This window comes from Pedobacter sp. KLB.chiD (assembly GCF_047040275.1).
Taxonomy (GTDB): domain Bacteria; phylum Bacteroidota; class Bacteroidia; order Sphingobacteriales; family Sphingobacteriaceae; genus Pedobacter.
Genome location: NZ_CP178207.1, coordinates 1,095,145 through 1,152,815 on the forward strand (window position 1 = coordinate 1,095,145; position 57,671 = coordinate 1,152,815).

44 protein-coding genes (2 of these 44 only partly in view) are annotated in these 57,671 nt (G+C 40.5%); 31 read left to right on the forward strand and 13 right to left on the reverse strand.

Annotation, left to right across the window (positions count from 1 at the left end; genetic code table 11):
* Nucleotides 1-973: the 5' portion of an RNA polymerase factor sigma-54 gene (gene rpoN / locus ACK1I8_RS04660; RefSeq protein WP_412468179.1), read on the reverse strand. Its footprint begins 500 nt before the window's first position; 973 of the gene's 1,473 nt are visible here — the first part of the coding sequence; its start codon is at nt 971-973; its stop codon lies beyond the left edge, outside the window.
* A gap of 171 nt (nt 974-1,144) precedes the next feature.
* Between rpoN and mscL the strand changes: the two genes are divergently transcribed.
* Nucleotides 1,145-1,594 (forward strand): large conductance mechanosensitive channel protein MscL, encoded by a 450-nt coding sequence (mscL, locus tag ACK1I8_RS04665; RefSeq protein ID WP_293787003.1) that lies wholly within the window; start codon nt 1,145-1,147, stop codon nt 1,592-1,594.
* A 43-nt stretch (nt 1,595-1,637) separates the two neighbouring features.
* On the opposite strand, the gene ACK1I8_RS04670 is transcribed toward mscL, so the two are convergent.
* Nucleotides 1,638-2,501: a ChaN family lipoprotein gene (locus tag ACK1I8_RS04670; protein ID WP_412468180.1), complete on the reverse strand. Its 864-nt coding sequence runs from the start codon at nt 2,499-2,501 to the stop codon at nt 1,638-1,640.
* Nucleotides 2,502-2,641: 140 nt separating this feature from the next.
* On the opposite strand from ACK1I8_RS04670, the gene ACK1I8_RS04675 reads away from it, so the two are divergent.
* From ACK1I8_RS04675 to tsaB, 8 genes are all read left to right on the forward strand, one after another.
* Nucleotides 2,642-3,400, forward strand: coding sequence for a LiaF transmembrane domain-containing protein (locus ACK1I8_RS04675; RefSeq protein WP_412468181.1), 759 nt, complete (start codon nt 2,642-2,644; stop codon nt 3,398-3,400).
* Nucleotides 3,401-3,420: 20 nt separating this feature from the next.
* Nucleotides 3,421-3,768, forward strand: coding sequence for a DUF4288 domain-containing protein (locus ACK1I8_RS04680; protein ID WP_412468182.1), 348 nt, complete (start codon nt 3,421-3,423; stop codon nt 3,766-3,768).
* The gene (locus ACK1I8_RS04685) at nt 3,758-4,819 is read left to right on the forward strand and encodes a sensor histidine kinase (RefSeq protein WP_412468183.1); all 1,062 of its coding nucleotides are present in this window, start codon (nt 3,758-3,760) and stop codon (nt 4,817-4,819) included. Before ACK1I8_RS04680 ends, ACK1I8_RS04685 begins: the two co-directional genes overlap by 11 nt.
* Nucleotides 4,797-5,531 (forward strand): LytR/AlgR family response regulator transcription factor, encoded by a 735-nt coding sequence (locus ACK1I8_RS04690; protein ID WP_412468184.1) that lies wholly within the window; start codon nt 4,797-4,799, stop codon nt 5,529-5,531. The genes ACK1I8_RS04685 and ACK1I8_RS04690 overlap by 23 nt, the downstream gene beginning before the upstream one ends.
* A 450-nt stretch (nt 5,532-5,981) precedes the next feature.
* A complete protein-coding gene (gene rpmH, locus ACK1I8_RS04695) occupies nt 5,982-6,140 on the forward strand; it encodes a 50S ribosomal protein L34 (RefSeq protein ID WP_010601723.1) in 159 nt (52 codons plus the stop codon).
* 67 nt (nt 6,141-6,207) lie between these two features.
* Nucleotides 6,208-6,606: a ribonuclease P protein component gene (locus ACK1I8_RS04700; RefSeq protein ID WP_412468185.1), complete on the forward strand. Its 399-nt coding sequence runs from the start codon at nt 6,208-6,210 to the stop codon at nt 6,604-6,606.
* A complete protein-coding gene (gene yidD, locus ACK1I8_RS04705; protein WP_090496806.1) occupies nt 6,590-6,820 on the forward strand; it encodes a membrane protein insertion efficiency factor YidD in 231 nt (76 codons plus the stop codon). Before ACK1I8_RS04700 ends, yidD begins: the two co-directional genes overlap by 17 nt.
* 429 nt (nt 6,821-7,249) lie before the next feature.
* Nucleotides 7,250-7,945, forward strand: a complete 696-nt coding sequence (tsaB, locus tag ACK1I8_RS04710; RefSeq protein ID WP_412468186.1) for a tRNA (adenosine(37)-N6)-threonylcarbamoyltransferase complex dimerization subunit type 1 TsaB — start codon at nt 7,250-7,252, stop codon at nt 7,943-7,945.
* A gap of 3 nt (nt 7,946-7,948) precedes the next feature.
* Here the strand turns inward: tsaB and ACK1I8_RS04715 are convergent, their stop codons facing one another.
* Both ACK1I8_RS04715 and ACK1I8_RS04720 read right to left on the reverse strand, forming a co-directional pair.
* Nucleotides 7,949-9,358, reverse strand: a complete 1,410-nt coding sequence (locus ACK1I8_RS04715; RefSeq protein ID WP_412468187.1) for a DUF5723 family protein — start codon at nt 9,356-9,358, stop codon at nt 7,949-7,951.
* Between the two features lie 30 nt (nt 9,359-9,388).
* The gene (locus ACK1I8_RS04720; protein ID WP_412468188.1) at nt 9,389-10,957 is read right to left on the reverse strand and encodes a hypothetical protein; all 1,569 of its coding nucleotides are present in this window, start codon (nt 10,955-10,957) and stop codon (nt 9,389-9,391) included.
* 90 nt (nt 10,958-11,047) lie between these two features.
* On the opposite strand from ACK1I8_RS04720, the gene ACK1I8_RS04725 reads away from it, so the two are divergent.
* The 3 genes from ACK1I8_RS04725 (at nt 11,048) to ACK1I8_RS04735 (ending at nt 14,752) form a co-directional block, all read left to right on the forward strand.
* Nucleotides 11,048-11,434 carry a DUF423 domain-containing protein gene (locus tag ACK1I8_RS04725; protein WP_412468189.1) on the forward strand — a complete coding sequence of 129 codons (387 nt, stop codon included), beginning with the start codon at nt 11,048-11,050 and terminating at the stop codon, nt 11,432-11,434.
* Nucleotides 11,434-13,914 (forward strand): primosomal protein N', encoded by a 2,481-nt coding sequence (gene priA / locus ACK1I8_RS04730; RefSeq protein WP_412468190.1) that lies wholly within the window; start codon nt 11,434-11,436, stop codon nt 13,912-13,914. Before ACK1I8_RS04725 ends, priA begins: the two co-directional genes overlap by 1 nt.
* 181 nt (nt 13,915-14,095) lie before the next feature.
* Nucleotides 14,096-14,752: a protein-L-isoaspartate(D-aspartate) O-methyltransferase gene (locus ACK1I8_RS04735; protein WP_335319849.1), complete on the forward strand. Its 657-nt coding sequence runs from the start codon at nt 14,096-14,098 to the stop codon at nt 14,750-14,752.
* 79 nt (nt 14,753-14,831) lie between these two features.
* Here the strand turns inward: ACK1I8_RS04735 and smpB are convergent, their stop codons facing one another.
* On the reverse strand, nt 14,832-15,281 hold the full coding sequence (gene smpB, locus ACK1I8_RS04740) for an SsrA-binding protein (RefSeq protein ID WP_090980211.1): 450 nt from the start codon (nt 15,279-15,281) through the stop codon (nt 14,832-14,834).
* 504 nt (nt 15,282-15,785) lie between these two features.
* Between smpB and ACK1I8_RS04745 the strand changes: the two genes are divergently transcribed.
* Entirely contained in the window at nt 15,786-16,265 is a 480-nt protein-coding gene (locus ACK1I8_RS04745) for a TlpA family protein disulfide reductase (protein ID WP_412468191.1), read from the forward strand.
* Nucleotides 16,266-16,326: 61 nt separating this feature from the next.
* On the opposite strand, the gene ACK1I8_RS04750 is transcribed toward ACK1I8_RS04745, so the two are convergent.
* Together ACK1I8_RS04750 and ACK1I8_RS04755 are read right to left on the reverse strand one after the other, a co-directional pair.
* Nucleotides 16,327-18,192 (reverse strand): Nramp family divalent metal transporter, encoded by a 1,866-nt coding sequence (locus ACK1I8_RS04750; protein ID WP_412468192.1) that lies wholly within the window; start codon nt 18,190-18,192, stop codon nt 16,327-16,329.
* Nucleotides 18,179-18,841, reverse strand: coding sequence for a metal-dependent transcriptional regulator (locus ACK1I8_RS04755; protein ID WP_412468193.1), 663 nt, complete (start codon nt 18,839-18,841; stop codon nt 18,179-18,181). The genes ACK1I8_RS04750 and ACK1I8_RS04755 overlap by 14 nt, the downstream gene beginning before the upstream one ends.
* 125 nt (nt 18,842-18,966) lie before the next feature.
* Between ACK1I8_RS04755 and ACK1I8_RS04760 the strand changes: the two genes are divergently transcribed.
* The 5 genes from ACK1I8_RS04760 (at nt 18,967) to ACK1I8_RS04780 (ending at nt 26,581) form a co-directional block, all read left to right on the forward strand.
* Nucleotides 18,967-19,437, forward strand: a complete 471-nt coding sequence (locus ACK1I8_RS04760) for an Lrp/AsnC family transcriptional regulator (RefSeq protein ID WP_025142637.1) — start codon at nt 18,967-18,969, stop codon at nt 19,435-19,437.
* Nucleotides 19,438-20,090: 653 nt separating this feature from the next.
* Nucleotides 20,091-20,696, forward strand: coding sequence for a TetR/AcrR family transcriptional regulator (locus ACK1I8_RS04765; protein WP_412468194.1), 606 nt, complete (start codon nt 20,091-20,093; stop codon nt 20,694-20,696).
* Between the two features lie 70 nt (nt 20,697-20,766).
* The gene (locus ACK1I8_RS04770; protein ID WP_412468195.1) at nt 20,767-21,969 is read left to right on the forward strand and encodes an efflux RND transporter periplasmic adaptor subunit; all 1,203 of its coding nucleotides are present in this window, start codon (nt 20,767-20,769) and stop codon (nt 21,967-21,969) included.
* A gap of 24 nt (nt 21,970-21,993) precedes the next feature.
* Nucleotides 21,994-25,188 carry an efflux RND transporter permease subunit gene (locus ACK1I8_RS04775; RefSeq protein ID WP_412468196.1) on the forward strand — a complete coding sequence of 1,065 codons (3,195 nt, stop codon included), beginning with the start codon at nt 21,994-21,996 and terminating at the stop codon, nt 25,186-25,188.
* On the forward strand, nt 25,175-26,581 hold the full coding sequence (locus ACK1I8_RS04780) for a TolC family protein (RefSeq protein WP_412468197.1): 1,407 nt from the start codon (nt 25,175-25,177) through the stop codon (nt 26,579-26,581). Before ACK1I8_RS04775 ends, ACK1I8_RS04780 begins: the two co-directional genes overlap by 14 nt.
* Nucleotides 26,582-28,706: 2,125 nt before the next feature.
* Here the strand turns inward: ACK1I8_RS04780 and ACK1I8_RS04785 are convergent.
* The gene (locus tag ACK1I8_RS04785) at nt 28,707-29,450 is read right to left on the reverse strand and encodes a hypothetical protein (protein ID WP_412468198.1); all 744 of its coding nucleotides are present in this window, start codon (nt 29,448-29,450) and stop codon (nt 28,707-28,709) included.
* A 324-nt stretch (nt 29,451-29,774) separates the two neighbouring features.
* Here ACK1I8_RS04785 and ACK1I8_RS04790 point away from each other — a divergent pair, with 324 nt between their 5' ends.
* The 10 genes from ACK1I8_RS04790 to ACK1I8_RS04835 all read left to right on the forward strand — a co-directional run bounded on the left by ACK1I8_RS04790 (nt 29,775) and on the right by ACK1I8_RS04835 (nt 39,414).
* Nucleotides 29,775-30,785: a PD-(D/E)XK nuclease family protein gene (locus tag ACK1I8_RS04790; protein ID WP_412468199.1), complete on the forward strand. Its 1,011-nt coding sequence runs from the start codon at nt 29,775-29,777 to the stop codon at nt 30,783-30,785.
* Nucleotides 30,786-30,821: 36 nt separating this feature from the next.
* Nucleotides 30,822-31,994: a DUF4268 domain-containing protein gene (locus tag ACK1I8_RS04795; RefSeq protein ID WP_412468200.1), complete on the forward strand. Its 1,173-nt coding sequence runs from the start codon at nt 30,822-30,824 to the stop codon at nt 31,992-31,994.
* A 133-nt stretch (nt 31,995-32,127) separates the two neighbouring features.
* The gene (locus ACK1I8_RS04800) at nt 32,128-32,451 is read left to right on the forward strand and encodes a nucleotide pyrophosphohydrolase (protein WP_412468201.1); all 324 of its coding nucleotides are present in this window, start codon (nt 32,128-32,130) and stop codon (nt 32,449-32,451) included.
* Nucleotides 32,448-34,643: a DNA/RNA helicase domain-containing protein gene (locus ACK1I8_RS04805; protein ID WP_412468202.1), complete on the forward strand. Its 2,196-nt coding sequence runs from the start codon at nt 32,448-32,450 to the stop codon at nt 34,641-34,643. The genes ACK1I8_RS04800 and ACK1I8_RS04805 overlap by 4 nt, the downstream gene beginning before the upstream one ends.
* 92 nt (nt 34,644-34,735) lie before the next feature.
* Complete coding sequence (locus ACK1I8_RS04810) at nt 34,736-35,374, forward strand: hypothetical protein (protein WP_412468203.1); 639 nt, start codon at nt 34,736-34,738, stop codon at nt 35,372-35,374.
* Between the two features lie 197 nt (nt 35,375-35,571).
* Nucleotides 35,572-35,889, forward strand: a complete 318-nt coding sequence (locus ACK1I8_RS04815; RefSeq protein ID WP_412468204.1) for a hypothetical protein — start codon at nt 35,572-35,574, stop codon at nt 35,887-35,889.
* 2 nt (nt 35,890-35,891) lie between these two features.
* Nucleotides 35,892-37,082 (forward strand): PfkB family carbohydrate kinase, encoded by a 1,191-nt coding sequence (locus tag ACK1I8_RS04820; protein ID WP_412468205.1) that lies wholly within the window; start codon nt 35,892-35,894, stop codon nt 37,080-37,082.
* Nucleotides 37,070-37,669 (forward strand): 7-cyano-7-deazaguanine synthase, encoded by a 600-nt coding sequence (locus ACK1I8_RS04825; protein ID WP_412468206.1) that lies wholly within the window; start codon nt 37,070-37,072, stop codon nt 37,667-37,669. Before ACK1I8_RS04820 ends, ACK1I8_RS04825 begins: the two co-directional genes overlap by 13 nt.
* 239 nt (nt 37,670-37,908) lie before the next feature.
* Nucleotides 37,909-38,850 carry a hypothetical protein gene (locus ACK1I8_RS04830; protein WP_412468207.1) on the forward strand — a complete coding sequence of 314 codons (942 nt, stop codon included), beginning with the start codon at nt 37,909-37,911 and terminating at the stop codon, nt 38,848-38,850.
* A gap of 72 nt (nt 38,851-38,922) precedes the next feature.
* Nucleotides 38,923-39,414: a hypothetical protein gene (locus tag ACK1I8_RS04835; RefSeq protein ID WP_412468208.1), complete on the forward strand. Its 492-nt coding sequence runs from the start codon at nt 38,923-38,925 to the stop codon at nt 39,412-39,414.
* A 282-nt stretch (nt 39,415-39,696) separates the two neighbouring features.
* Here the strand turns inward: ACK1I8_RS04835 and ACK1I8_RS04840 are convergent, their stop codons facing one another.
* Nucleotides 39,697-39,921 (reverse strand): helix-turn-helix domain-containing protein, encoded by a 225-nt coding sequence (locus ACK1I8_RS04840; protein ID WP_412468209.1) that lies wholly within the window; start codon nt 39,919-39,921, stop codon nt 39,697-39,699.
* 321 nt (nt 39,922-40,242) lie between these two features.
* Here ACK1I8_RS04840 and ACK1I8_RS04845 point away from each other — a divergent pair, with 321 nt between their 5' ends.
* The 3 genes from ACK1I8_RS04845 (at nt 40,243) to ACK1I8_RS04855 (ending at nt 44,284) form a co-directional block, all read left to right on the forward strand.
* Nucleotides 40,243-41,532 carry a hypothetical protein gene (locus ACK1I8_RS04845; RefSeq protein ID WP_412468210.1) on the forward strand — a complete coding sequence of 430 codons (1,290 nt, stop codon included), beginning with the start codon at nt 40,243-40,245 and terminating at the stop codon, nt 41,530-41,532.
* A gap of 204 nt (nt 41,533-41,736) precedes the next feature.
* The gene (locus ACK1I8_RS04850) at nt 41,737-43,692 is read left to right on the forward strand and encodes a hypothetical protein (RefSeq protein WP_412468211.1); all 1,956 of its coding nucleotides are present in this window, start codon (nt 41,737-41,739) and stop codon (nt 43,690-43,692) included.
* Between the two features lie 4 nt (nt 43,693-43,696).
* A complete protein-coding gene (locus ACK1I8_RS04855; protein ID WP_412468212.1) occupies nt 43,697-44,284 on the forward strand; it encodes a hypothetical protein in 588 nt (195 codons plus the stop codon).
* Between the two features lie 364 nt (nt 44,285-44,648).
* On the opposite strand, the gene nhaA is transcribed toward ACK1I8_RS04855, so the two are convergent.
* The 4 genes from nhaA to ACK1I8_RS04875 all read right to left on the reverse strand — a co-directional run.
* Complete coding sequence (gene nhaA / locus ACK1I8_RS04860; RefSeq protein ID WP_412468213.1) at nt 44,649-45,803, reverse strand: Na+/H+ antiporter NhaA; 1,155 nt, start codon at nt 45,801-45,803, stop codon at nt 44,649-44,651.
* 3,836 nt (nt 45,804-49,639) lie between these two features.
* Nucleotides 49,640-50,560, reverse strand: a complete 921-nt coding sequence (locus tag ACK1I8_RS04865; protein WP_412468214.1) for a type IX secretion system membrane protein PorP/SprF — start codon at nt 50,558-50,560, stop codon at nt 49,640-49,642.
* Nucleotides 50,561-50,568: 8 nt separating this feature from the next.
* Nucleotides 50,569-56,340 carry a lamin tail domain-containing protein gene (locus tag ACK1I8_RS04870; protein ID WP_412468215.1) on the reverse strand — a complete coding sequence of 1,924 codons (5,772 nt, stop codon included), beginning with the start codon at nt 56,338-56,340 and terminating at the stop codon, nt 50,569-50,571.
* 815 nt (nt 56,341-57,155) lie between these two features.
* Nucleotides 57,156-57,671, reverse strand: the 3' portion of a protein-coding gene (locus ACK1I8_RS04875) for an L-threonylcarbamoyladenylate synthase (protein WP_412468216.1). 105 nt of this gene lie beyond the right edge of the window; the window shows 516 of its 621 coding nt (coding positions 106-621); its start codon lies beyond the right edge, outside the window; the stop codon is at nt 57,156-57,158.

Consider the following 57,671-nt stretch of genomic DNA (forward strand, 5'->3'; position numbering starts at 1 on the left):
GCTTTTTATCTTTAGATGCCGCCTTGTCGTAATGCTCAAACATTTCCTGATAAGATCTGCTTACCTTTAGTTCAGGGGCATTTTTTGAATTTAAAGTCAAAATCAATACACCGTCATTATTACTGATGTGGAAATCAGGAATAATCTGCATTTGTTTTGTCGTTACCTGATTGGCATCACCTGGTTTAGGGTTTAACCGTAAAATTTCATTTACCACCTCTTTAAGTTCTTCACTATCTAAACCTAAGCTCTTTTCCAATTTATCGTAATGCTTACGGGTAAACTCATCCAGATAGTTTTCTACCACATTCATTGCTTTAACGATGATGGGATTGCTGGTATCTTTCCTTTTTAACTGGATCAATAAACATTCTTTCAGGTCTCTAGCCCCGATGCCCGGTGGATCAAAACCCTGAATCAGTTTCAACATTTCCAGTACATCCTCTTCCTCTACCATCACATTCTGAGAAAAAGCCAGGTCATCGATCATGGAACCCAACGGACGGCGTAAATAACCATCATCATCTAAACTGCCAATAATCTGTTTGCCGATAATAAAATCCTGATCGGATAAAGGTATGAGGTCTAATTGCTCTTGTAAACTCTCAAAAAAAGTACTTTCGATAGCAATTGGCGTTTCTTTTTTCTCCTCATCTTCGTCGCCATTATTATAGTTGGTACTGTAATCGTTGGCCGAATCGTCCTGCAGATAATCATCTACATTAAATTCGTCCATACTGGTATCTTCTGATGATTGTTCGTAATCCTCCGGACCATCATTTAAATCATCATATTCGCTCTTGGGCTCATCCTGAGTCATTAAACTTGGATCTTCAAGTGCCGGATTGTCTTCCAATTCTTCTTTTACACGCGTATCTAAAGCAACGGTTGGCACCTGCAACAATTTGATGAACTGTATCTGTTGCGGCGATAACTTTTGTAATAATTTTTGTTGTAGATGTTGTTTTAGCATAGTAAATAAAAAAGAATAGGGCAAAAATAAACAATAGATTTCAGATATTATGCTGGTTTGACCTAAATGCCTATTGATATGTTCGGTTTTTAAAATTATTTGCTAAACGTTTGTATTGAGTTTAATGTTTGCTATTTTAGTAAATAAATAAAAATGAACTAATCATAAGGTATGGGATTCGTAAAAGAATTTAAAGAGTTTGCCATTAAGGGCAATGCTTTCGATTTAGCAGTCGGAGTAATTATAGGTGGCGCTTTTGGTAAGATTGTAACCAGTATCATTGAAGATCTGATTATGCCTGTAGTAGCTGCTATGGTAGGTAAACCCGATTTCAGCAGCATTTATTTTGCAATGGGTAAAGGATCCGAACTAATCCCTAAGGGCGCATCATTGGCCGATGCCAAAAAAGCTGCTCCCGATGCGGCTATATTTGCATATGGCAATTTTATTACCGTTGCGATAAATTTCTTTTTACTGGCCTTAATTGTTTTTATTATGGTTAAAACCATTAACCGGATGAAAAAGAAAGAAGAGGCTGTAGCAGTTGCTACGCCACCTGTACCTACAAAAGAAGAAGTGCTTTTAACTGAAATCAGAGATTTGCTAAAAGCAAAAGCATAAAAACAATCTCCGCAGACCGGTCCCAGCTGCGGAGCTTTTCGTTTTAATAACTTCTTTTAACCCCCGGGTCGGTGATGATGATGTAATTACCCAGATGGCTAAATTTTTCCCATTTGGGATTGGTAAAACTTTCATCAGAAAACGACGAAATATTCAGGATTTTTAATCCCGCATTGAGTTGTTTGAGTTTGGCTAATGTGCCAAGCTTTTCATCGCTGTGGAACCGACCGTTGAGCTGTAAAACCTTGATGTCTTTATTTGCTTTGATAAACTTATTGATGGACCAGGCCATGGTTGCATCCCATAAATTTTGGGTCTGGTAAATTTTCATTGTACCTATGTTATGCCCACCTAAGGTTTCTGTAAATTTTTCATAATACCTGCCCTGAGCCGTATCAATCGGTAAGGGAGGCAAAAAAGTGAATGATGCTTTGGGAAACTTTTTCAGTACCTCCAGTCCACCAAGTGTAACAGCATTGCTGTAACGTGTAGCCGCATTTGCAGCGATAACTTTTAATCTGTTCTGTTTGGCATATTCGATTAAAGGTCTGTAATCTTTATAATTCCCCCAGGCTCTGCTTTCTTTAACAAAATTCTTTTCCGAGATTAATCCCGCCAGGTATTCATCTAGCTCAGTTTGTACGTCGGTGTGGAACATTTCTAAAGATAGCGCCACTTTAAGCGGATATTTTGAATGAAGTTTTTGGAGAAGTTCCATTTCAAGGTAATGTCCTACAGAATCGTTATGGTCTTCGCCAAAAAATAAAACATCTGCATGTTCCATATCAGCAACAATATCATCTATTGAAATTGATTTTTGTTTTTTAACATCGTAAATTTTGTAACGACTACCTATTTCCTGCGCATGCAGGCCAGTATAAATAGCAAAAACAAGTATAAATAGCATAAATTTCATACCTTCAAAATAACAAAATAATTTTCACCGACAAAATAAGGCCGCCTACCGCTTTTTACCAGGTTCTTACATGTGGCATATATGAAGATCTGGTGCTGATCAATACTTTTGAAGGATTAAATACGAGCACAATGGAAAACTTGAATCACAACCATAACAATCAGCTTAAAAACTCAGGACGGGTTTGGAGCGGCTTTATCATCATTATCATTGGACTTGCATTTCTGTTGGACAATATGGGGCTAAATATTCCGCGATGGATCTTCAGTTGGTCTAATTTTTTAATTCTATTGGGCGTGTTTCTCGGCGTTCGACGTAACTTTAAGGGGATAGGATGGCTGATCTTAATTTTGATCGGTACTTACAATACCTTAATTCGCATACCAGGTCTGGATTTCGACCTATCTAAATACGCTTTGGGCCTTGGTTTGGTGATCGTGGGTGGTTTTTTAATCTTCAGACCAAAGAATAGCTGCGTTGCTAAGAAAAAAGATAAAAAGAAGGCTGATTTTGATTTTGAAGGCGTAACGGATAAAGACTCTATAAATCATAACGATATGATAGATGTGATGGCTGTTTTTGGTGGCAGTCATCAAACGGTATACACTAAAAATTTTCAGGGAGGAGATATTACTGCTGTTTTTGGCGGCGCCGATATTGTAATGACCCAGGCTGATTTTCCGGAAACCGTATCACTTGATGTAACGGCTGTTTTTGGTGGAATTAAATTAATTGTGCCACAAAACTGGGCCATAAAATCGAACGTAACCGCATTATTCGGTAGCGTTGAAGACAAAAGATCGCACGTGATGCCGGTGGCAGAGCTGAAAAAAACATTGATTTTAGAGGGGACAGCTTTATTTGGCGGGATCGAAATTAAAAGTTTCTAAACATTTGTGATACATCGCCTATGAAATGGTTTGCAGTAAATTGTATCTATCAGGTAATTTGTGGTGAAGGAAAACATACACCCCAGTTTAACGAACAAACGCGTTTAATCCAGGCAGATGGGATTGCGCAGGCTTTAGATAAGGCTAAATTAAATGCTGCACATTTTAACCCACCTTTACATAATTGTAACGGAGATAAAATAGTATGGAAATTTTTAGGTGTAGGCGGAATATCGATGGTGGAAGAACTCACTGATGGTGTGGAAGTAAGTTCCAGGATTGTTGAGCCTAAATCAGTAAAACAATATTTGGAAAAGCTGGCACACCGCAATAAATCATTAACTAACCAAAATCATTTTGACAACTAGACCCTTATCCGTTCCGCAAATACAGAAAATATCGCTCACCATTGCAATCGTGTGGACGGTAATATGTGCCGCCGGATTACATTATGTAGTTAATTTCTCCTGGTGGATAGCCATAACCGATAGCTTAACCAGTAATTTTTTGTTAGCGTTGGCCTGTATAGGGCTAAGCAATATGTTGGGTTATTATCAGCCAAAAAATGAACGGATTCTCTATGTACTGATTCTTACCCTGGCCCTTACATTTGTAATTATTTATGCTGCCAAATATTGTATGCTTTATATTTTTGCCGATTATAAAGAATATAAAGATTTTTATAATTTTTCTTTTGCCTTTAGGGGCTTAATTTCGTTTATGTGTTTGGCCTGGTGTGCATTAGCTAATATACTGTGGTATAGATTAGAAGAACAGTCAGAAACTCACGAAAGGCTGTCGGCAGCAAAAAGTCTGGCTAAAGAGGCCGAGTTAAATAAGTTAAGGCATCAGTTGCAGCCACATTTTCTTTTTAATAGTTTAAATTCGGTATTTGCACTTACTATGGTTAATCCAAAAGAAGCAGGGGTGATGATTACAAAATTAGCATCTTTTCTTCGTGGAACCTTAAAACGTGACGATGAATTATGGGTTTCGGTTGAGGAAGAAATGGAATATATTCAATTATACCTCGATATCGAAAAAGTAAGATTCAGCCATAGGTTGAATATTGAAGTAAATGTTGCCGAAGATACCCTGGGGCTTTGTTTGCCAGGTACATTATTGCAGCCTATTGTAGAAAATGCCATTAAATTTGGTCTTTACAATACTTCTGCAGGCATTACGATCAAAATTGATGTTACCGTTGAATATAATATTTTACAATTGCGCGTACAAAATCCTTTCGATCCCGAAATGAAAGCGGCTGGGGGGACAGGATTTGGCTTAAGTGCCATTAAACGTAGGTTATACCTTTTATTTGCAAATACCCATCTATTACAAACCGACATTGAGGCAAATAATTTATATATTACCACCCTAAAAATTCCACAAAAAAATGATCCGGACAATACTAATTGATGATGAGCCTTTAGCCAGAGATATTGTAAAGTATTACCTTTCAGATCATACCGAAATAGAGATTGTAGCCGAGTGTGGCGACGGATTTGAAGGTCTGAAGGCCATTACCTTGCATAAGCCTGATTTAATTTTTCTTGACATACAGATGCCCAAAATTAGCGGTTTCGAAATGCTCGAGCTGGTGGAAGATAAACCTGCGGTAATTTTTACCACCGCTTTTGATGAGTACGCCATTAAAGCTTTTGAAGTTAATGCCGTAGATTATCTGCTCAAGCCGATTGATAAACCGCGCTTTGACGCTGCCATCAAAAAAATACCGGGCAAATTAAACCAGACCGAAAATACAGAAGCTGTTTTGGATGCTGCAGCATTAAGCCCGGCACAAAACAATAGGGTAGTGGTTAAAAAGGATGGGGTGATTAAGATAATTCCTGTAGCAGATATCAATTATTTAGAGGCTGATGATGATTATGTAAAATTAAGTACAGTTGACGGTATCTTCTATAAGAACAAAACCATGGCTTATTTTGAACAAACCCTCGATATTAACCAGTTTATCAGGATACATCGATCATATATCATCAACCTGGCGCAGGTAACTAAAATAGAGCTGAAAGAGAAAGATAGCTACGTGGTATTGCTGAAGTCCGATATCTGGCTTCCGGTAAGCAAAACAGGCTATGTAAAACTGAAGGCGGCATTGGGACTTTAACTGATTTTCCGGGCGCTATTAATCACCAATGTTATGGTTAATCCTACTTCCCGTTCCAATCTTTTTGTCTTTTGGCTGGGCTTTGGGTAAAAAAGGATTGTCACTACAATCAGGTTTTTTTACGGTGACCTCTGCCATTATTATTATTTGCCTGTTCCTTTCCGGCACCAGAAACCAATCACAAGAGATATTGGCAAAATTCCCTTATTTGTCCCATCGGGGCAAATCATAACTGAAAAAATGAATTTGCATATTTCTTCCCGTTAGTAACGTTGGTGGAAGAAATAAACGACCTAACCAATCATCCATCATTTGGACATTAACCCTGTTTTTCAAAAGATTTTTTAGATTTGCATCTAAATAGAAAAATAATAATTAATCACGCTTGCATTTGTAGAGAAATCGCTTTATATTTGCACCTCTTAATTTTACAATAGATAATATACAGTCATGAAAAGAACATACCAACCTTCGCAAAGAAAGAGAAGAAACAAACACGGCTTCCGCGAAAGAATGGCAACAGCTAACGGCAGACGAGTATTAGCATCACGTCGTGCTAAAGGAAGAAAAAGATTAACAGTTTCTGACGAACGCAAGCATAAAGCATAATTTTTGATTGCTTTTCCGTTCATTCGGGATTGGCAGAGCAAAATCTGCAGTTATCAATCAAAAATATATGTACACATTCAGGAAAGAAGAACGGTTATGCAGCAGGAAATATTTAGACCTGTTGTTTAAAAACGGTTCTTCTTTTTTATTATACCCTTTTCGGATTTCTTATCTTTTTGTTGATGCTACCACTGATGTACCAGCACAGGTGGTGATCAATGTGCCTAAAAGAAGATATAAACGGGCGGTAGACCGCAATCTGCTCAAGCGGCGCATTCGCGAAGCTTATCGCTTAAATAAACAGGATCAATTATACTTGCCTTTACCTACCGATAGGGGATTGCTTCTGTTTTCTATCCAGTTTGTGGGCAAAGATAAATATGATTTTGCCTTTATCGAGAAAAAACTGATCGCTACCTTTAAGCGTTTCCAAAATTTAATCCGGCCCAATGAAATTCATCAATAAAATTTTTGGATGGTTGTTTTTAGGCTTGATTAAAATTTATCAATACGCCATTTCACCCATGCTGGGTGCAAATTGCCGCTTTACCCCAACCTGTTCACAATACGGAATAGAGGCCATTAAAAAACATGGCCCGTTTAAAGGCGGCTGGCTGGCGCTGAAACGTATTGGCCGTTGTCATCCCTGGGGAAAACATGGACATGATCCGGTTCCGTAGCGGTTTATTAGTTCACTGGGCACGGGTTTATTGGTAAATTGCAACTGTATTACTGGCTATTTTCGGTTAATCGGTTAACTGTTTAAATTAGTTATTTGCAGGTTGTTAGCTGTAAATTGCCACCTGTAAATTGGTGTTCAATCGTCGCCATTCGACTGTGATTTAGTCCCAATATTCAGGAGAACAATCTGTTTAAAAGATCCTTCGAGTGCGCTCAGGATTGACATGATGGAGGACAAACCCAAGACTTCGGACTAAAGACCGCCTAAGCTATCATTCATTTAATATCTTCCGTCATTAAAGATCCTTTATTGCATCCAGGATGACAAAGAAGAAAGAGATTTGACCGGAGACTTAAGATGACGAACTCTTCTAAACCATCTTCCATAATTCCCTCTTACCTCTTCCATTTTTACTTATCTTTGCCCCATGGCTAAAATACTTCAAATAGAAACCGCTACAGCAATCTGTTCTGTGGCATTATCTGTTAACGGCGAAACCATTTCATTTAAAGAGGAGCATGGGCAAAACCTGCACGCAGCAAATTTAACCCTTTTTATTGATGAGGTAGTTAAAGCCGCTGGCTTAAACTATCAGGAGCTGGATGCTATTGCCATAAGCAAAGGTCCGGGGTCTTATACCGGCTTGCGCATTGGCGTTTCTACAGCTAAAGGACTTTGTTACGCCCTGGATAAACCTTTAATTGCCATTGAGACATTGGAAATGATGGCTGCTGGTTTTTTGTCTGAAAGCCCGGATTATTCAGGTTTGATCTGCCCGATGATTGATGCCAGAAGGATGGAAGTATATACTGCAGTTTTTGATCCGTTATTACATATATTATTACCAACTGAAGCTAAAATTATCGACGAAACGAGTTTTAACAACTTTCTTTCAAATCAGATCATTACCTTTTTGGGCGATGGGGCAGCCAAATGTGCAGAAGTTTTAACACCTCAACATGCAAAATTCGATACCCGCAATTTTAATTCTGCTACCTATATGTCACGGTTGGCTAACCAGGCTTTCAATAACCGTAATTTTGAAGATGTCGCCTATTTTGAGCCTTTTTACCTGAAAGATTTTGTGGTTACCCAATCTAAAAAGCAACAAGCACAAGGTTAAAATCTATTTCCTTTTAAAAACCGAAAACAAGCTTTTAAAGAAACTTCCGCCTTCATTGTCGTTTATGCCTGGGATGATGTCAGCAAACTGCGGATGGTTAACCACGTTACCGAATTTAATGCCTACTCCCATGTAAAATGAAGCACCGTTAGGTCCGCTGCCTACAGTAGCATCTTTTTTAACGGTACCAATGGTCTGGAAACTGGTTGCAACTAAATTATCAGTCCCTAAAAACAGTTCGAAATTGGGTGTTTGGTATTTGCCTTGTGCGCCAAGCATAAAAACACCGTTTAAATTGTACATAGGTGTTGCGCTTACTGAAAAATCGTTGGCAATAAAGGTATTGACGAAAGCGATATCGCCACCTTTGTAAAACAGGTTTTTCGAAACAGCCAATGCAGGTTTGTAAAAACCATAGCGTTTAGACATATAAAAATCAAGTTTAGCATTGGTTGGAGCCAAAAACTTTTTAGGCTCCTGCGATAGCAAGAAAATGTTTTTTATCTGTTGATTGGTATTCGATTGGTTATTCTCGATATTCTCAATAATTTTTGATTGATTTACCGTTGTACGCTGGGAATTGCTGCGCCACCAGATAAATCCCAGATCTTTAACGTTAGCCATTAAAAATAAACCTTTTCTGGTAGTGTAGTTAGTGCCAAAACCAAATGATAGACCAGGGTTTTTAAAGTTTGGGAAAAAGTTTTTCCTGTTTATTTCATTAAAATCAGAGAAGTTGGCAGAATAAGTACCATTCACATCGATAAATAACGCATTCGACTCAGGGTCGATAAATAATTGAGAGTCATAAATATCCAATTTATTATAAAGTATCCCACTTAATACGCTGGCTTTTAAACCAAAAGCCAGCCTTTTGTCCCAGTTTTCGCGATAGGTAAAGCTAAACTGATGGTAACTTTGTTGGCAACCTTTGGTGTTGAAAATCCCGATGTACTGCTGGTTGGTATTAAACCTTTTGTACGAATCAAAAATTGCCAAAGTTTCGTTGGTGTAATCGGCATGGGCATCAGATCTGATCTGCCATGAAAAGCCCATTTCTTTCTGGTATTTGTAGGATTTGAAAAGTCTGAATGTTGCTACATAGATATTGCTGTTTTCAAAAAAATGATTCACCTCGCCGGTGCCGATTGGTAAACTTCTGGTATCAAAAACACCTTCCTGTGTTAATTTTCTTACGGCAAACTTCGAATTGCCTTTGTTAATGGCATTGGTTCCAAAATAAGGAAGAAAGAAATTTGAAGAAAATTTTCTTGATGAATCTAAAGTAAAAGATTTTTGAGAAGGATTTTCGAATGCATCGAATATGGTTCTGGTGCCGAAAAGCGCATACTGTTGTGCATGGGCAACGCCGAAGCTGGCTATTGCCAGTAACGCGAGTAAAAGTCTCTTCATGTAAAATGGTTTATTGGGGTGGTTTCCTTATTAACGGTTGCTTAATGAATCTGGTATTTCTGGTTGTATATATTTGTTTAGAAGCAAATTAGTAATAAACTTGTTCTTGTCGGCACTCATTTGATAACAAAAAGTATCGAAACTTTTCAAACCACTATCGGCCCGTAAATGTCTGTAGAAACTCAGTTGAATATTGTGTCTGAAAATATCTGCCGAATTTTTGGTATTGATGTAATAGCTCACATTCGAAGTGGTAGAAATCTCGTTCACTGCATCTAAATATTGCGGAGTTTCTATTAAAAGCCTGTTGTTTTTATAATGATTTAGAAATGATTGTACCGTGCTCGCATTATTGGCTACAACCAGATTATTGTCAACAATGGTATAATAAGGCCTCGTAAATTTTTTAAAAGGTTCACCAAAATAACTGTATAAGATATCGGCAGATTTAAAGAGTTTGATGTCGTCATTATAATCTGTACTTACATCAAGCAATAACTGTTTTGTTTTTTCGCCATCTGATAATGAAATTGCACCTAATTTTTCGCTTGTACTCAACTGAAAAACAATAAACTGATTCTTTGTGTAATTGGTAAAAATGAAGTTTAAGTCCGTTCTGTAATCATTCTTTACGCTTTTGATTACTGCATCGGTTTTTGAAAGTATTTCCTTTTTTTCCTGCCAGGTATTTAGTTTCTTGAGCCATTTGCGATAATCATCATAAGCATAAAGCGCATAATTTGCGGTATTATCGGGCAGGATATTCTGGATAAAGGTGTTTTGCGCGGCGGTGTTTTCAAATAGCTTAAGATAATTATGCTGATCTTTTAATTCGGTACTTCCATTAAAAAGAATTTTTTCTTTACTGAAATTGTAATTAAGTACAGCAAAACTGTTCTGTTGGTTAAATAAGGCAATTTCACCATTGATGTTACCTGCAATAATATTTTTGAGCAATAGCGGAGCCTGGTTAAAGTTAATGTAAATGTTAGCCAGTACATTTTTAATCTGGCGGTTATTTTCCTTAATATATTCGGTAAAAGGATTTTCAGTTAAACGCACATTCGCGTCATTAATCAATTTAAGTGATGTTGAAGCCGTTAATACCTGGCCATGTACGCCTAAATAAACAGATAAGCTGTCATTTATCTTTACGGCAAATAGGTCTTTGGCCTTTTCGCTGACCGCCTTTTTAACTTTTAGCTGCCCATAGAATTTTTTGATGTCGTTTTCCGGCTGAATTTGTAAGGTGATCAGGAAGTTAAGGGTTTTATTCGAATCAGGCAGCACACTAATATAAACCTGCTGATCTTTCAGGTACCTGTTGAGCAGATTATCGTCAATAATACTTGTTTTTAGCTGCTTCAGGAGGGTCATTTTATCTCTTCCCAAAACCTGCTGGATCAGGTGTTGTCCTTCCATTATATCATAAAAACCTTTGTCGTTCCGGAAAGAAAACACCAGTGCTGCGTTATTGGTTGCCGATTGCAGCGCCAGGTCTTTTGCGTCATTATCAATTCCCAGTTTCGAAAAATAGAAGTAGGCCATAAAGGCCACACCTAAAAATAATGCACTTGTTAAAATTATGATTTTTTTCATCTGCTATGCAACAAATTTAATTTATTACATTGATTAGTGAGAAGTTCTTTGCCAATTTATTAATTTAGCGATTGCTACTTGCAAATAATTATGAATAAACGAATAATCCTCACTGCGTCTTTTTTTGGTGCTGTTGCCGTTTTGCTTGGCGCATTTGGTGCCCACGGGCTAAAAGTTTTGATCGATGGCCCATCATTGGAGATTTGGCAAAAAGGTGTTGATTATCAGTTCTATCATACATTTGCTTTATTATACCTTTCTACCTTTGCCCGCTACCGGAACAAGCTTATCAATATTGCTTATTTCTGCTTCACATTTGGAATCATCCTTTTTTCAGGATCATTATATTTATTGGCTACCCGAAGCATATCGCACTTAGGATTTACCGAATTTATTGGTCCGGTAACACCAATTGGCGGGCTTTTATTTGTATTGGGATGGATAATGCTCTTTTTTGCAGCGTTTAAAGATAAATAATGAACACTTTCGAAAACGATATTTTTTCAGAAAGAGAAACACTTTTTGTGGAAGTTATTTTGCCCTTATCTTTGGCAAAAAACTATACCTATCGGGTACCTTTTGATTTAAACGATCAGATTGCTGTTGGAAAACGGGTGGTGGTGCAATTTGGAAAGCATAAAATTTACACCGCTTTAATCAGCGGAATCACTACCGTACCACCAACAGTTTATGAGGCCAAGTACATTATTGATGTTGTAGATGCGGAGCCTGTAATTACACCCATGCAGCTTAAATTCTGGACATGGATGACTAATTATTACATGTGCAACGAAGGCGATGTAATGGCGGCTGCCTTGCCTGCCAGTTTAAAATTGGCTAGCGAAACCATACTGGTTCTTCGCGAAGATGACCATGAAAATACTGCCCTTAACGATAAAGAAGAAATTATTGTCAATGCACTGAAACAGCAACAGAAACTTACGGTTAATGATGTTTCTAAACTGCTGGGGCAAAAAACGGTATATCCGATCATCAATCAACTATTGGATAAGGAACTGGTACTGGTGGCCGAAGAGGTGGTACAGAAGTATAAACCTTTGCTTAAATCGTTCATTATATTAAACGATTTTTATAACGATGAAGAAAATCTGAAACAACTTTTTAATGTTTTAGACAAGGCACCTAAACAGTTAGACGCTTTACTGGCTTACCTGAAATTGAGAAAAACAAATTTGCCAATTGCCAAAGAGCAGCTTTTAGCAGAAAGCAATTGCGGACCGGCAGCATTAAAAGCTTTGACCGACAAAGAAATTTTTGTGGTGATGAAAAGGCCGGTTAGCCGTTTGGCTGCCCATGATGAAGCGTTCAGCGTTAATTTTGAACTAAACGAAAGTCAGCAGAAAGCATTAGACCAGATTAACCGCTATTTTGAAGAGAAAGAGGTGGTTTTGCTGCATGGGGTAACCGCATCAGGAAAAACGCAGGTTTATATTAAACTGATTGAAGAAATTATTCAAAATACCGATGGACAGGTACTGTTTCTGTTGCCTGAAATTGCCTTAACCACACAGATTGTAGAACGGATCAAACGTTATTTTGGCAATTCGATAGGGGTATACCATTCTAAATTTAACAATAGCGAAAGGGTAGAAATCTGGAATAAGGTAAGAACAGGTGCATATAAAGTAATTCTTGGGGCGCGTTCAGCAGTTTTTCTCCCTTTTGAAGACTTAAAGCTTATCGTAGTTGATGAAGAGCATGAACCCTCATATAAACAGTACGATCCGGCACCACGCTATCAGGCCCGTGACGCCGCTATTTATTTAGGTTATCTGCATCAGGCTAAGGTTGTTTTAGGGTCGGCAACACCATCCTTAGAGAGTTATTACAATGCTTTACAGGGCAAATATGGCCTGGTAGAAATGAAAGAGCGTTTTGGCGGGGTTCAGCTTCCGAACCAACAGGTGGTGAGTATTGCCGAAGAAACCAAGAAAAAAACGATGAGTTCGTATTTTTCAAGTGTATTGATCAAAGATATTGATCTGGCACTTTCAAAAAAAGAGCAGATTGTATTGTTTCAGAACAGGAGGGGGTATGCTACCATTCTCATTTGCGCAACCTGTGGTTATACGCCAAAATGCGTAAACTGTGATGTCAGCTTAACGTATCATAAAAGCAGTGGTAAATTACATTGCCATTATTGTGGTTATCAGCAGAGTAGTATCAATATCTGTCCGGCCTGCGGTTCGGTACATGTAGAGCAAAAAGGTTTTGGCACCGAGCGGATTGAAGAAGAACTCAGGCTACTTTATCCTGAGGTATCCATTGCCCGGTTAGACATGGATAGTACACGTACCAAAAACGGTCTGCAACAAATTCTGAATGATTTTCAGGAAAAGAAAACCGATATTTTAATCGGTACACAGATGGTGGCCAAAGGACTGGATTTTGATAACCTGAACCTGATCGGTGTAATCAATGCCGATACCCTTTTAGGTTATCCAGATTTTCGCGCATACGAAAGGAGTTTTCAATTGTTGGCACAGGTAGCAGGTAGGGCAGGCAGAAGAGCCGACCAGGGCAATGTTTGTATCCAGACCTACGATGCCGAAAACAGGATCATCAAACAGGTGGTGAACAATGATTATGAAGGGATGTATCACGATGAGATTGTGGAGCGGGAGAAATTCCTCTATCCGCCGTTTTCGCGAATGATATTTTTATACATCAAACATAAAGATTCGCATGTTTTAGATCATGCTGCGCTTACTTTGGCCAATATACTGAAAGCAAAATTCGGTAAACGTGTTTTAGGACCCGAACAACCGCTGGTAAGCCGTGTGCGGAACCTTTATATCAAACAGATGATTATCAAAGCAGATAAACACACGGCCATTCAAAAAGTTAAAGATGCATTAAGAGAAACCCTGACCGAATTTAACGCGACCAGGGAATTTAAAGGCATTTTTACACAAATTGATGTAGATCCGTACTAGAAATGATGGGATAATTGAATGTTGAATGATGGAATGTTTTTTCATGCCGTCGATCTCTCTTTTAATCCTTTTTTGATGTGGATAATGTATCATTCTCTAACTCAGGTAATCCATTCACTAATTCGATCATTCTCTTATTTTATCCTTGTATCACCGTTAAAAAAAGCTAATTTTGAAGCTCATGGCGTATAAATTTGTTGATAATTACCGAGAACGTGGAGCGAGAAAAAAACTGGTTGAGCTGTTGAAATCCCGCGGAATTGAAGATGAAAATGTGTTGGCGGCCATAGGTAAAGTTCCACGGCACTTCTTTTTTGACGAGACTTTTTGGAGTCAGGCTTACAAAGACATTGCTTTCCCCATAGGCGACGGACAAACCATATCTCAGCCTTATACTGTGGCATACCAAAGCGAACTGCTGCATATCAAAAAAGGGGATAAAGTACTCGAAATCGGAACCGGATCGGGCTATCAAACCTGTATTTTAATGGAGTTGGGTGCTACCGTTTTTACGATAGAAAGACAGGAGAATATTTACAACAGAACCATTCAGGTTTTACCCGGCATGGGGTACAGGCCTACTTTCTATTGTGGCGATGGTTCTAAAGGAATTGCTGCCCATGCACCATACGATAAAATAATCGTTACCGCCGGTGCGCCAATGGTTCCGGAGATTTTATTAAAACAGTTAAAAATAGGCGGCATTCTGGTGATCCCGGTAGGAGATGAGAAAACCCAGAAAATGGTTACGGTGATCCGCGTAAGCGAAACAGATTACGACAAAATTGTATTGGATACCTTTAGGTTTGTACCTTTAGTTGGCGATCAGGCATGGTAGTTTTTGAGTCCATAGTCAGAAGTCCGTAGTCAGAAGTCGATTTAGACTAAGGACTGAGGACTCATGACTGGTGGCTAACCTACCTTTTCATCGCTCTATCCAGCTCCCGCTTATTATCCCTTTCCTTAATGCTATCGCGTTTGTCGAATTCTTTTTTACCTTGCGCCAGGGCAATTTCCATTTTGGCAAAACCCCTTTCGTTGATAAAAATCCGTAAAGGAACGATGGTATAACCTTTTTCTTCGCCTTTAAGCTTTAGTTTTCTGATTTCTTTTTTCTGAAGTAATAAGGCGCGGTCGCGTTTAATATCGTGGTGATAAAAAGAACTGTGGCTATATTCAGATATATGAAGGTTGCGGACATAGAGATTCCCGCCAATAAACATGCAAAATGCATCAGTCATGTTGGCTTTACCTTGTCTTATTGCTTTTATTTCTGTTCCTAAAAGGGCGATACCGGCTACGTATTTATCTAAAAGATTATAGTCGAAATAAGCTCTTTTATTCTTTATATTAATGTCGTTTTTCAAAATTTTAATAAGTGTATTATATACAACGGTATGTAAAACAAAATGTTTGGACCACAAATGCAACCCGTTATGCCAAACTCGTTTCAGCATCTTTTGGTGAAGATACTGAAGTCGAATTGGACGTTATCTGTTCAGGATGAAGGCCGTTTACGCGATTTGTCGTCAGCAAGATCGCAAATATCCAAAAAAATGATGTGATAATGTAGTTTTAATTTAATTGTATGGGAAAAAACGCAGCGTTTCCTCCGGTGAGAGGAGTATTCAACCTGAACTTTGGTTATAAGAAAGGTACAAATAGTTGTTAATTTTTCTTTGGTACAGCTTCTCTGCCCGAAGATTTACAATGAGTCGCGCTTAATGATGCTGATGATAACAAACCACACCAGATTGCTTTCCGGTAGCAGCAGGTAAAAACCGATAAAATGTTCATCAGTTTGTAAAAGCTCAGGGACATATTATTATGTTCGTATTTATTGGCTTAAGTTTGAGCTTAAATTACTAAAAATGAAATTCAGAAACCTACTCTTAATCTTATTGTTAGCCGTAACTTTTCAGGCAGAAGCCCAGCAACCCACGCTCTTGCCGCAGTTTACCTTTTATAAACTGGATGGTAAAGCCTTTTCAAACAGCGATATTAAGCAGGGGAAAAAGAATCTATTTATATTGTTTGATTGTACCTGTGAACACTGTCAGCGGGAAAGTAAAAACCTGAATGCCAATTACGCCAGGTTTAAGGATGTAAATATTTATATGATCACCATGGATGAGGCTTTCATCATTCCACAGTTTTTTAATTCGTATGCCAAAGGCTTAAATACAAAACCCAATGTGTTGGTATTACAGGATAAAAAACGATTATTTATTCCAACATTTTTACCGAAACAATATCCGGCAATGTATTTATATTCGCCTGCCGGAAAGTTGTTAATGTACCAATCTGGTGATGGAGGTATTAAAAAAATGATGACGGTTGTGGGTAAATAATCATCTTAACCACAGATAACCTAATCATATCTGCGACTAATTAAAATTTAACGCTCAACAGCTACCTGATGATCAACACGGGAATTCTTACCTTGTGCCTGACAGAATCTACCGTGGTGCCGAAAATAAGGTCTTTTAAACCTTTATGTCCGTGTGCGCCCATTACCAAAAGTTCCATGTCGTTCCGGTTACTGATATCGGCTATGGCCTTACCTGTGTTTCCAAAACCAATAAAAGGTGTAGCGTCATATCCAAGGTCTTCCAGGTTCGCTCTGTACCGCTCCAGGTTAACCGCATCGCTCTGCGTTTCATGGTCCATCACTTCCTTGCCCAAATAGCGTGCAGCAGCTGTTTCCACGATATGAATGAGGTAATAGTGCGCATCTTTGCCGCCCTGAATTAGAGCATGTCTGATGGTGTTTCTGTCGTTTTTAGAGAAATCTACCGCAATGCCAATTTTCTTGTAGATAATCTTATCAATTTTGCCAATATCCAAAGCATCACCGTGGGGAACAATTTGTCTGGATGCATTTTTTTTCTGTTCCAGTAGAGGGTGGAAGAAAACATAGAGCAAAAGTAATACAATGAGGATTAATGCCGGTATGACAATGGCATAAATCCACCAGTTATTGGCTTCTTTTGCCCAACCACTTATTTCTTCAATAACCAGTTTAACGTTAAGCGCGATGATAACGATGGCACTTGCCCAGGCTAAAACCTTCACCCATGGTTTTATCGCAAAATCTTTCATCAGTTTTTTATCTGATGTAAAATGGATCAGAGGAATGATGGCGAAACCCAGCTGCAAGCTTAATACCACCTGGCTTAGTACCAATAAACCCCCAAGCGCATCGTCGCCGTAGTGCAAAATGGTAAAAAATGCTGGGATGATGGCTAACAAACGGGTAATTAGTCGTCGCAACCAGGGTTGTATCCTTAAATTGATGTGTCCTTCCATAATAATCTGTCCGGCTAAAGTTCCGGTAACGGTAGAACTTTGCCCGGCAGCAATTAGCGCAATGGCAAACAAGGTGGGCGCTACGCTGCCAAAAATATTCGAAAGTAATTTATGCGCATCCTGAATTTCTGCCACCTCATGTAAACCATTTTTATAAAAAGCTGCAGCAGCAAGGATTAAAATGGCCGCATTAACAAAAAAGGCCAGGTTTAAGGCAACTGTGGTATCAATAAGGTTAAATTTTAAGGCTTCTTTAATCCCTTTGTTGCTCCGTTCAATTTTTCTGGTTTGTACCAAAGAAGAGTGAAGGTAAAGGTTGTGTGGCATTACCGTTGCGCCGATAATCCCTATTGCAATATAAAGTGCATCGCCATTGAGTATAGAAGGCTCAAAACCTTTGGCTACTTCTTTAAGTGAGGGTTCCACAATAAACATCTCCACCAGAAAGGAAATTCCGACGATAAAAACCATCGAAACGATAAATCCCTCCATGGCCCTCATGCCTTTATTGAGCAAAAACAGCAATAAAATGGTATCGAAAATCGTAATGGTAATGCCCCAGATCAGCGGTAAGCCAAAGAGTAACTGTAAACCGATGGCCATACCGATAATTTCGGCAAGATCGCAGGCAATAATTGCCGTTTGCGCCAAGGCGAACAATGGAATGTTGGCCCAACGGGGATAAGCTTGTTTAGAGGCCTGCGCCAAATCCAATCCCCTCACTATGCCCAAACGGGCACTTAGCGATTGTAACAGTAGCGCGATGAGGTTAGACATGAGTAAAACCCAGATTAACTGGTAACCGAATTTACTCCCGCCTGCCAAATCCGTAGCCCAGTTGCCCGGATCCATGTAGCCCACACTGATTAAATAAGCCGGACCAATAAAGGCCAGAATTCTGCGCCAGCCTTTTCTTTTATCGGTATTTACGCTTTGATGTACTTCACTTAACGATTCAGTTTTTGCCATTACTGCTGATTAAAATATGTTTTGCTACTTCTCTGCTAATATTAACTTGTTTATCGGATAGCTGGATTTCTACCGAACCATCGAAATCGGTAACATCATTCACCTGGATTTGTTTGCCCAGGGTAAGGCCTAATTTTTCTAAATGTTTTAAAAAAGGAGAACTGTGCTGACTTACACCGGTAATGGTGCCAGAGTCGCCTATTTTTAATTCAATAAGTTTGATAAACCCGGTTTTGGCAAATCTCCCGTTTTTATCGGGAATGGGATCGCCATGGGGGTCTGCTTTCGGAAAACCTAAAAACTCATCCAACCTTTCAATCAGCTCAATTGATTTGATGTGTTCTAATTCTTCGGCCACATCATGTACCTCGTCCCACTTGAAGTTTAATTTATCTACTAAAAAAACTTCCCATAATCTATGCTTACGTACAATATCTATCGCCGTGTTTTTTCCGGTCTCGGTTAAGGTAACCCCTTGGTACTTAACATAATCAATCAAGCCTTTATCTGCTAATTTTTTGATCATATCGGTAACCGATGCGGGTTTGGTTTGCATTTGTTCTGCAATGGCATTGGTTTGAACATTTACAGTTTTCTCTGCCAGATGATAAATTGTCTTCAGATAGTTCTCTTCAGTATAACTTTGCATTTACGTTTGCCTAATTTTATTTTTAGGTAAATCTAAAAATTAATTCTTAAAATATATATGATAAATTATGTTAAAATTTAGAATTTAATTTGGTTATTTGTATGATCAAATACCTTTAACACCATATGGCATCTGAATTAGATAAAATTGACTTTAAAATTTTAAGAATACTTCAAGAAAACGGAAGAATTACCAACCTGCTTTTATCACAGGAAATTGGTTTATCGCCCGCACCAACCTTAGAGCGTGTGCGCAAGCTTGAAATGGCAGGATATATCAAAAGTTATCATGCATTGGTAGATGAAGAAAAACTGGGCTTGGGTATTAAAACATTTATTCAGATTCAACTCGATTTTCATAAAAACAACACCATCCAGATCTTTTTGGATGAGGTAAATCAGATTAAAGAAATTACCGAGTGTCATCATGTTACCGGACAGGCTGATTTTTTGTTAAAGGTTTATGTGAAGGATATTAAAGCCTACGAACGTTTAATTATGGATAAAATCAGTAAGATTTCGGTAGTGAAAACTTTCCAGACGATGATGATCATGTCTACTACCAAGAAGGAACCTATAGTTCCATTAGAATATTAGACTTTTTTGGTGTGTCACCCTGAACTTCCGCCAGGCCGGTCGGCTGTTTCAGGGGCTCACTGATTCATTTACCAGGTTTTGGCCAGATAAGAAACATCAGAGCATATTACATTTGGAGCTTATACGTAACTTATATTGCTGATATGGTTCAGGCTTTAGCGGATTTACATCTCTTGGGTAGTTAATCTCTTGTCTGCAGCGTAAGCAGGTTTTGCCCTTAAATTTGTTAATCATTCCAGCTTAACATATTCATTCAAGGCTTTTGGAGCGCAATGGCAGTGCTGATCGGTTTCATCGTTCCCGCTTTCCTTCCTGCCCCGATGAAGAATCGGGGGCATCCATTCAATCGGGGCTAAATGCAAAAGTTTCCTGCTCATCGCTTCATGCTGTTTCAGCCTCTTTTACGGCCTGCTGCCAAAAAGGCTGCTGTAATGGCGGTTCGAAATACAAAGATGTCAGCTTTTGTCAGCAGATAAAATGTTAGCATCGCTGTTTTTCAAAATAATACTGATATTAAAAAACTGGTTTAAATAGAAATGGATTGCATTTTTTGTTGCAGAAAAATCGATATGACAAACAAATGATGGCGAATTCTGGAAATGGTTCTACATTTGCTTAACGGTGTTAGATTATTTACACCTAATATTCCAATCATGGGAAGTAAAGAAAGAATTCTACGTTTAAAAGATGAAACCAGGACCAAAATTCTGGATGCTGCCCTGAACATTGTTCAGACAGAGGGCTGGCAGGCATTGAGTATGCGTAAAATTGCCGACCAGATTGAATATACTGCACCTATTATTTACGAATATTTTCCCAACAAGGAAGGCATCTTACTGGAACTCACCAGAAGGGGTTATTTAATATTGGCCAAAGATATCCGCGAAGCGCGGGACAAACACGAATCTCCTGAAGATAAAATGGAAGCCATGTGGATTGCCTACTGGAACTTCGCCTTTGCCCACAAAGAATTTTATCAGTTGATGTACGGTGTAGATATGGTTTGTTGCAATGTCAAAAATTCGATGCCCGAAGCTGAAACGGTAGGTGGTATGTTGGCCAATGTGATCGAATCGTTGTTTGAGAAAAAACCGGTATCCGATGATGATATCTGTATGAAGTATTATACCTACTGGTCCATCATCCACGGTTTAATTTCGATTAACCTTGTGCGCCCGAATGGCAGAACAACAGACGAGCTGAATCAACAAATTTTGAAAGATGCTATCAAAGGCATTACCTTATCTATTAACAGTTAGCAATTTTTTTTAGCAGTGATTTAACACTGTTAAATTATTTATACACTATAATCCAATTAAAATTAGTCATATGAAATCTCTACATCGCTTGTACCCCTTACTTAACACCGTTAAATGGTTTAATGGTATTAAATCATTGTTAACCATTTCTATTCTATCTATAATTTTGGTAAGCTGTAAATCATCTCCTGAGCAATCAGCAACTGCGCCTCCACCGCCAGCTTTGCCGGTAAGCCCGATCAGTTCAAGCACCGAAACCACCTATGTCGATTATCCGGCTTCTATACAGGGCGCGGTTGATATCGATGTGCGTCCCCAGGTAAGCGGTTATTTGCAAAGTGTGCTCGTTAACGAGGGCGCTTATGTTACTGCCGGCCAGACCCTGTTCAAAATTAACGAAAATCCTTTCCGCGAAGCTTTGAATAATGCTAAAGCCAGTTTACACGCCGCAGAAGCAGCCATGTTAAATGCACAGCTGGAAGTAGATAAGTTAACCCCGCTGGTTCAGAATAAGGTGGTTTCTGATATCCAGTTAAAAACAGCCAAAACGGCTTATAAAATTGCCCAGGCTAACGCCGAGCAAGCCAGAGCCAGTGTAGCTTCGGCGAAGATCAACTTAGGTTATACCAACGTTAGAGCTACGGTAAGCGGTTACATCGGCCGTATTCCGAAAAAACAGGGAAGTTTGGTTTCGCCGACTGACCAGGTGGCTTTAACCCAGTTATCTGATATCCACGAGGTACACGTTTATTTCGCCCTGGCTGAAAACGACTTTAACAATTTTAATGCAAACTACCCGGGCAAAAGCCCTGCCGACCGCATTAAACATTTACCTGCGGTTGAACTGTTACTGGCCGATAATTCTGCTTATCCGATTAAAGGAAAGATCGATATGATCGACGGGCAGTTTGATAAAAACACGGGTGCCATTACACTTAGAGCCAGCTTCCCTAATGCCAGCGGAACGCTTCGCTCCGGTAATACCGGCAAGATCCGTTTAGGTTTGCAGCACAATGATGCCATTCTGGTACCGCAGGCATCAACGGTAGAAATGCAGGATAAAGTATTTGTATTTACCGTTGGCGACAGCAGTAAAGTGAAAAAACAGGCCATTACCATTGTGGGTAAAGCCGGCGAAAATTACCTGGTAAAAGACGGGGTAAAAGTTGGCGACCAGATTGTGTTAAGCGGCGTGGATAAATTACAGGAGGGCATGGTGATCCAACCCCAAAAAGCAGCCGATAAAGTAGCTGTGGCCAAAACAAAAAAATAATCAAACCCTAAAGTTAAAGCAATCATGTTTCAAAAATTTATAGACAGGCCTGTACTTTCAACGGTGATTTCCATCTTATTGGTGATCGTTGGTATACTGGGCCTTACAAAGTTGCCTCTGGAGCGCTTTCCTAATATCGCGCCGCCATCGGTATTGGTAACCGCAGTTTACCCCGGGGCCAATGCCGAAACGATTTTACGTTCGGTAACCCCCTCACTGGAGGAAGCCATTAACGGTGTAGAGAATATGACTTATATGACCTCCAGTGCCAGTAACGATGGTACCCTGGCCATTACCGTTTATTTTCAGCAGGGTACCAACCCCGATCAGGCGGCGGTTAACGTGCAAAACCGGGTGTCGCAGGCCACCAGTCAGTTACCTGCAGAGGTAGTACAATATGGGATCACCACGACCAAGCAGCAAAACAGTTTTATTGGCGCCATCGGGGTTTACTCGGAGGATCCGAAAAAATACGATGCCGTTTTTGTGAATAACTATGCACAGATCAATATCATTCCCGAACTTAAACGGATCCCGGGTGTGGGCTCAGCCAGTGTATTTGGCGGGATTAAAGATTATTCAATGCGGATCTGGTTAAACCCAAGTCAGCTGGCTACGTACAAAATTACGCCAAATGAAGTGATCGCGGCCATACAGGATAAAAACCTGGAAGCCGCACCGGGTAGGTTTGGAGAGCGAAGTAATGAAGCTTTTGAATATATTGTTAAATATAAAGGTAAACTCACCAAACCAGAGGAATATCAGAACATCGCGATCCGCTCTAATTCGGATGGTTCCATCTTACGTTTAAAAGATGTGGCCCGTGTAGAACTGGGTGCTTACAGTTATGGCAGTGTTAACCGTTTAAACGGGCACGATGGAATCACCATTGGGGTGATCCAGTTATCAGGCTCTAATGCCAACGAAATCCAGATTGCCATTGATAAATTACTGGCCAAACTTTCCAAAGATTTCCCGGCAGGTATTAAATACAACCAGTTTTACCGCACCAAAACCGATCTTGACGAATCGATCAACCAGGTAGAACACACCCTGATCGAAGCCTTTTTACTGGTATTCATCGTGGTATTTATCTTCCTTCAGGATTTCAGGTCAACCTTAATCCCGGCTATAGCCGTTCCGGTGGCCATTATCGGTACCTTCTTTTTCATGCAGCTTTTCGGCTTCTCTATCAACCTGTTAACACTGTTTGCATTGGTACTGGCCATTGGTATTGTGGTAGATGATGCCATTGTGGTGGTAGAGGCGGTACACGCTAAAATGGAAGAAAACCCCTCGCTTACTCCGAAGGCGGCTACAACCGAGGCCATGAATGAAATTACCGGGGCCATTATATCCATTACCCTGGTAATGGCGGCCGTATTTTTACCTGTAGGTTTCATGACCGGCTCAACTGGGATATTTTACAAACAGTTTGCCTTAACCATGGCCATTGCCATCATTATTTCGGCGGTTAACGCGTTAACGCTGAGTCCGGCGCTGGCGGCCCTGTTTTTAAAGAACAAACATGCCGAAGGTGATCATCAAGTGCCTAAAAAAGGTTTTGTAGAAAAGTTTTATGCCGGTTTTAACGGTGGGTTCAATTACATGACCAACCGGTATGTTGGCGGCTTAAAAGTGTTAATTCGTCATAAATGGCTGAGCATGGCTGGTTTGGCTTTAGTGGTGCTGATTACCATTTTTCTGGTGGGCAGAACCAAAACAGGTTTTATCCCGACAGAGGATCAGGGTTTTGTGGCCATTGCGGTTGCCAGTCCGTCGGGAACATCATTGGCCAATACCAATAAGATATTAAAACAGGCTGAAGCAGAGTTGAGGGCCATGCCATCGGCCAGGTTTGTGATGTCGCTGGCGGGTTATAACTTTTTAACTGCGTCCAACAGTCCTTCGGCTGGTCAGATTTTCTTATTGTTAAAACCGAACGAAGAAAGGGGCGACATTAAAAATATCGACGAAATCCAGAACATCGTCAGGGCCAAAATGGCGGCTATATCTGCCGGTACCTTTTTCGTGTTCAGTTTCCCAACGGTACCGGGCTTTAGTAACGTAGAGGCCATGAACGTGATGTTACAGGATAAAACCAATGGCAGGCTGGATAAATTTAGCGGTGTAGCCAACAACTTCATCGCGAAGTTAATGGCGAAACCGGCTATCGCTTACGCTTTTACTTCTTATAAAGCCGATTATCCGCAATTGCAGCTGGATGTGAACGACGAAAAGGCCGATCAGCTGGGTGTAAGCAAAAAAGATATTTTACAAACCATGCAGACTTATTTCGGTACAGCGCAGGCTTCAGATTTTAACCGCTTTGGTAAATACTACCGTGTGGTGGTACAGGCAGATGTTGCAGATAGAACCGATCCCGCCAGTATCGACCGTGTATTTGTGAAAAACAAAAACGGCGAAAGTGTGCCCATCAGTACCCTGGTTAAATTAACCCGTGTATATGGATCAGAAACGGCTTCACGTTATAACCTGTTTAATTCCATTGAGGTCAATGCGATCCCGAAACCTGGTTTCAGTTCCGGTGATGCCATTAAAGCGATTGAAGAAACTGCCAGAGAACAATTGCCAACCGGTTATGCCTACGAATTTTCGGGACAAACCCGTGAAGAGATTTCTTCAGGCGGACAATCGACCGTGATCTTCCTGCTTTGTTTAGTGTTTGTGTACTTCTTATTATCTGCACAGTACGAAAGTTACATATTGCCATTGGCGGTAATTCTTTCCATCCCTACAGGTGTATTCGGTGTGTTTGTGGTATTGGGTTTAACCGGTATCGAAAACAATATTTATGTACAGGTAGCGCTCATTATGCTCATCGGTTTGCTGGCTAAAAACGCCATCCTGATTGTGGAGTTTGCCGTACAGCGACGAAAGGCCGGATTGAGTTTGGTTGATGCTGCTATAGAAGCGTCGCGGTTGAGGATCAGGCCAATTATCATGACCTCGCTCGCCTTTGTGTTCGGTTTATTCCCGATGAGTATTGCTACCGGTCCATCGGCACAGGGTAACCACTCCATCAGTATCGGTGCCGCAGGCGGGATGGTATCGGGTGTAATTTTAGGTTTGTTTATTATCCCGGTACTTTTTGTCATCTTCCAGGCTTTACAGGAAAAACTATCAAAAAAATCATCAAATGAGGTGGTTCGTCATCATGAAACACCTATAAATCATACAGTTTATGAAACGGTTTAATATCATCACCATTTTGCTCCTGGCTTTAATCTGGAGCGGATGTTCGGTTTCAAAAGATACAGCGCTGCCTAATATCGCGCCGGGATCATTCAGAAACGGCTCATCAACAGAGGCTTCGGGCATTGGCACCTTGCCTTTGAAAAGTTTTATCAGCGACCTCACCGTTCAGAATTTAATTGATACGGCTTTGGTTAAAAATTACGATATGCAGATCGCACTGAAAAATATCGACGCGGCCGAAGTATTGTTTAAACAATCGAAACTGGGTTATTTACCCGAACTGAAACTGCAGGTATCGGCAAATTCGAGCCGCCCCAGCGATAACAGTTTAAACGGATTAAGCCTGAACCAGTTTACCGGTTCTACACACATTGAAGATTACAATGCAAACCTCGGTGTAGTTTGGGAGGCCGATATCTGGGGTAAAATCCGCAATCAAAAAGCTGGCGCTTTAGCCAGTTTTTTGCAGACCGAAGAAGCCCGTAAAGCGGTTCAGACCCGTTTGGTGGCCAATGTAGCGCAAGGTTATTATAACCTGCTGATGCTGGATGCGCAACTGGAAATTGCCAAAAAGAACTTAAAACTGAACGATAGTACCCTCAGGATTATCAACTTACAGTTTGATGCGGGTCAGGTTACCTCATTGGCGATACAACAGGCCCAGGCACAACAGCTGGTTGCTGCGCAGTTGGTTCCGCGTTTGGAGCAAAATGTAACCCTGCAGGAGAATGCTTTAAGTGTATTGATCGGTACCTTGCCTAAAGCGATTAACCGCCAGAGCCGTTTAGATCAGATGAATATTCCGCAGGAATTAAATGCGGGTTTCCCCTCGGCCATGTTAAGCCGCCGGCCGGATATTAAAAGTGCTGAACTGGCCTTAACCATTGCCAATGCCAGGGTAGGCGTAGCGAAAGCGAGTTTGTATCCCTCGCTCGTGATTACGGCCAGCGGTGGCATCAACTCCTTTAAAGCCAGCAACTGGTTTAATGTACCGGCATCTTTATTCGGATTGGTTGGTGCAGGCATTACCCAACCCATTTTTCAGCGCGGACAGTTAAAAAGCAATTTAGAACTGGCCAAAATTGATCGGGAGAAAACGGTGATCCAGTTCCGCCAGTCGGTATTGAATGCCGTTGGGGAGGTATCTGACGAATTAACTAAAGTAGAGAAGTTAAAAGCACAATACAGCATCGCTGAAAAACGGACACAGACCTTACAGCAGGCCTCGCGTAATGCCAATTTGTTGTTTAAAAGCGGTATGGCCAACTACCTGGAGGTGATTACCGCGCAAGGTAATTTATTGCAAAGCGAGCTGGAATTAACCACCATTAAAACAGAACAGCTTAATGCGGTGGTAGGTTTGTACCGCTCGTTAGGGGGAGGCTGGAATTAATTGAAATATCTAAACCTATATCTAAACCTATAAGGTCTTTAAGACCTTATAGGTTTGTGTATAAATTTGGGCACTAAGAGCGCGATGTTCTTGGTGCTTTTTGTTTGTATTGCTATTTACCTCGATCAATCCGTCATTTCGACCGTAGCGCCTGCCCGTACAGGCGGGGAGAAATCTTTTAAGTTAGGTTAATAGCGTGCATTCTTTGCACATCGCTTAGTCTTGCCTCGGTTAGCCACCGAAGGGCCCTTACTTTTTTCAGTGGTTGTTGATGTTTTTAGTTGTCTTCAAGCTTGCTTCGCAGGTTGGCTTGGCCCAAAAGTAACAAACCTGAGCGCAGAGAAAGCATGCCTGCCTTAAAAAACAACAACAAAAAAGGCATAACTGAAAGGCTTGCATCGTTTTTTATGTGATCATGTTGTTTTTATCGGTATAAAAGATTGCTGCGCAATTCCTTGTAAAAACCTACGGAAATCTTAATTGCGGCAGCATCGAGGCTCTCAGCCTGTCTTATCCCACTACCAATGTAAAATCGGTACGGCTACGCCGCCGCTTTGATCCTGCCCTGGGCTGTGGGGCTATGAGGGGGTAGTGCAAAGATTTCCGTGCTTTTTCCGGAGGAAATCTGCGAGGCCGGTAGCGGGGTGCAGATAGCATTGAGTAGGGGGAGGTCTTATTTAGCTGTCATCCTGAGCGGAGTCGAAGGATCCTTCCATCATATCCCAGGCCGGGTAGCAGGGTGCAGATCGTATGGAGCATAAACATTATCCGTGGATCGATTCCTTTGAAACTATGAGGGGAGCTCCCCTCCTGATTCAGGAGGGGTGGGGGTGGTTAGGAATGAAATCCTCTTTTAATCCTTTCCTTTTTAGCGAAAAATTGCATACTGGCGCACAGGGATTTAAGGCATTCGTTATAACACGGTCGTCATTCCCACGCAGGCGGGAACCTTAATGCGCTGGCTATTCTTTGCCCTCGTTTTGGGCTTGCCTCGGCTGACCGCCGCCGGGTGGCTCTTTCTTTTCTCTTGATAGAAAAGAAACAAACCTGAGCGCAGCGAAAGCATGCCTGCCTTGCAAAACCACAACAAACAAGGCATAACTAAAAGGCTTGGATCTGATGTCGGATAAATTCGTCAAAGCTTTGAGGTCGTCAGCACAAGCCCCGATGAAGGATCGGGGAGGGCGTGCTGCCTCTGGGCAGTGGTAGGGTGAAATGGAGTGCAAAAGCTTTAACGTTTTCTCCTTCCATCATATCCCAGGCCGGTAGCGTGGTGTAGATAGCATGATGTGTAAGGATAGCTTTTAGTATGGTGATTCTTCAACCAATAAATCCGTCATCCGATAGCTATCAGATCCCGCGCAGGGGAGAACCACGAAGTGCTCAGCGAAGCTAACCTTAATGCGTAGCTCAGAGTTGCGGTCGGTAGTTCAGACGTTGCGGTCGGTAGTTCAGACGTTGCGGTTGATAGTTCAGAGGTTGCGGTCGGTAGTTCAGACGTTGCAGTCGATAGTTCGGACGTTGCGGTCGGTAGTTCAGAGGTTGCGGTCGACAGTTCAGAGGTTGCAGTCGATAGTTCAGAGGTTGCGGTCGGTAGTTCAGACGTTGCGGTCGGTAGTTCAGACGTTGCGGTCGACAGTTCAGAGGTTGCGGTCGGCAGTTCAGACGTTGCGGTCGACAGTTCAGAGGTTGCGGTCGACAGTTCAGGCGTTGCGGTCGGTAGTTCAGAGGTTGCGGTCGATAGTTCAGAGGTTGCGGTCGATAGTTCAGATGTTGCAGTCGACAGTTCAGAGGTTGCGGTCGATAGTTCAGAGGTTGCGGTCGATAGTTCAGACTTTGCGGTTGGTAGTTCAGAGGTTGCGGTCGTTAGTTCAGAGGTTGCGGTCGATAGTTCAGCGGTTGCGGTCGACAGTTCAGACGTTGCGGTCGGTAGTTCAGACGTTGCAGTCGATAGTTCAGACGTTGCAGCAGATAGTTTAGCGGTATTAAGAGATAGTTGAAGAGATGCGATGAGCCATTTAGCGCTAAGCATGGCCTGAAAAAGAAACAGCAACCCGTTTGGCGCTTGTTAATGGAAATAGGGAAATAAATTAGGGATGATTTTTTTTAGGGTATTATGGGTTGGTTATTCCAGCGATCGTACCGGAATACCCGAAATCTGTTTGTATTGGGGGCTGGTTGAGCCGAAAACAGATTTTACGTAGTTTTTCACATCCTGTGCCAGGGCAACAATACCGGTTTCTGCATCGTACAGCGCGTTATTGCGGTTAATCCGGAGGCTGCTCAACTGCGAGGTATTGGCTACCACATCACGGTTTTTCTGCAATAAATCGTTGTATAAAGTGGTGAGGCTGGCCAGCTGCAAATCTACCTCGTTAGGGGCATACTGCGGTATGGTGGCTAAAAGTTTAATCTGCTTATCGAGCGTATCGAGCAGGTTATCGTAACTCTGTTGCGAGGCCGAAACCTGGTTAACTACCGTGCCGCTGGCGGCCAGGTTATTTTTTTCTTCGGCGGTGAGTTTGGCTGTTGCCCTTTGCCCCTGTATTTTGCGGTGGTGGCTAACGGCATTATCCAATACCTGTTGCGGTACACTGTTTGCCTTAACGGCGCTGAGCACACGGGTACTTAGCTTTTTTAAGGGCTTAAAAGCCAGATCGCGCAGGGCTATGGCATTGCTGTTTTTAGCGGCAGCATCGTGTACCTGCTCGTTAATGGTTTTGGCTGCAGTGGCTTTCTCGGTTAAACTGCTCAGCTGGATGTTGGCATTGCTGGGGTTGTACACGGCGCCATAACCGCTTACATAACTCAAAAGGGTTTCGAAGTTGGCTACGTTTTTGGCGTGGCCTGTCTCATTCGTTTTAGACATCACTTGTAGTTTTAAAAAGTAAATAAAATTGATTAATTGGTATTAAGTTAATATTATTTTCTTTACAACTAAAAGGAGTGGCAATATTTTTTTATGGAGTTACGGGAAACCGTAGCAAGAGATGGTGCAAATTAAAGAGGTTTGATGAATAAAGTATCTGGTAAACTAATCTGGTAAATAGTTTATAGACAACAAAAGATATTTTATACGATACATGAGTAGTTTGAAAAAAAATGATCCGAATCTAAATAATAATTATAATTTTTGGCTGCCTACACTTCAAGAATCAGAGGTTGGAAAGCTATTTATAAATTAATACTCTCAATGAATCTATTTGTATCCCTAATCAAGCTTTATCGTTCGAATGGGCTTAAGACGCCTTTGGAAGATTTTTCAACAGAGATTTTAGTTAATATCTTACAAGAAAACGCTGAGATCAGAAATCAATTTGTAACTGAGATACTTAAAATACCAGGCAGTGGTTTTAGTGTTTCTTCGCAGGAAACATTCTTATTTTTAGAAAATGGACGCTCATCCTGTAGAATAGATATGGTATTCCGTAATGAAGAATCTATATGCTTTTTAGAGAACAAGGTGCACTCTGGAGAAGGATTTGGGCAGCTCTCTAACTATTGTAAAGTGCTTGACGGTTTGAAACAGCATGAAAAAACCTATCTTCGATTTTGTACGAAATTTTATCAAGACAAGGCACACATTACCGAACATGAATTTAAACAGTTTAGATGGTGTAACACAGCCAATTTTTTATCTTCCTGGAGCGATCAGGAATTGATTAGAATTTTTCTCGAATTTTTAGAAATTAACAATATGGGTAACTCAACAGACTTTACATTGCAAGAGATACTTGCTCTCGAAAACTTTAACCCGGCCTTATCGAAAATGGATGCTTATTTAGATAAGCTAAGACCTCGGTTCCACTCCATGTTTGGAGAATCAAAAATGCTTAAAAATATGGTGCAAATCAGAGAACATAGTCGCCACGTTTTTTGGAAAGAATATCTTTTTGGCAGTCACTATTCAGAATTAGGTGTTGGCTTTAAATTTACTACCTATCCACATCTTACCGTTTGGATTTGGACACCTAAAGAAAACCCCAAAATTGATGACTTTAAAAAGCTTCTTGCTGATTTTAATGATGGTTTTAATGATGGTTCTACCTGTCTGGAACTTTCAAAGCCGATGTCTGATTTTATTAGCTCTGAGACTATGGAGGAAGATATTGAAAATTGGTTTATTGACGCCTTTAACAAAATAAAGAAACTTGCTGATTTGCATCCTGGATTAGATTGGCATATACCAGTACAAAGTGCCTAAATAACGAAAGACTTCCAATACTTTATAAAATTTAAAATGTATCTGATCAATAAAGAAACAAATTCTATACAACCATTAGTAAAAAGAACATTTACAGCACTGGGGATAAAAGAGCGAGCACATTTGCAAGAATGGATTGCTGATAATCCAAGTGCACTAGGCGAGGAGCTATTAATTATACAAAAAGAGTTTAGTGGTTTTTTAGATACTTACGAGCGGTTGGATTTGCTCGCATTAGATAAAGCAGGTAATCTTGTTGTTATTGAAAACAAGCTTGATGATTCAGGGAAAGATGTAACTTGGCAGGCTTTAAAATATGCGGCCTACTGCAGTAGTTTGACCAAAGATCAGATTGAGGAAATTTTTCAAAATTATTTGGTCTCGCAAGGAAATAGTAAATCAGCAACCTTACTTTTGTCTGAATTTTTTGAACATGCAGATTATTCAGAAATCAATTTGAATAAAGGAAGCACTCAAAGGATTATTTTTATTGCTGCGAATTTCCGTAAAGAAGTTACCGCAACGGTGCTTTGGTTGATGAGGTTTAATATTCAACTTAAATGTTTTAAAGCTACGCCTTTTGAGTTAAACGACCAACTATTTTTAACCCTTGACCAAATTATTCCAATAAAGGATGCGCAGGACTATATGATATCGATGGCAAGTAAGGCACAGGAAGAAGTAAGAACTGAAGAGGAAGCGAAGAATAGGCATAGAGTTAGATTGGCTTTTTGGGGAAAGCTACTCAATGCAATCAAAGGGCAATCATTATTATTTCAAAATTCTAGTGCTACAAAGGATCATTGGTTAACAGCGGGCGGCTTAAATATCTCAGGCATTTCTTACCAGTTAGTAATAACGATGAACTATGCTAGCGTTTTACTATACCTAGGTAGAAGCAGCACTGAAGAAAATAAAAAACTTTTTGATGTATTGTATCAATACAGAAATGAGATTGAAAAGTCATTTGGTTCTCCGCTCAATTGGGAACGGGCAGATGAGCAGAAAAGCTCAAGAATATCTTTCGCTTTACCACATGTAAATTATTTTAATGAAGAAGATTGGACACAGATTATTAATTTTTTAATTAAGAATATTAATTTACTTGAAGCATCAATAAAACCTTATTTACCTGAACTAAAAAAGCAATTGAAACACTCTGATTTGGATGTGGAATTTGAGGTTACTAAATCGGAACCTGTGTCATAATATTGAAATAACATAGAAGTCAATTTTGTTGAATATAAGATAGGGTAAAAATATTTAAAGTTTTTACAAATATCTTTTACTGTAGAATTTCCCAAATCAACACTATATTCTTAAATTGGGCATCATTAGCCTTATGACCGAAGAGATAACAGCAGCATTATTAAAGTTTAGAGACGATCGCGATTGGGCGCAGTTTCACAATCCTAAAGATTTAGCCCTTGCCTTAAATATAGAAGCGGCTGAGTTGCTTGAACTATTTTTATGGAAAAATGCTGAGGATGCGAACGTTGAGAAGATAAAAGAAGAACTGGCCGATGTTTTCTCTTACGCGTTATTGTTAGCCGAAAAATATAATCTTGATGTGAAGCAAATCATTCTTGATAAGATTAAGCATAATGATGCCAAGTATCCTGTAGATAAGGCAAAAGGTACCGCTAAAAAATATGATGAGTTATGAGCATGTCGTTCGAACTCTCAATAGATGTTTCTGAACCTTACGACTTTAACAAACAAAGCTTAAGCAAGATTCAACAAAACCCATGGGTTAAAAACCAATGGCCACTGGTTTATTTCATCCAAAACGACGCAATAGCTGAAGCTTATGTGGGTGAATCGACAAATGCCTACAACCGTATTTCCAATCATTTGGCAAATCCGGCTAAGGCATCAGTATTTAATAAGATCTCGATTATTGGTAGTGATAAGTTTAACAAATCGGCTACTTTGGATATTGAGTCTAATCTGATTCAATACATTGCAGCCGAGGGTACTTATAAATTACAGAATGGTAATTCGGGATTGGTTAACCACAACTATTATCAGCAGGATTTATACAAGGATTTGTTTAAGGAAATCTGGAAGAAACTGATTGATAAAAAAGTTGTCAGTAAATCATTAAAAGAAATTGAGAACTCTGAGTTATTTAAATACTCACCATATAAATCGCTCAACGAAGATCAGTATCACTCGGTATTGGAAATTCTGGAGGCTTTAACTCAAAACAATAACAATAGCATTTTTGTAAGAGGCAGTGCGGGTACAGGCAAAACTGTAGTGGCCACCTATCTTTTAAAGTTACTGGCCACCAATATTTTAAATACTGGTGTGGAGGAATTTAATGATGATGAATTGAGGGAAGTAAACTATATCCGAAATTTTCAATTAAAGTATCCAAATGCGAAAATTGGTTTAGTGGTAGCTATGACTTCGTTGAGGGAATCGCTACAGCAAGTTTTTAAACAGGTGCCAGGCTTAAAGTCATCAATGGTTTTTAGCCCATCTGAAACATTTAAAAGTAAAGAAAAATACGATCTGCTTATTGTAGATGAGGCGCATCGTTTACGCCAGTACAAAAACATCAGCTGGATGGGTGCTTTTCGGCAGAATAACCAAAAGCTTGGCTTGGGTGATTCAGGAAATGAACTCGACTGGATTATGGCTAACAGTAGAAATCAGATTTTCTTTTATGATGAAGCACAATCTGTAAAACCATCAGATATAGCTGGCATACATTTTACCAGGCTTCTGGGAGCTCCGAATACAATTAAATTACAACTTAACTCTCAGATGCGTGTTCAGGGGGGAGAAAATTATATCAAGTTTATTGATGATCTACTGAGTTTAAACCGCAGGGAGGAAACAGTTTATAGCTCTTCAAATTACGATTTGCTGTATTTCGATTCTTTAGCGGATTTATATAGCGAATTAGGTAAAAAAGAGCAGCATTACGAGTTATGCAGAATGGTGGCTGGTTACAGCTGGCCGTGGCGATCAAAAAATGATAAAACCGCCATTGATATTGAAATTGATAACATATCCTTTCAGTGGAACCAGACAGATAAAGATTGGGTAAACTCTCCAAATGCTTTTAAAGAAATCGGCTGTATTCATACCACTCAGGGATACGATTTGAATTATACAGGTGTGATCTTCGGGAAAGAAATTGATTACAATAAAGATACCGATCAAATTGAAATAAATCCGAAACAATACTTTGATATTAATGGTAAAAAGGGAATCGACAGCCCTGCGGATTTAAAATCCTATATCATAAACATTTATAAAACCATACTATATCGTGGCATTAAAGGCAGTTTCGTTTATGCCTGCAACCCTAATCTGGCAGCTTATCTTAAAAAACATATTCCATTATTCGAAAAAGAACCTGCTTTAAGGATCATACCATTTAATAAAGTAAAACCATACGTTAATGCTGTACCGTTATTAGATATTACGGCTGCCGCGGGTAATTTTAGCGATTTACAGATCCATAGCGATTTTGAATGGGTAGAATTACCGTTTAATATCAGCCCTCAAGAAGGTTGTTTTGTTTGTAAAGTTATAGGTGAGTCGATGAATAAGCGGATTCCAAATGGCGCTTATTGTTTATTCAGGAAAGACGGTGGGGGGAGTAGGGAAGGTAAAATTGTATTGGTGCAAAGTACTGCTATTCAAGATGCAGACTTTGGTTCCGGCTATACTGTAAAACAGTATCATAGCAAAAAAATAATAACAGATGAAGGCTGGCAGCACAGTACTATTCATTTAGAACCCTTATCTGATGATCTCTCTTACCACACTATTGAATTAGTTTCTGATGAGTTGACAGATTTTAAAGTTGTAGGCGTATTTGATCGTGTGCTGGCTTAAAAGGTTGTTCTTTATTCTTCGTTTAGTACGGGAAACCGTAAATTTTACTTTTCAAAACCTGTTACTTTCGTATAATGAAAAAACGAAATTATATGAAAAAAACAATTTTATTATTATTACAAATTTGCCTGTTGGTTATGCCAGTTTTGGCACAACGAAGATCTACAAGTGTTAGGGGTTATACCAGAAAAGATGGCACCTATGTGCGCCCACATGTAAGAGGTTATACTGCAGGTTCTGGAAGTACCTCTTCATATAGTTCCGGTAATAGTTCTGCACCAAAAAGTGATGAAATTGCTCTTACTACTTTAAAGTTTGCCGCAGTAGATGTAAATGATGGAGCTGGTGCTAAACCAGCTTATATTAAAGAGAAAGGACAAAAGATAGCTTTAACCACTTTAAATTTTATAAACAGTGGAGGTGATAGCGCAAATTTAGAAGACAAAACCGAAGTAGGTGGTATCGTTTTTTATGTTTCTGTTTTAAGATATAAAGGTAAAACCTTGGATATTTGTCCTGTTCCAAGAGGTTATAGCGGTTGGGATTTTGAAAAAGTAGAGCATAAATTTCAGAAAAAGGATATTGCTACAGAAGATGCTTTAGATCTTATTTCAAACTATGGATGGAGAATTTATAGTGATGAAATAAGCAAAAACTTTTCTTATGGTTCTACTGGTAAAAGTTTCCCTACCTATCTGACTAAAACTGTTGAAGCAATAAGAGTTGAGTAACAATAAATATAGATTGTGAAGGTTGTAGATTTCAAAACCTTGATTTATATTGTGTTAACTAAATAATTCTAGCTCAATACTTTTATACTCATCAAGGGATTTTTTTCCATCAATCAACTATTTAGTTGCTACAGTATCATTTATAATCATCGATACTTTAATAGTACATCATAAATAAACTTAAACTATAAAAAATTATGAGCGGATCAGGAGGAGGTGGATATATGCCACCACAAAGAGTATTCTTCGATTGTCAAACCAGTGTTATCACTTCAAGCGTTTCATCAATAAATATTACTGTTTTAGATAAACATAAGATAGGAGATGTTCTTAATGTAGAAATAGGAAGTAGTAACGCGTTGGTTTTGGAAGATGGCGATGGCGAAATCCTTGGTGCTATATTGCATCTTAATACTTCTGATATTATAGAATGTATCAAGGGCGGAGCCGAATATGAGGCGGAAATATCAGATATCAAATCGCCAGCCTGTAGAGTATTAATAAGAAGAAGATAGTTATGATATCAGTTGTTGGAGGAACATATAGAGAAATTGATTATGACGATGTTGCTATGGAAATTTTCGGATCTGGATTTCGATGCGTAAAATTTCTATTGGAAAATAAGTGTGCGGTTGAATTTAATACTACAGGTAGTTCGGAGGTTTCGAAATTTTTGGCAGAAAATAAAAAGGTTTATGAAAATTTTAACTTCGATTGTATTGAATATGATGAATTTATAACCTTTAAATACAGTTTTGCACTAGACGATCCCACTATATTTCCAAGTATTCTTAATATTAAAAAGTCAAATAAAATATACCTAACTGGTACGAATATTATTTGTTACGGAATGTTGGAAACAGATTTTAGTGTAGAGGGTAATAAAGTTGTTTACGATCCTCAAACTTCTATAAAGCCAATAAAATTTAAAGATATTGGTACCGCTGATGAATTAATATATATCGTAAATTTAAATGAAGCAAGATCAATTGCTTCCTCTGAGGATATAAATGAAATTAAATGGTACTTTTTTAATGAAGAAAATGTTAAAGCGGTTATTATTAAGAATGGACCATATGGTGCAACACTATATCATGAAAATGATGAAGTGCAAATTCCTTCATTTATAACAGACAATGTAAATAAAATTGGTTCGGGGGATGTCTTCACATCAAGTTTTGGGTACTATTGGATGGAAATGGGGCTAAAGCTCGAGGAGTGTGCCCTTTATGCATCAATGTCAACCGCCCTGTATTGTGATAAAAAGATTTATATAAACACTTCCTCTGGGCCGACATTTAACTATAAAAGATTTGCTAATAATAAACTGACTGACATATGTATATACCTGGCAGCTCCTTTTTTTTCGATAGCCGAGTTAATTCTAATTGATAAAATAAGAAATGCTTTTCTTGGATTCGGTGTTAAAGTTTTCTCTCCGTTTCACGATATTGGTTTAGGAGATGATGCGACTATTGCGAAAAAAGATATTGAAGGGATTAATAAGTCGGATATTGTATTCTGTGTTCTAGATAACCTAGACCCTGGAACCTTAGTAGAAATTGGTTATTCAATGGGAAATGGGAAAAAAATGATTGGTTATCATAGAACTTGTTATAAACCTCAGCTAACAATGTTAAATGCAGGTGATGTAACGATTTATAACAATTTAACAACAGCAATTTATCATACAATATGGAATGTGTAAAAAAAGCAGTCCTATTATCAGGAGGAGTTGACTCAATATGTTTGACTTATGGGTTAATGCCCGACATCGCTTACACAATTGATTATGGCCAAACTGTTGCTGAAAGAGAAATATATGTGGCGAAATATATTTGCGAATTGTTAAATATTGAACATAAGGTTATACAAATTAATTGTAGAAGTTTAGGGGCAGGAATCTTGGCTGGTGCTGATAATTTAAGCTTTGCGCCATCCGAAGAATGGTGGCCATATAGAAATCAACTGCTAATCACATTTGCAGCAATGATGGGAATTAAAGATGGCGTTAGTGATTTATATTTGGCTTCGGTAAAATCAGATAAATTCCACAAAGACGGAACAGAAGAATTTTACAAATTAATAAATGATACGGTCTCTTATCAAGAAGGGGGCTTAAAGGTTCATTGCCCTACATTAAATTATTATAGTCATGAGTTGGTATCAAAATATAATGTTCCTATTGATATGCTAACTATTGCTCATTCATGTCATATTTCGAATTTAGCTTGCGGTCAATGTTCAGGATGCCTGAAGCAACTAAAGGTAAGGCATGAATTAAATATTGATTAATAATATAAAACATTCAATTTCATGTGTCTCTACTATTTAGTTAAATGCTTATCTATATCTAAACGGGTACTTCTATTTTGAAACAAACTTGTTAATTCATGTTATTGAAATTTTCTGTTTAAAATTAATAAGATGCGTTTATATTGTTAAGTTTATTATGGGGTTATGCCTTAATTGTTCAACTTTTTATAAAAAGATTATTACATTTGATTAGGTAACGCAATCATCTATATTATTATATGCTCGAAGATTTAATTAATTCAGTAAGTAAAACTGATGCTGAAAAAGACTATTGGTTCGTAAGAACTGATAATGGAATTCATTTTGAAACTTATGTACAAAACAACTTTATTGGTATAGGTTGGAACGAAATTACTCTAAATGATCTGAGAACAAAAACTCCAGATGAAATAAAAGGTAAAATTGCTGATGTGTATAATATTGATATTGCTCTTACTAGGGGAAAGGGGCAGGTTTCAGCTATTTTTAATAAACTTAAAAGATTTCAGAATTTAAAAAAGGGCGATTTAATTATTATACCTAGCGCAAATTCTTCAAGGTTCGCTTTTGGAATAATTGCTGATCAAAGAATCTATGTTGATGCTGATCAGCATTACAATTGTGATTATTATAAAAGAAGAAAAGTTGAATGGCTTGATGTTAAAAACGTAAGAGATTTAGATCCAATCTTTTATCAAGTCAAAAACACTAGACATGCAATAAGTAGCATTAATGATTATGATACATTTATCGATGCAGTTACTGATGTCGTATATAAAAAAGATGGTTTCAGTTATTACGTTTTAGATGTAAATACTCACGAAGATATAAATATAAAACCTCTAGTCTCTTTAGTTGAAAATCTTCAAATACTATTGGAAAGGATAAATCAAGAGTTTGTTTTGAACGAAGATACGAATGATAGTTCAATAAAGCTTAATTTACAATCTCCAGGAAAGATTATTATAAAGTTACGTTCAGGAACATCGTTAATTTTACTTGCCGTTCTTTTAGCACTTGCTAATGGTTGTGCTCCAAATGATTTACCTGTTCCCGTTTCGCAGGCAGAACTTGATAAACTTGAAAACGTGAAGGCTATCGATACAAATGTTTTGGATTCTATCAATCATGATATGCAAGTCCTAGAAGTTGATATCAACAAAGTTAACTCATTCAAATAGATTATGGACTATAGTTCATTATTTCCGTCGACCGATAATCTTTTTAAGTTCCTTTTCTTAGGAGGATTAATTATGGTATTTACAGCAATGATATATCCTTTGCAAAAAAAACTTGAAAGGGAAAGCGAAATGATTGCTTATAATCAGCAAGTAGACTTACTAAATCGAGAAGTAAAAACTTTACGACTAAATGTTGAAGAATTAAAAACTATTGTTAAAAGTGCTAATAAAGAGTGTGAAATTCTTGAAAATGAGAAAAAAGCTAATAAAAATATTACCGTAAAAGATAAAATTGATGCAAAAATCAAATTGATTCAAGAAGAAACAAATGCCAAGAATTTTAGCTGTAAAAAAAAGCTAGAAGAATTAAATACGAAAGTAATTATCATAAAATACAATAAGGAAAAAATAGCATTACTAAAGAAGTATGCAGATACTTATAACTCATATTCAATAGGGTTATTAATTTTTGGAATTCCTTTGAGTATAATAGGCTTAATATTTTGGACTATTTCTACAATTAAAACTGAGAAATTAAGAACTAAAGAATTAAGGCGACCTTAACTTACTAAAATTAATTTTTTAAAGTTGCTTTATTGCTGTAGTAGATTTTCTATAGTGTTTTGAAAAAATGAAAGCCCAATCATCGCTGATCGGGCTTTCGCTCATATAGTTTTTTCTTGAATATTCTATTCGTAATTTTAGAATATATTGATGTTTCTTAAGTTATTTTTACGGTTTTTAATTGAAATAAAATAATTGAACAAGCCAATAAGCATTGTCGACGAGATTCCTATATTACAAAATATATCTTTTGACTCAGTTATTTTATTAATATTAAGATTACTAAAAATCCAACAACTCTTTTGGAGGTATTCCTAATCCTTTTGCTATTTCTAAAAGTGTTGTAAATGTGAAATCTTTATTTCCGTTCTCTATATTACTTAGGTTTCCTTTCGTCAAGTCACAATTCGCCACTACCTGATCCTGGCTTAAACCTAGTTTTTCTCTAATTGTCCTTAAGTTCTGTCCAAAAATTTGTAAACGTTTTCTATCTCTTTCTTCATTCATTCAATAAATACACTAAAATAAAATGCATTTTTTGTTATAAGATCTTGTAACAAAAGAAATTAATTTCTATATTTAGGGTATTATAATTAGGTATCAATAAAAGTCTTGCGGTTGCATCTCTGACCCCGCTAACGCAAGACAGCAGATTAATGCCCATATCTATGCGTAGATGTATATATTTGTACATCGAAATAGATGTGGGGCTGCTGTAAATCCATGTTAGCGTAAGGGGTCAGAGCTTTATTGTAACCATGGTAGGTAGTCCCACATTTATTATTTAGGGACTGTTCTGCCCAACAAGACTCGTAAAAACATACGAGTATGAAAACTAAATCCATTACCATTGCAGATAAACCGCTTTCGCGGTTTTATCAACTGCCTTTAGAAAAGGGGAGCAGGGTATTAAGGTTAGCGGTTCTGGAGTCGCATTGTACATTCAGTGCAGGTAAAAGGCCAGAACCGTTGGGCATCACATCGCTTTCTTTTGAACAGGGTTTGTTAATCGTTACTGTTAAATTGGAAGGGGAAGGGGCAAGGGTTTACATCGCGGTAGCATACGATTGCCTGTTGGTGAGCTGTAGTGTTGATACGGATGAAAGCTACCTTGGGCGTTATGCTTACCTTACGTTGCGGGCCATGATGCGGAGTGGTTACTGCGATTTTCAGGCATATTACTGGCCAGGATGTTTTGCTTTGGGCAACAAGCGATCGGGATTTGTAGATGTGGTGAAGAAACCTGACGGCATCACCATTACCTTGAAGCAAAAGTTTAGCGGTTTGTTTAGGCCTGGTGATGATTTGCCGGATGTTACCGAACGGGCGGTAGTACCGCGTGAGAGGCTTTCGGGTAAACAGGTTATGGCACGCCTGGCACCGGTTAGCATTGGTTATTGTTTCGCCAATACCGATCTGCAGCATTTCAACAGCAACCATTATCCTTTTTTAGTTCCTTATGTTTTTGCGGCCACGGCTTACCTTAAAACGGTTAAATCTTTTAAACGTTTCGTGTTTAATACGAACGATGTGGATGGCATAAGCCTCTCGCCACAACAGGAGGAGCTGAACAGCATTTGCTTCGCCATGAAACCGCTGGCGGCTATACGTTTTAGCGCCAATGCCAACCTGCCCGAAACCGCTGCTAAAACTAATGCGGTTAATGATGCCAACCAACTCGCCCTTTTTAAGTTATGGAACAAGGCTTTGCCGCTCTTGATGCAGCAACGTTTTACTCATCACTTTAATACTTATGGCCTGCGCAATGTTACGGGCAAACCGGTAATGCGGGATATGAAAATGGTCGAGTTCGCCATGGAGGTGCCTGTTTTAAGTTTCGCGTTAAAGGATGAGGGCGACTATTACGAACTGCTGCTTAAAATTAAAGTGAAAGGGAAGCTGCTGCACCTGAATACGGATCAACCTGGTTTGTTTTTGGTTTGCGATAGCGCTAAACCGTATTTATGGTATTTGCTTGAGGCGGAAATGGATTATAAACTGGTTTGGTTTTTTAGTAAGGTAAATTTTAGGGTGCAGGTACCGAAAGGGTATTACAGGGAGTTTTTTGAGGGGTTTGTGGAGGGGGTGGGGAAGTGGTATGAAGTGAAGAGGGGGTAATGACTATAATTTTTGTGGTGCAAATACATTGCATTGGTAAAGTTGAACTTGTATAATTCTCCAAAATGCTTATGATGAGAAAGATAGCAGATTTACATATACGTGTATCATTAGAGATACCTATGTTAATGTAATTTTTCAATTAAAAATATAGCTTCATTAACAAAAAAGGCCTTCCCATTTGATTTGGTGTAAAATTAAGGCATGGCACTTTTGGTAACAATTCTGTTGCTTATGTTTGTAACATCAAGCTTCTCATTTTACAAATTTAAATTAACGATGAACAAATTAATGCTCCACAATGGCAAAGCCATGGCTTGCCTTCTGCTCTTACTTCTGGTTTTAATAAATGGATGTAAAAAAGACCTCTTAGTACCCAAAAAAGTTGCGAATGCCTTTCCAGATAAAATTCGATCTATTCCCTATTCTCAATTCATAGGCGCCATTGACCTCAATTCGACTGGAAGTTTAAAAGCAGTACTATCCGGCCAGAAAGCAAAAGTGATGAGCACCCAGGCACTAGCTGGAAACCTTGACCTGGAGATGGATAGCGTAAAAAAACTTACCCTTGGCGACACGATAAGTTATGTAATTGCTATTAAACCCCAAACACCCAGGGCAACTACTTTTCAGAACCTGACCATACAGGTAATCAACACCAAAACAACTGCCTTTTTATCTACCTATTATCCTGAGAGGGAATGGTTAGACAACTGGCGGAAGAACCTTAAAACTACCTTTAAAGGAACAATAGTTTTCAACAAGATAAATCTGGAAGATGTTAATTCAGGTTTAGCAAATGGTTTGGAAAAGAAACAGACCGGTCTAAAAGATAGGATGCTGGCCAGTATTAACGGAAAATCGGGATTGGGAAATGTGATCAGTTTGCTACCAGGGGAATGTGAGATATACGATATAGTCACGGTAGTTCAAATTCCATGCAAACACGGTCACTTAAGCAGAAGTGAATGCAACTATTTTGACTACTATGGAACCTGGGAGCCACGCTCTGATGATTGGCCACCAAGCACATCAATTAACACCACAACAGTTGTAAACTGTGCGATGCCAAATTTTCCGTCAGATGGTGGAGGCACGGGTGGTGGTGGATCTGGCGGCAGTACAACTCCTAATCCTCCGGGCACTTACAATCCTTGTGATGGCACCCCACAGCCAGCAGGTTCGGGTAGTATATCCTTTGAAAGAGGCACAAGGCTCATGGTTGCTGCGCCAACAGATTGCGATGAACTACCTGGTCCCCCTGTGATCACTACCACCCAAACGCCGCAACAATACTTAATGAATCATCTCGATCTTGATGCGGCGGAACTGAACTTTGTTAATAACCCATTGAATAGCGTAGCGATTACCGAATTAAGTAAATACTTGATAAATAACGGTCTATCAACAGATAATACTAATTTCGTTCACTGGTCTTTTGGATATTTGACTGAAAATCCTAATATTAATATCGATAACTTCAAAAATCAGTTTATGCCAGTAACTAATTTAATAGCAGATCCATATGCAGATAATTGGTCTGATCCTGATGATGAGATTTTATTTGATCCTGATCAAACAGCTTACCAAGAATATCAAGACCAAGCCCCTTGGCCTACAATTGATAGGGTTATTCCCTTTGAAAAATATGTTCCAATGCGACAAATTATTGGACCTGATGGGAACCTAAAAAATGTAAATTGTCTAATATTAGCTAAAGAACAACTAGGAAAAGTTGGCTATACTTGTTCCGGCTTTTTACCAGGCACACAAACATTTTCAATTTATACGACCCAAGATGGGGTGAACCTTACTCAGCCTAGAAAGGCTATTAGTTATATGATTACATCTTTAAGCAAAAAAATACCAGTTTTAATAGGTGTTGACAATAGACCAGGCGCTCCAAGTGCTAATAAAGACAATTCAACAGACCATTATGTCGTAGTCGTTGCAATGGGTACTGACGAGAAAGGTAAATATTTTCAATTTATGGATAGTGCAACTAATAATCCTAGTACAGGAGCAAGCTATAGTAACCGTCTATATTTTGATCCTTCTACTGGAAAAATAACAGGTAAAACAGCTATAGTAGGATATAGAACACAGGCTGGAATGAGAGACTATACCGTTACTCAAATTCGTAAAAGCATAAAAAATTAATATCATGAGAACATTATTTTTTAGTATTATTTGTTTGCTAGCTATCAATATTTGTAGAGGGCAAACTAAGCAAGTATCGGTAGAAGACCAGAAGATTAAAAAAACAATTGTCGGCTTTTTAAATTGGTATAAAGTTAATGAGAACAAACTCGAAAAAACAACAATCATAACGGGTTTTAATACCGATACAATTAAAAAAGGAATGATTGTTAAGATTAATATGGAGGCTGTAGAACAATACTTAACAAATTTCAATAGAGCTGGTTATGTCTCAAAAACCTTCCTTAATAATCTTAGACAAACATATCAAAATGTATCAGACACTTTAATAAAACATCCAATAGTAGATTACTTCGGGCCTATTGTGGGGCTTGAGGCTGATCCGATTTTTGGTTTTGAACCAGAAGAAATTTTAGATCATGTAAAGGAAGGTAAGTTTACCAAAATCTACAGGATTTATGATAAGGCAATAGTTAAATTTGATATTTCAAAGTTCAGCCAATACATTTTTACCTTAACTAAGATTAGCAACAAATGGTTAATCGATTATTACGGGTTTGACGGAACGAATTTCGATAAAATGCAAAAATAAAATGGAAAATCCATTCCTAACATCGCGAAATAATTGTTACTAATTTTTCTAAAAAATCTATTTAACCGTAGCATTACAGAGAGGTGCTACGGATTGAAAAAAGAAAAGTCATCACTGATTGGACTTACTAAGTAAATTTTATTGGAAGATTTCCGTTTAGCAATCATCGGTCTTGTAATGCCCTAGTGCAAGTCTTATATGCTGAGCAATGTAAATAATTAACTGTAGATGGAAAAGAAAGTGAGGATTATTACAAATTTGTTCTATTGATTGAATAGAAATTGTCCAAAAAAGATATACCAAACTTCTTTCCTATATTCTTTTTGTTTAGTGCTTACTCAAAAAGGTTTAATCATTTCTTACTTTAAATCTTCTTCACCACCCTCAAAAAAACATACCCAACAATCCCTGATAACACCGAAGCGGTTAATATTGCAAACTTCGCTTCTGAAACATGCAATGCATCACTAAACGAAAGCAGGGCAATAAAAATAGACATCGTAAAGCCGATACCGGCGAGCATGCCCAAACCCAGGAGGTGTTTCCAGCCTGCGCCGGTAGGTAATTCGGCCCATTTTAGTTTTACGGCCAGCCAGCTAAAAACGCTAACCCCAATGGTTTTGCCTGCAAATAAACCGGTGATAATGCCCAGGCCTAAAGGCGAAACCAACCCGGTAAGCATTTCTTTTTGGAAAGTAATATTGGTATTGGCCAGGGCGAAAACGGGCATAATGAGGTAATTAACCGGTGTGGTTAACGCATGTTCCAGTTTTTCTAAAGGCGATTCTTCGTCCGTTTCGTTAGTGGGAATGGTGAAAGCCAGTAATACCCCGGCAATGGTGGCATGGATACCGGAGTGGTGGATACAATACCAGAGGAATACCCCGGGAATGAGGTAAAACATGAGTTGCTTTACGCCGAAATAATTCATCAACGCTAAAAGCACAAGAACGCCCCCGGCCATGGCCAGGTATTCGAAATGGATTTGCTGGGTATAAAAAACAGCGATGACGAGAATGGCGCCCAGATCATCAACAATAGCCAAAGCGGCAAGAAAAATTTTCAGACTGGGTGGCACGTTTTTACCCAGCAAGGCAATAATAGCCAGGGCAAAAGCGATATCGGTAGCCATCGGGATGCCCCAGCCACCAGCGGTTTCAGTACCTTTATTAAACAGCGTATAAATGAGAGCAGGTACAAGCATGCCTCCTAAAGCGGCGATGACAGGTAAGGCTGCACTTTTAAGGGAGGAGAGTTCGCCCTCTAAGAGTTCGCGTTTGATTTCGAGTCCGACGAGGAGGAAAAATATGGCCATGAAGCCATCGTTGATCCAGGCGAGGATACTGTAATTTACTGCATCAAAGCCTAACCTGGTGGCCAAAAAGGTTTCGAAACTTTCTTTGGATGCAGTATTGGCAATGATGAGGGAGATGGCCACGCAGATCAGCAATAAAAAGCCGCCCACTTGTCCGGAGCGGAAGAAACGCTGAAATACTTCTAAATTGATGAGTTTAGGCATGGGGGTAAAAGTAGTGAAAATGGAGCAGGGATATGGGATGTTTTTGAAATGTTGTTTAATATGTTCGTCATTTAGTAGCTCTTGGGTCCGGCTGAGGCAGGAACCTTAAAGCATTTGCTTCTCTTCGCCTTTCGCGCAGTCTTGCCTCGGCTACCGATTAAAAATCGGTACAGGCCCACCGCCGCCGAGGGGCCCTTTCTTTTGGCTTGGCCCAAAAGAAACAAAAGCCCAAGGCTTGCATCGTTTTTTATGGGCTAATGTTGTTTTTATCGGTATAAAAGATTGCTGCGCAATTCCTTGTAAAAAGCTACGGAAATCTTTATTGCGGCAGCATCGAGGCTCTTAACCCCTGCTTTGTTCCACCGCGCTCGCTTTGATCCTGCCTTGGGCTGTGGGGTATGAAAGGGAGTGCAAAGATTTCCGTGCTTTTTCCGGCGGAAATCTGCGAGGCCGGTAGCAGGGTGCGGATAGCAGGGAGCATAAACGATAGCTATGGATTGATTCTTGGAAACTGTGAGGGGCACGATGCATCGTCATCTCGACCGCAGCGGAGAGATCTTTTAAATTAGATTTCAATAACTCAGTTCAAAGATCTCTCCCCGCCTGTACGGGCAGGCATTTCGCTGCGCTACAGTCGAGATGACGACTGGACTAATAGATTTTGTCATCCTGAGGTACGAAGGATCTTTTGATCTAAAGATTTGCTTCGCAGGGCCTACGGGTTCTTCACTGCGTTCAGAATGACAATTTTGGTTTGCCTTGGCCTCGGGTCTTGCCTCGGTTCACCGCCACCGAGTGGCTCTTACTTTTGGCTTGGCCCAAAAGTAACAAAAGCCCAAGGCTGGCATCCTTCCTTGTAAAAAGCTACGGAAATCTTTATGGCGGCAGTATCGAGGCTCTTAGCCCTTGCTTTGTCCCACCGCTCCCGCTTTGATCCTGCCTTGGGCTGTGGGGTATGAAAGGGAGTGCAAAGATTTCCGTGCTTTTTCCGGCGGAAATCTGCGAGGCCGGTAGCAGGGTGCAGATAGCATGGAGCATAAACATTATCCGTGGATCGATTCCTTTGAAACTATGAGGGGCACGATGCATCGTCATCTCGACCGCAGTGGAGAGATCTTTTAAATTAGATTTCAATAACTCAGTTCAAAGATCTCTCCCCGCCTGTACGGGCAGGCATTTCGCTGCGCTACAGTCGAGATGACGCCTGGACTAATAGATTTTGTCATCCTGAGGTACGAAGGATCTTTTGATCCAAAGATTTGCTTCGCAGCGCCTACGGGTTCTTCACTGCGTTCAGAATGACAATTTTGGTTTGCCTTGGCCCTCGGGTCTTGCCTCGGCTCACCGCCACCGAGTGGCTCTTACTTTTGGCTTGGCCCAAAAGTAACAAAAGCCCAAGGCTGGCATCGTTTTTTATGGGCTAATGTTGTTTTTATCGGTATAAAAGATTGCTGCGCAATTCCTTGTAAAAAGCTACGGAAATCTTTATGGCGGCAGTATCGAGGCTCTTAGCCCTTGCTTTGTCCCACCGCTCCCGCTTTGATCCTGCCTTGGGCTGTGGGGTATGAAAGGGAGTGCAAAGATTTCCGTGCTTTTTCCGGCGGAAATCTGCGAGGCCGGTAGCAGGGTGCAGATAGCATGGAGCATAAACATTATCCGTGGATCGATTCCTTTGAAACTATGAGGGGCACGATGCATCGTCATCTCGACCGCAGTGGAGAGATCTTTTAAATTAGATTTCAATAACTCAGTTCAAAGATCTCTCCCCGCCTGTACGGGCAGGCATTTCGCTGCGCTACAGTCGAGATGACGCCTGGACTAATAGATTTTGTCATCCTGAGGTACGAAGGATCTTTTGATCCAAAGATTTGCTTCGCAGCGCCTACGGGTTCTTCACTGCGTTCAGAATGACAATTTTGGTTTGCCTTGGCCCTCGGGTCTTGCCTCGGCTCACCGCCACCGAGTGGCTCTTACTTTTGGCTTGGCCCAAAAGTAACAAAAGCCCAAGGCTGGCATCGTTTTTTATGGGCTAATGTTGTTTTTATCGGTATAAAAGATTGCTGCGCAATTCCTTGTAAAAAGCTACGGAAATCTTTATGGCGGCAGTATCGAGGCTCTTAGCCCTTGCTTTGTCCCACCGCTCCCGCTTTGATCCTGCCTTGGGCTGTGGGGTATGAAAGGGAGTGCAAAGATTTCCGTGCTTTTTCCGGCGGAAATCTGCGAGGCCGGTAGCGTGGTGCAGATCGCGTGGTGCCGATAGCAGGGTGCAGATAGCATGGCGCATAAACATTATCCTTGGATCGATTCCCTTGAAACTATGAGGGGAGCTCCCCTCCTGATTTAGGAGGGGTGGGGGTGGTTATGAAGAGTATTCTCTTTAAGTCCCTCGTTTTGGGCTTGCCTCGGTTAGCCACCGAAGGGCTCTTACTTTTTTCAGTGGTTGTTGATGTTTTTAGTTGTCTTCAAGCTTGCTTCGCAGGTTGGCTTGGCCCAAAAGTAACAAAAGCCCAAGGCTGGCATCGTTTTTTATGGGCTAATGTTGTTTTTATCGGTATAAAAGATTGCTGCGCAATTCCTTGTAAAAAGCTACGGAAATCTTGATGGCGGCAGCATCGAGGCTCTTAGCCCTTGCTTTGTCCCAACGCGCTCGCTTTGATCCTGCCTTGGGCTGTGGGGTATGAAAGGGAGTGCAAAGATTTCCTTGCCTTTTTCCGGCGGAAATCTGCGAGGCCGGTAGCAGGGTGCGGATAGCGTGGAGCATAAACGATAGCTATGGATTGATTCTTGGAAACTGTGAGGGGCACGATGCATCGTCATCTCGACCGCAGTGGAGAGATCTTTTGAATTAGATTTCAATAACTCAGTTCAAAGATCTCTCCCCGCCTGTACGGGCAGGCATTTCGCTGCGCTACAGTTGAGATGACGCCTGGACTGATAGATTTTGTCATCCTGAGGTACGAAGGATCTTTTGATCTAAAGATTTGCTTCGCAGCGCCTACGGGTTCTTCACTGCGTTCAGAATGACAATTTTGGTTTGCCTTGGCCTCGGGTCTTGCCTCGGCTACCGATGAAAAATCGGTACAGGTCCACCGCCGCCGAGGGGCTCTTACCTTTTTTCAGTGGTTGTTTAAATTTTTAATGGTCTTCAAGCTTGCTTCGCAGGTTTCTTGATAAAAAGGTAACAAAACCTGAGCGCAGCGAAAGCATGCCTGCCATTAAAACAACAACAAACAAGGCATAACTAAAAGGCTTGGATCTGATGTTGGATAAATTCGTCAAAGCTTTGAGGTCGTCAGCACAAGCCCCGATGAAGGATCGGGGAGGGTGTGCTGCCTCTGGGCAGTGGTAGGTTGAAAGGAGGTGCAAAAGCTTTAACGTTTTCTCCTTCCATCATCTCCTAGGCCGGTAGCGTGGTGCAGATAGCGTGGTGCCGATAGCAGGGTGCAGATAGCATGGCGCATAAACATTATCCGTGGATCGATTCCTATGAAACTATGAGGGGAGCTCCCCTCCTGATTTAGGAGGGGCGGGGGTGGTTATGAAGAGTATTATAAAGATCCTTCGCTTCGCTACTATTGAAAGCCCCCTAAAAAAGTCGTCATTGCGAGGTACGAAGCAATCTTAAAGCGCTCGCTACTAGCGATAGTTGTAAGATTGCTTCGTCGTTCCTTCTCGCAATGACGATCCCTCGGATGACACAACAAAAAAGCCGCAGAGCCTGAGCATAAAATCTCAGAACCTACGGCTTTATTCGTTCGCGATTCTAATCTGATGATTATCGGATTTATTCTATAATGTGTAAGATGCTGAAATAAATTCAGCATGACGATTACATGTTAAGGTTTCTTACCAATATTTACCCTGATATTCACTTCAAAATCACCATCTGTATAACCGCTAATGGCTGAAGTGGCGGTATTGTAATAGGCCATGAAATATAAGGTTGATTTATAATTCATGCCGAAACCCACCGTAGCATTCTGTGTATTGTGGTACATGGCCATTACATACAGTTTATCATTGGCGAAATTCGCATTTAAACCGGCATCCCATAAATTTTTGTAATTTTTGATGCCCCTGAACACCCCTTTGGGCTCGAGGCTGATGCCATTTATACCCGACCCCAGCATGAACTTATAACCTATTGCCGAATAAAACGTTGATTTATCGGCGTAGTTCAAATCATCTTTCCTGAAAACCGAACGCATATTGGGCACGGCACCTTCAACGGTTAACCCTTTGGAGGTATAGGAAATACCAAAATCGCCATCCAGATAATAACCCCTGTCGTTAAAACGGGCAATAGAGGGATCGTTGATATCACTGTTTCTTACACTATTTAAATCCAGTTTATCCTGACTGGCACCAAAAGAGATCCCGAAATTCAGTTTCTGATCAGCGCTGTTTAAAGGCAGGTGATAGGCAAAAGTTCCCACGGCTTTGGTGCGCTGAATGCCACCTGATTTCTCGTTATAGATATTAACACCCCATCCCACCTTATTAACCTGCTGATCTAAGGTGATACTTTGGGTAATGGGTGCCCCCGGGATGTTTGACCACTGTTTGCGGAAACTGCCGTTGATGTTAAATCCTTCGTTAATGCCCGCCATGGATGGGTTAACGAGGTAACGGTTCTGGAAATATTGTGCGTTGAGCGGAAGGATCTGCGCCTTTACGCTGCAGGCAAATAAGGTACTGGCTGCAAATAGAAACGTTACGCGACGCATTTGCTTTATGTTTTTGGTAATTGCTTTCATGTCTGTAATTAGTCTCTGATGATGTTGATATAACCTTTAAATGTACCAATGCCCTTACCAAGATCGATAATGTAATAGTAAGTGCCTTCGCTTAGCGGACTGCCGTTTATGGTGCCGTCCCAATCGTTGGCATAGGTTTGTTTGGTGTATAAAATCCGCCCGGCCTTATCAAATATTTTTAAAGTGTTATTTGGATAATAATCGATGTTTTTCACAATAAATTTATCGTTATAACCATCACCGTTTGGTGTAATTACGGTACTGGCTTCCAGTTTGTAATCTTCCGTTACGGTAACCGAAATGGTCTGATCGCTTACACAACCACTGGCATTGCTTACAGTTACTTTATAGGTACCGCTTTGTTTTGGTCTGATGGTTGCCGATGCGGTGTTTTGTCCGCTGGTGATTTCGGAACCTGTCCATCTGTATTGCACACCACCTGTAGCCGTTAAAACAAGCGCATCGCCTTTAGAGATGGTTAACCCTTTATTGCTACTGATGGAAACCACCGGTAAAGCATTTACCGTTATGGTAGCTGTTCCGGTTTGGGGCTGGCCGCAGTTGGCATCTTTTACACTGACTAAATTATAGGCAAAAGTACCGGCTACGTTGCTTGGTGCAGCAATACTTACTGACGCGCTTGTTGCGGTAGTGCTTACCGTTTGGTTGGTACCGCCGTTGATGTTGTAGGTAAAGGTATAAGGTGCCGTTCCGTTTGCACCGGTAAAGGTGATGGCTGGTGTTGCTCCGTTTACACAAACTGCCGTTGTACCCGAAATGCCGGCCGTAGCGGTTGAAGTTACGGTTAACTTAAAGGTTCTAATGGTTTTATCCACTCCTCCAAAATCTGTTCCGCCATTATCCGTTACCGTAACTGTGATATTGGCCACTCCACTCACATTGTTTTTTAAGTGGTAGGTAATGATGCCTTTATCAGCTCCGTTTGCTGTTATGCTGAGCACATCAAACAGGTTGGCGTTATCTGAAGTGACAGCAAGTGTGGTATTTTGGCTGGTTTCAGGACCGGCAGAAATACCCGTTAAAGCAATATTCTGGTTGGCCGATGTGTAACAAACAGCTTGATTTGGTACAGTATTAATCGTCGGTGCACCATTGCCGAACAAATACCTCGTTCTGATCGGATAATGGTCGGTTGTGGTAGAACTGTAATTGCTTACCAGGCTTTTAACGCCATCCAAAACTTCGGCCGAGGCCGGAATGTAATTGAGGTTAAGGCTTTTGCTAATGATCACGTTATCGATGACGGTATTAAATCCGGCGGTTGATTGTTTTCCGGCTAAACTTAAAGGCAGGGTAACCGGGAAATAATTAGCGGCATCTAGCGTAAAGTCTGAATAAGAAGTACCTGTACCCGCCGGCATTGGGGCAATGGTTTTATTGGCATCCAGCACATCGTTAAAATCGCCGAGAATGATCACTTTTTTACCGGGAAGGTTAGCATCGAGCCAATCTTTTAACTGTTTGTTCCCCGCTTTTCGGCGGTTGTACGAATCAATCTGATCGGCAGTGGTGCCCGTATTGGCTTTGGCATGAATCTCAACGAAATAAACCGTATCCAGTTTATTATTGATCTTTACCTGGGCCTGCATCATATAAGGGAAACGGCCAGATGACCAGTTTTTATAAGGGCTGCCATCGGCACTGGTTGAGGGTACCGCTGGATTATAGGTATCTCTTAAAATGCCTAAGGTAGAAATGGGTTTAATCAGATCGCTGCGGTACATAAAAGCCAGTTTCTGTGCCAGTGGGTAATCGGCATCGGCTTTGTTATCGGCGTAAGATCCAAACTCGCTGAATACCACATTATAACCTGCTGGTAGAACCGTATTTTTAAATAGCGTAGTATCTACCACCTCTGCAAAGCCATAAATATCGGCATTGATGTTATTTACAATGGTTTTTACATTGGCAGCCTGTAAAGCATCGTTTGATGGATCCTGAGCCGGGCTACCAAACCATTCGATGTTCCAGTTCACCACTTCTAAGGTGTTGGCTACATCAAAAGTATTTCCGCTAAGGGCAACGGTTTTGTTTGCCGAACCTGCAGTAGCAATGGTTACATTACCTGTATAACTGGCATTCACCGCTGTTGGCGAAAATTTAGCATAAACGGTTGGCGAAGTATTGTTGATATCGGCTTTAGGGTAGGTAATGCTGCTGCTGTAGGCGCCGTTACTGGTTTTAGATAACGAGAAGTTGGCCGGAGCGGTTAAGGTAACATCACCGGTGAGGTTGCCTGCAGAAAAGCCAAAGCTGCTTGCCGTAGAGGTAGTGTTAGCTGCCTGAAAACCGAAATTGATACTGGATGGCGAGGTGCTGATATCAACCGCAGGTGGTGTATTCGAATTGGTTACGGCAAAATCATCCACCGTCCAGCGGCTGGCTGATGATGTGGTGGAGTTATATACAATAGCCACATAAACTGGTGTAGCTTTGTAGGCTGATAAATCGATGTTGTCTGATTTGGTCCATTTATCGCTACCGGTTTCAGGGAATTTTCCATCCAGGTTAGTCCATGTGGCCAATGCCGGATCGCCGGATCCGGAATAGTTAGTAGAAACTTTAAGCTGCAATTTATCTCCGGCGAAAGCTGATCTGGTCCAGAATGATAAAATGGCGTAATTGAATGATGAAATATTTAAGGCAGGAGAGATTAACCAGTCTTCGTTTAAAATATTACCTCCTGAATAGCCGTTGATCTGAACAGCATTTCCTGCGCTTGCCACCCCTGTAGGGTCGCTGGCATCATGCCCGAAGGTAGTGGTGCAGCCCCAGGTTTGCGGACCTGTTACGCTGTATTGGTAAAAACCATCAGAAAGTGCCGGACTGCCTACGGTTGTGCAGTTTTCAAAATTGAAAGCCGTTTGGTTAGGATCTACTGCCGGACCGGTTAATGACAGAGAAACGGCTGTTGCACCCGCGCTGTTATGTAAAACAGCACCGGTTGAGTTGCCCGCCACCGTTGGACTAAATTTTACATACACCGTTTGATTGGTGGCTAAATCTGCTACGCTATAAGTTAACGAGTTAGAAAAAGTAATGTTATCTTTCGAAATAGTGTAAGGTGCCGTTGTGGTTAATGTAGTGGCACCCGTTAAATTGCCGGCAGAAAGTACATAAGTTTTTGCTGCTGATGTGGTGTTGATGGCCTGGTTGCTGAACGATAAAGTTTTTGGCGTAACCACCAGGTAAGGGCCTGTTGTTGAAACCGGTTCGGTTACCGAACTGTTCTGCGGATTTGGTGCCCTTACAATAAAATCAGCAGCGTTGTTGTCACTATCGTATCCGTTACCGGCAAACTCTTCTGTTCCGCCAGTGCCCATGGTAGTGGCATCAGATGTAACACTTGCTTTTCTTTCAATGGATAAGGTATTGCTTGGTGCCGTTGCAGGAGCAGTACCTTCAAAACCATTGGCCGTAGCGCCAAAACCTACCAGATCGATAACGGCCGCTCCTGTGGGTAAAATACCGCTTTGTGCCGTTGTACTATTGCTTAGTAAAACCTTACCTGCGGTACCGCTCATGGTAATGGTGCCAATTTTATCAGGTGTGGGCAGGTTGGTGGTACCGCCTGAACCTGCCGCCTGCTGGATGAGGTAAAAGCCTTTTGGTGCAATGCTGCCCGATAAGGTAGTTACCTGCCATGAGGTTCCGGTTGCGCTGGCATATTGCACGCTCCATCCGGTTAAATCAACCGCAGTTAGTGTTGGGTTGTATAACTCGATGAAGTCGTTTTTGTATACGGCACCGGAATTGCCACCGCCACCATACACTTCAGCAATCACCACATGGTTAGCGCCGGTAGGTTCTTTGATGCTGCTGTTCTGAGGATTGGGAGCAGTCACTACAAAATCGGTACTGTTGTTATCGGTATCGTAACCGTTGCCATTAAATTCTTCTGCCCCGCCTACCGCTAACGTAGCCACTGTTGAGGTGGCGCTTGCCTTACGTTCAATAGAAGTGGTATTGGAGATTGCAGGCGTAGGTGCGGTCTCGAAACCGGTGGCCGTTGGACCAAAACCCACTTTATCTACCACGGCTGCGGTTGATGGGTTAGCACCTGTTAAAAGCACATTTGAATTGCTTAAAATTACTTTTCCGGTTGTACCCGATAGGGTTAAGGTTCCGGTAGCATCAGGCGCAGGTAAATTAACCGTGCCACCTGCTCCAACGGCTTCCTGTACCAGATAAAAACTTTTGGCTGGTATGCTGCCGGTTAAATCTGTTTTGGCCCAGGTTCCAGTTCCCGTAGCGTTTAAATACTGCACACTCCAGCCGGTTAAATCAACCGCGGTATTACCCGGGTTATATAATTCGATAAAGTCGTTTTTATAAGTTGCGCCGGTATTTCCGCCACCGCCATACACTTCAGAAATAACAACATGGGTGGCTGCAGCAGGCGGCGTGGTGCCTACACCTGCTGTAGTAATATTTTGTGTGCCTGCACCGGTACTCGAAATACTGATATTGCCTGATGCCGGGCCTGTAGTTGTCGGGCTAAAACGCGCATAAACTATTTTACTTGTAGCCAGCTCGGCAGCTGTGTATACCAATGAGGTGCTATAAGTAGTATTATCTTTTGACAGGTAAAAAGGTGCTGTAGTGGTTACATTTACCACATCAGTTAAACCCGTTGCACTTAAATTAAAGGTTTGCGCCGTAGAATTGGTACCCGTGTTTTGAGAACCAAAATCGAAAGCGGTTTGGTTTACGGTTAAAATGCTTGACAATCCGTTTCCGCTTACGGCAACATTAACAGGGGTTGCGCCTATACTGGTGTTGGTAATATTGCCGGTGGCATTGCCAGCCGCCGTCGGACTGAAACGTACGTACACCAGTGGTGATGCCGCCACTTCAGCTGTAGTGTAGCTAATGGAATTGCTGAAGGTAACATTGTCTTTAGAAACGAAGAAAGGTGCGGTAGCGTTCACCGAAACACCTGCACTTAAATTGGCACCACCTAAGGTGTAATTTTGTGCGGCAGAATTTGAGTTGATGTTCTGATCGCCAAAAACCAATGAAGTATTTGAAGCTGACAAAACCGGTGTAGCGGTAGCGCTGCCATTTGGTGTAATGCTGAAATCGTCGATCGCGTAAATGCCATCGCTTCCTAAATCGTCGGTATCGGTCCAGCGGATATAAAGTGTCGAACCATTGGTCCAGGTAATGGCGGTAATACTTCCTGAAATGGCCGTTTGGTTGGCAGGCAGGTTTCCATCAACGCCAGCTGCGGCGGTAGTGGTGGTTAACTTTTCGTTAAGGTCCATGCCGGTAAGCGGCTGCCAGGTGGCCGAGGCATCGGCAATGCTGGTGGCGTTAAAACTATATTCGAAATTCAGTTTCTCGTTAACGGTGGCGTTTGAACCGGTTCTCCATTGTTCCATTACGCCCGATAAATCGATTGAGGTTACCGTTGCGCCGGTATTGTTCTGGAATGCGGTACCAAACCGCGGTATCAGTGAAGCAGAGGCCAGACTTCCCAGGGCACGGTCGGCCGCCCCGGCTGTGCCTGCATTGTAAGCCGCGCCGCTGTTTGAGGACGTGGCGTACACCGCTAATGTTAATGCCGAACCAACGGCTGCGGTGTTTGTGCCGCTGGCTTTAACGGCACTCCAGCCGGCAACTGTTGAAGTTCCGCTTGCGGTCATGCCGTCGAAATTTTCTGATTTAGCGGTATTTAATGCCGTTAAGGAAACCTGAGCGGATAAATGATGAGCAAAAGCCAGAAAAAATAAAATGAGCAGTAAAGGTCTTTTCATGTAGTAAGTTTTGTTTATCACAAATGTATAGGCAATCGCCTTATTATCAGATTAATTTAATGTTAATTCGAAAGAATGTGGAAAAATAAATGTAATGCCGGGTAATTTTTTGGTTTTGCAGACGTTGGCAGTTTTTTTTTGTCAGGTTTGTAGATTATTCAGGAGAATCATTAGAAGAAAGGTCGTCATTGCGAGGAGGAACGACGAAGCAATCTTTTATGCCGGTAATCGCTTCCATAAAGATTGCTTCGTCGGCTGAAATAGCCTTCTCGCAATGACGAAAATCAGAAGGTTGTTGTTTAATTCTCCTATTATTTTTTATCGTTTTATGAAATAAATTAAATCGTCATGACTTTGGTTGGTGGCATGCTATTATTATTTTACGTCATTGCGAGGAGGAACGACGAAGCAATCTTTTATGTCGGTAATCGCGTCCATAAAGATTGCTTCGTCGGCTGAAAGAGCCTTCTCGCAATGACGAAATCAGAAGGTTGTTGTTTAATTCTCCTATCATTTTTTATCGTTTTATGAAATAAATTAAACCGTCATGACTTTGATTGGTGGCATGCTATTGATATTTTCCACTGATTTAAACAGATAAACGGGGATCTTATCATACAAAAGTTTGCCTCTGATAGTTACAGACTTTGTTCCTAAGCCTGATCCGATATTTATCGGATGAAACGAAAAGCCCGGAGCGAGGCACGAGTGAGGACTTGAAGTGTAAAGCAGGGCAGGAGGCCGCCACATGGAACGGGACCGTCCACTTCCAAAAAAGCAGATCAATTACACTTTTTATTCATACAGTAAAGCTTTTACAGATACTCCTCGATATTTCCTTTACCCTCACGGATCACTTCAAATTCGCCGGTGGTAAAATCGATTACGGTAGAAGCTTCATTACCGCCATAACCGCCATCGATAACCAGATCAACCAGATCTTCGTATTTCTCATGGATCAATTCGGGATCGGTAGAATATTCAATCACGTCATCATCATCTTTAATGGAGGTAGACAGGATGGGATTGCCCAGTTCTTTTACAATGCAACGGGCAATATTGTTATCAGGCACCCGGATACCCACCGTTTTTTTATTGGAACTAAGTAATTTGGGCACGTTGTTATTGGCGTTAAAAATAAAGGTAAACGGACCGGGTAGCGCTTTTTTCAATACCCTGAAAGTAGTGTTATCGATCGGTTTAATATAATCTGAAATATGTTTTAAATCGTGGCAGATGAAAGAAAAATTGGCCTTTTCAGGTTTTATCCCACGGATCCTGCAAATTTTTTCAATTGCTTTCGGATTGGTGATATCGCAGCCCAAACCATA

Excerpts from the sequence above, each read along its gene's own strand:
- mscL (WP_293787003.1), top strand. The coding sequence starts at position 1,145 with ATGGGATTCGTAAAAGAATTTAAAGAGTTTGCCATTAAGGGCAATGCT.
- ACK1I8_RS04670 (WP_412468180.1), bottom strand. The coding sequence starts at position 2,501 with ATGCTATTTATACTTGTTTTTGCTATTTATACTGGCCTGCATGCGCAG.
- ACK1I8_RS04675 (WP_412468181.1), top strand. The coding sequence starts at position 2,642 with ATGGAAAACTTGAATCACAACCATAACAATCAGCTTAAAAACTCAGGA.
- ACK1I8_RS04680 (WP_412468182.1), top strand. The coding sequence starts at position 3,421 with ATGAAATGGTTTGCAGTAAATTGTATCTATCAGGTAATTTGTGGTGAA.
- ACK1I8_RS04690 (WP_412468184.1), top strand. The coding sequence starts at position 4,797 with ATGATCCGGACAATACTAATTGATGATGAGCCTTTAGCCAGAGATATT.
- rpmH (WP_010601723.1), top strand. The coding sequence starts at position 5,982 with ATGAAAAGAACATACCAACCTTCGCAAAGAAAGAGAAGAAACAAACAC.
- ACK1I8_RS04700 (WP_412468185.1), top strand. The coding sequence starts at position 6,208 with ATGTACACATTCAGGAAAGAAGAACGGTTATGCAGCAGGAAATATTTA.
- yidD (WP_090496806.1), top strand. The coding sequence starts at position 6,590 with ATGAAATTCATCAATAAAATTTTTGGATGGTTGTTTTTAGGCTTGATT.
- tsaB (WP_412468186.1), top strand. The coding sequence starts at position 7,250 with ATGGCTAAAATACTTCAAATAGAAACCGCTACAGCAATCTGTTCTGTG.
- ACK1I8_RS04715 (WP_412468187.1), bottom strand. The coding sequence starts at position 9,358 with ATGAAGAGACTTTTACTCGCGTTACTGGCAATAGCCAGCTTCGGCGTT.
- ACK1I8_RS04720 (WP_412468188.1), bottom strand. The coding sequence starts at position 10,957 with ATGAAAAAAATCATAATTTTAACAAGTGCATTATTTTTAGGTGTGGCC.
- ACK1I8_RS04725 (WP_412468189.1), top strand. The coding sequence starts at position 11,048 with ATGAATAAACGAATAATCCTCACTGCGTCTTTTTTTGGTGCTGTTGCC.
- priA (WP_412468190.1), top strand. The coding sequence starts at position 11,434 with ATGAACACTTTCGAAAACGATATTTTTTCAGAAAGAGAAACACTTTTT.
- ACK1I8_RS04735 (WP_335319849.1), top strand. The coding sequence starts at position 14,096 with ATGGCGTATAAATTTGTTGATAATTACCGAGAACGTGGAGCGAGAAAA.
- ACK1I8_RS04745 (WP_412468191.1), top strand. The coding sequence starts at position 15,786 with ATGAAATTCAGAAACCTACTCTTAATCTTATTGTTAGCCGTAACTTTT.
- ACK1I8_RS04750 (WP_412468192.1), bottom strand. The coding sequence starts at position 18,192 with ATGGCAAAAACTGAATCGTTAAGTGAAGTACATCAAAGCGTAAATACC.
- ACK1I8_RS04755 (WP_412468193.1), bottom strand. The coding sequence starts at position 18,841 with ATGCAAAGTTATACTGAAGAGAACTATCTGAAGACAATTTATCATCTG.
- ACK1I8_RS04760 (WP_025142637.1), top strand. The coding sequence starts at position 18,967 with ATGGCATCTGAATTAGATAAAATTGACTTTAAAATTTTAAGAATACTT.
- ACK1I8_RS04765 (WP_412468194.1), top strand. The coding sequence starts at position 20,091 with ATGGGAAGTAAAGAAAGAATTCTACGTTTAAAAGATGAAACCAGGACC.
- ACK1I8_RS04770 (WP_412468195.1), top strand. The coding sequence starts at position 20,767 with ATGAAATCTCTACATCGCTTGTACCCCTTACTTAACACCGTTAAATGG.
- ACK1I8_RS04775 (WP_412468196.1), top strand. The coding sequence starts at position 21,994 with ATGTTTCAAAAATTTATAGACAGGCCTGTACTTTCAACGGTGATTTCC.
- ACK1I8_RS04780 (WP_412468197.1), top strand. The coding sequence starts at position 25,175 with ATGAAACGGTTTAATATCATCACCATTTTGCTCCTGGCTTTAATCTGG.
- ACK1I8_RS04785 (WP_412468198.1), bottom strand. The coding sequence starts at position 29,450 with ATGTCTAAAACGAATGAGACAGGCCACGCCAAAAACGTAGCCAACTTC.
- ACK1I8_RS04790 (WP_412468199.1), top strand. The coding sequence starts at position 29,775 with ATGAATCTATTTGTATCCCTAATCAAGCTTTATCGTTCGAATGGGCTT.
- ACK1I8_RS04795 (WP_412468200.1), top strand. The coding sequence starts at position 30,822 with ATGTATCTGATCAATAAAGAAACAAATTCTATACAACCATTAGTAAAA.
- ACK1I8_RS04800 (WP_412468201.1), top strand. The coding sequence starts at position 32,128 with ATGACCGAAGAGATAACAGCAGCATTATTAAAGTTTAGAGACGATCGC.
- ACK1I8_RS04805 (WP_412468202.1), top strand. The coding sequence starts at position 32,448 with ATGAGCATGTCGTTCGAACTCTCAATAGATGTTTCTGAACCTTACGAC.
- ACK1I8_RS04810 (WP_412468203.1), top strand. The coding sequence starts at position 34,736 with ATGAAAAAAACAATTTTATTATTATTACAAATTTGCCTGTTGGTTATG.
- ACK1I8_RS04815 (WP_412468204.1), top strand. The coding sequence starts at position 35,572 with ATGAGCGGATCAGGAGGAGGTGGATATATGCCACCACAAAGAGTATTC.
- ACK1I8_RS04820 (WP_412468205.1), top strand. The coding sequence starts at position 35,892 with ATGATATCAGTTGTTGGAGGAACATATAGAGAAATTGATTATGACGAT.
- ACK1I8_RS04825 (WP_412468206.1), top strand. The coding sequence starts at position 37,070 with ATGGAATGTGTAAAAAAAGCAGTCCTATTATCAGGAGGAGTTGACTCA.
- ACK1I8_RS04830 (WP_412468207.1), top strand. The coding sequence starts at position 37,909 with ATGCTCGAAGATTTAATTAATTCAGTAAGTAAAACTGATGCTGAAAAA.
- ACK1I8_RS04835 (WP_412468208.1), top strand. The coding sequence starts at position 38,923 with ATGGTATTTACAGCAATGATATATCCTTTGCAAAAAAAACTTGAAAGG.
- ACK1I8_RS04840 (WP_412468209.1), bottom strand. The coding sequence starts at position 39,921 with ATGAATGAAGAAAGAGATAGAAAACGTTTACAAATTTTTGGACAGAAC.
- ACK1I8_RS04845 (WP_412468210.1), top strand. The coding sequence starts at position 40,243 with ATGAAAACTAAATCCATTACCATTGCAGATAAACCGCTTTCGCGGTTT.
- ACK1I8_RS04850 (WP_412468211.1), top strand. The coding sequence starts at position 41,737 with ATGGCACTTTTGGTAACAATTCTGTTGCTTATGTTTGTAACATCAAGC.
- ACK1I8_RS04855 (WP_412468212.1), top strand. The coding sequence starts at position 43,697 with ATGAGAACATTATTTTTTAGTATTATTTGTTTGCTAGCTATCAATATT.
- nhaA (WP_412468213.1), bottom strand. The coding sequence starts at position 45,803 with ATGCCTAAACTCATCAATTTAGAAGTATTTCAGCGTTTCTTCCGCTCC.
- ACK1I8_RS04865 (WP_412468214.1), bottom strand. The coding sequence starts at position 50,560 with ATGAAAGCAATTACCAAAAACATAAAGCAAATGCGTCGCGTAACGTTT.
- ACK1I8_RS04870 (WP_412468215.1), bottom strand. The coding sequence starts at position 56,340 with ATGAAAAGACCTTTACTGCTCATTTTATTTTTTCTGGCTTTTGCTCAT.